The following is a 56,942-nucleotide window of genomic DNA, read 5'->3' as shown; positions in this document are numbered from 1 at the left end:
GTTCAGCTCATGTGACATTGGCGCGTACACGGCCGAAACTAATCGGCGGAGTGCGGGCGGTTTATGAGTGCGAATGAAAGGACTGCATAGCCAGTCTTTTCTTTTATTTTAAGACAGTGAAATAAATTCCGAACTTTAAATTAAATTTAAGTTATTAATATTCGTTTTTACCAATAAAAATTTAGATTTTTTAAAAATAATCTTTTACATCGGCCTTAAAAACCATGTACAATAGTGATGGTAAAAACAAAGAACAGGATACGGATAGGAGAGGATCTCGCTGATGAAACATTTACCTGCGCAAGACGAACAAGTGTTTAACGCCATTAAAAATGAGCGTGAGCGCCAACAGACTAAGATCGAATTGATTGCTTCTGAGAACTTTGTAAGTGAAGCGGTTATGGAAGCACAAGGATCTGTTTTGACAAATAAGTACGCAGAAGGATATCCGGGCAAACGCTACTACGGCGGATGCGAGCACGTCGATGTCGTTGAAGATATCGCCCGTGACCGCGCGAAGGAAATCTTTGGAGCGGAGCATGTAAACGTTCAGCCTCATTCAGGCGCACAAGCAAACATGGCAGTGTACTTCACGATTTTGGAGCAAGGCGATACTGTACTTGGGATGAACCTCTCCCACGGCGGCCATTTAACACACGGAAGCCCAGTCAACTTCAGCGGTGTTCAATATAACTTTGTTGAGTACGGCGTAGATAAAGAAACTCAATATATTGATTACGATGACGTGCGTGAAAAAGCCCTCGCTCATAAACCGAAGCTTATCGTAGCAGGAGCAAGTGCGTATCCTCGTACAATCGACTTTAAGAAATTCCGTGAAATTGCTGATGAAGTCGGCGCTTACTTCATGGTGGATATGGCACATATCGCAGGACTTGTTGCGGCAGGCCTTCATCCAAACCCGGTTCCTTACGCTGATTTCGTTACAACAACAACACATAAAACACTTCGCGGTCCTCGAGGCGGTATGATCCTTTGCCGTGAAGAGTTTGGCAAGAAAATTGATAAATCGATCTTCCCTGGAATTCAAGGCGGCCCGCTGATGCACGTTATTGCCGCAAAAGCTGTTTCATTCGGTGAAGTATTGCAGGACGATTTCAAAACATATGCACAAAACGTCATTTCAAACGCGAAACGTCTGGCTGAAGCCTTAACGAAAGAGGGCATCCAGCTCGTTTCAGGCGGAACAGACAACCACCTTATCCTTGTTGATCTTCGTTCGCTCGGACTGACTGGTAAGGTTGCGGAGCATGTACTTGATGAAATCGGTATTACGTCTAACAAAAACGCGATTCCATATGATCCTGAAAAACCTTTCGTAACAAGCGGCATCCGTCTTGGGACAGCTGCTGTAACCAGCCGCGGTTTTGACGGAGACGCATTAGAAGAAGTCGGTGCTATCATTGCGCTTGCATTGAAAAACCACGAAGACGAAGGAAAACTTGAAGAAGCAAGACAGCGTGTAGCTGCTCTGACTGATAAATTTCCTTTATATAAAGAATTAGATTATTAAGATCCTAAAACCCGCTTGGGCTTATGCCCGGCGGGTTTTTTGACGATGTTCTTGAAACTCAATGTCTTTTTTTGTAGAATCAATAGAAGTGTGTAATTGTTGATGGGACAATAAAAAAGGAGCTGAAACACAGTATGGGAAAGGTTTATGTATTTGATCATCCTTTAATTCAGCATAAGCTGACATATATACGGAATGAAAATACAGGTACGAAGGATTTTAGAGAGTTAGTAGATGAAGTGGCTACACTCATGGCATTTGAAATTACCCGCGATCTTCCTCTGGAAGAAGTGGATATCAATACACCGGTTCAGGCTGCGAAATCGAAAGTCATCTCAGGGAAAAAACTCGGAGTGGTTCCTATCCTCAGAGCAGGATTGGGAATGGTTGACGGCATTTTAAAGCTGATTCCTGCGGCAAAAGTGGGACATGTCGGCCTTTACCGTGATCCAGAAACCTTAAAACCCGTGGAATACTATGTCAAGCTTCCTTCTGATGTGGAAGAGCGTGAATTCATCGTGGTTGACCCGATGCTCGCTACAGGCGGTTCCGCAGTTGAAGCCATTCACAGCCTTAAAAAACGCGGTGCGAAAAATATCCGTTTCATGTGTCTTGTAGCAGCGCCGGAGGGTGTGGAAGAATTGCAGAAGCATCATTCGGACGTTGATATTTACATTGCGGCGCTAGATGAAAAATTAAATGAAAAAGGATATATTGTTCCAGGTCTCGGAGATGCGGGTGACCGCATGTTTGGAACAAAATAAAAAATGAAATCCCCAAAAGGGGGTTTCATTTTTTTATCCAGTTTTTTGCTATTCGGTGAATCTGTATACAATTATAGGTGAAAATGTGAACATTCTGTGGAGACGTAAAGTATAAAAAGTTTTTTAACTTTAAACAGATTGACACATGTTAGGGGCTATTGTATGCTAAACGAGGGTATTATGAGAAGGTTTTCATAGCTTTCATTATAGTCCTCATCCTCAATGTAAATCCTCTCAGCAAACCCGTATTATGAGGATTTATTTAAGCGAATGAAACAGCATCCCTGCAAGGCTTGCGGATGAATGATTTTTTCGAACAGGCCCGTTTTGCCGGTCAAAAAAGGTCTTCTACTAAGGGTTAACCGCTGATTTTTGCCGTATCCAAGCTATACATTATTTTTTCATCAGGAGACAGATAATTGATGGACGATCCCAAGCTTACATTTAGCAGACAACGCAAATATTTATTGTTCATTTTGGCAGTGTATGTACTGGGTTATGGTTTAACAGCGTATAAAACCGTTTTTTTAGGCCTTATTCTGGGAACTGTTTTCAGTTTGTTTAATTTTTTACTGCTCGTCAGAAGAATGAATGCTTTTGACAGAGCTGTTGAGAAAGGAAAGTCCATACGATCTCTCGGGAGCGCAGCGCGGTGGTGCAATGCGATTCTTGCTGTGGCTGTTGCCTATAAAAATCCCGAATACTTTCATATGGCAAGTACAGTTATTGGATTAATGACAATATACCCTGTCATTATGATAGATTCCTTTATCCAGCTTAAACGTTCATCAATGGAAGAGAGGTGAAAACCCTTTGAATCATGGTTACAGAACTATAGAATTTCTAGGTCTTACTTTTAATCTGACAAACATTCTGATGATTACTGTGGCGAGTGTGATTGTTTTATTGATTGCTATATTGACGACAAGAACGCTTTCGATCCGTCCCGGAAAAGCCCAGAACTTTATGGAATGGATTGTTGATTTCGTCCGCAATATTATTGGCAGTACAATGGATTTAAAAACAGGGGCTAACTTCTTGGCACTTGGTGTCACATTGCTGATGTACATATTTGTGTCGAATATGCTGGGGCTGCCGTTCTCTATTACAATCGGACATGAGCTCTGGTGGAAGTCTCCGACAGCCGATCCTGCCATTACATTAACGCTAGCCGTGATGGTTGTTGCTTTAACCCACTACTATGGTGTGAAGATGAAAGGGCTCAAGGAATATTCCAAAGACTATTTAAGACCTGTTCCATTCATGCTCCCGATGAAAATCATCGAAGAGTTTGCGAATACGCTGACTCTAGGTTTGCGGCTGTATGGTAACATCTTCGCCGGTGAGATTCTTCTCGGCCTGCTTGCGGGATTAGCAACAAGCCATTATTCGCAAAGCGTGGCTCTCGGTCTTGTCGGTACAATCGGTGCCATTCTGCCGATGCTGGCATGGCAAGCATTCAGTTTATTTATTGGTGCTATCCAGGCATTTATCTTTACAATGCTGACGATGGTGTACATGTCTCATAAAATCAGTCATGATCATTAAAACATTATATCCAAACGGATAACATTTTAAAGGAGGAACTTTTTCATGAATTTAATAGCAGCTGCGATTGCAATTGGTTTAGGCGCACTTGGTGCAGGTATTGGTAACGGTTTGATTGTTTCACGTACGGTAGAGGGGATTGCCCGTCAGCCGGAAGCAGGTAAAGAACTGAGAACTCTTATGTTCATGGGTATCGCATTAGTTGAAGCCCTTCCTATTATCGCTGTCGTTATCGCATTCTTAGCGTTCTTTGGCTAAGCATAAAAGCCTTATATGAACTAAAAATGGCGAAGATCATTCCAAGAGAACCTTCGCCATTGCTTTATGTCTGATAAGCATCCCGCCTTGCCGGCTGAAAAGAGACAAGTGCGGCTGCTGGATCAGCAAAGAAAAACCTGCAGAAGGGAGTTGCCGTAGTAGATGTCTCAATTACCACTTGAACTAGGATTGTCGTTTAACGGCGGAGATATCCTGTTCCAACTGTTAGCTATGTTAATCTTATTAGCGCTTCTGAAGAAATACGCTTTAGGGCCGCTATTAAACATAATGAAACAGCGTGAAGACCACATCGCTGGAGAAATTACGTCTGCTGAAGAAAAAAATAAAGAAGCGCAGCAGCTGATTGAAGAGCAGCGCGTTCTTTTAAAAGAAGCAAGACAGGAATCCCAAACTCTTATCGAAAACGCAAAGAAACTGGGAGAGAAGCAAAAAGAAGAGATTATTCAGGCTGCACGTGCAGAATCTGAACGTCTGAAAGAAGCAGCAAGAACTGAAATCGTGAAGGAAAAAGAACAGGCGGTTTCTGCTCTCCGTGAGCAAGTAGCGTCTCTTTCTGTCATGATTGCGTCGAAAGTGATCGAAAAAGAACTGGATGAACAAGCGCAAGAGAAATTGATCCAGGACTATCTTAAAGAGGTAGGAGAAAGCCGATGAGTGGATCAGCTGTCTCTAAACGATATGCATCAGCTCTTTTTGATATAGCCAATGAGTCCGCTCAGCTGAATCAAGTAGAAGAAGAGCTAATTGTTGTAAAACAAGTATTTCAAAATGAAAAAGCGCTTAATGATGTGTTGAACCATCCGAAGGTGCCGGCTGCGAAGAAAAAAGAGCTGATTCAAAATGCATTTGGCTCTTTGTCACAGTCCGTACTCAATACGATTTTTCTTTTGATTGACCGCCATCGTGCCGCGATTGTCCCTGAGCTCACAGATGAGTTTATCAAACTCGCAAATGTGGCCCGTCAAACAGAAGACGCAATCGTATATTCAGTGAAACCGCTGACGGATGCAGAAATGTTACCATTATCACAAGTGTTTGCAAAAAAAGCCGGAGTCGCTTCACTGAGAATCAGAAATGAAGTGCAGACGGATTTAATAGGCGGCATTAAAGTCCGCATTGGAAACCGGATTTATGACGGCAGCGTAAGCGGGAAGCTTCAGCGCATCGAACGTCAATTAGCCGGGGAAAATCGATAGAAGGGGTGAAACCTAAGTGAGCATCAAAGCTGAAGAGATTAGCACGCTGATAAAACAGCAAATACAAAATTATCAATCTGATATTGAAGTTCAAGACGTAGGTACAGTCATCCAAGTCGGTGACGGTATTGCACGTGTGCACGGCCTTGACAACTGTATGGCCGGTGAACTTGTCGAATTTTCAAACGGTGTTTTGGGTATGGCTCAAAACCTTGAAGAATCAAACGTAGGTATCGTCATCTTAGGACCTTTCAGTGAGATCCGTGAGGGAGACGAAGTAAAAAGAACAGGTCGCATCATGGAGGTTCCTGTTGGTGAAGAGTTAATCGGCCGTATTGTAAACCCGCTAGGCCAGCCGGTAGACGGACTTGGCCCGATCCTTACAAGCAAAACTCGTCCGATTGAAAGCCCTGCACCAGGCGTTATGGACCGTAAATCCGTTCATGAACCGCTTCAAACCGGTATCAAAGCGATCGATGCACTGATTCCAATCGGCCGCGGCCAGCGTGAGCTGATCATCGGTGACCGTCAAACAGGTAAAACATCTGTTGCGATCGATGCGATCCTGAACCAAAAAGACCAAGACATGATCTGCGTATATGTTGCGATCGGCCAAAAAGAATCAACAGTCCGCGGCGTAGTAGAAACATTGCGTAAACACGGCGCGCTTGATTATACAATTGTTGTAACGGCGTCTGCCTCACAGCCGGCACCGCTTCTGTACCTGGCACCGTATGCTGGGGTTACAATGGCAGAAGAATTTATGTACAGCGGCAAGCACGTTCTTGTTGTATACGATGATCTTTCTAAACAAGCGGCCGCTTACCGTGAGCTGTCCTTGCTTCTTCGCCGTCCGCCAGGCCGTGAAGCGTTCCCTGGGGATGTATTCTATCTTCATTCCCGTCTGCTTGAGCGTGCAGCAAAGCTTAGCGACGCGAAAGGCGCAGGATCAATTACAGCTCTGCCGTTCGTAGAAACACAAGCCGGAGATATCTCTGCTTATATTCCGACGAACGTCATTTCCATCACCGACGGACAGATCTTCCTGCAATCTGATTTGTTCTTCTCAGGCGTACGTCCAGCGATCAATGCCGGATTGTCTGTATCCCGCGTCGGCGGCTCAGCGCAAATCAAAGCGATGAAAAAAGTATCAGGTACTTTGCGTCTTGACCTTGCGTCATACCGTGAGCTGGAAGCATTCGCTCAATTCGGTTCTGACCTCGACCAAGCGACTCAGGCAAAACTGAACCGCGGTGCGCGTACAGTTGAAGTGCTGAAGCAGGATCTGAACAAGCCGCTTCCGGTTGAAAAGCAAGTAGCCATTCTTTATGCGCTGACAAAAGGATATCTCGATGATATTCCTGTGGCGGATATCAGACGTTTTGAAGAAGAGTACTACATGTACCTTGACCAAAACCATAAAGACCTGCTTGACGGAATTGCGAAAACAGGAAACCTTCCTGCTGATGAAGACTTCAATGCTGCAATCGAAGGCTTCAAACGCACATTTGCACCAAGCAACTAACTCGAATGCTGATGAGAGAAAAAGGTTCTCTTTTTCTCTCTTTTTACGCAGATGAAGAGAAAAGGTGGTGAAATCTTTGGCCTCATTACGCGATATTAAGTCAAGGATCACGTCAACGAAAAAAACAAGTCAGATTACAAAAGCCATGCAGATGGTATCTGCGGCTAAGCTGAATCGTGCTGAAAACAATGCAAAATCATTTGTGCCATATATGGATAAAATCCAAGAGGTTGTGTCAAACGTCGGAAGAGTTTCCGGCAACGTAAAGCATCCGATGCTTCTCAGCAGAGAAGTGAAAAAAACGGCATACCTTGTCATTACGTCTGACCGCGGTCTTGCCGGCGCTTTTAACAGTTCGGTTTTACGGAGTGCTTATCAGGCCATGCAAGAACGTCATCAGTCTAAGGATGAGTATGCGGTGATTGCCATCGGAAGAGTGGGCCGTGATTTCTTTAAGAAACGGGAGATTCCGATCATTTCCGAGTTAACAGGACTTGGGGATGAAGTAACGTTTACAGAAATTAAAGATCTTGCCCGTCAAACGATCCAAATGTTTATAGACGGTGCGTTTGATGAATTGCACCTTGTTTATAACCATTTTGTCAGCGCCATTACTCAAGAAGTAACGGAGAAAAAACTTCTGCCGTTATCTGATTTGGGCAGCGGCGGCGGAAAAAGAACGGCGTCTTATGAATTTGAACCATCTGAAGAGGAGGTTCTGGAGGTTTTGCTTCCTCAATATGCAGAAAGCTTAATCTTCGGTGCGCTTCTTGACAGTAAAGCAAGTGAGCACGCTGCAAGAATGACGGCGATGAAAAATGCGACAGACAACGCGAAGGAACTTATCGATTCACTTTCGCTTTCTTACAACCGCGCTCGCCAAGCAGCGATCACACAAGAAATTACGGAAATTGTCGGCGGAGCAGCCGCTTTAGAATAGAAAGATTTTGTCAGGAGGGATAGCGATGAAGAAAGGACGCGTTAGCCAGGTATTAGGACCGGTCGTCGACGTGCGTTTTGAAGACGGTCACTTGCCTGAAATTTATAATGCGATTAAAATTTCACAGCCAGCTGCAAGTGAAAACGAAGTAGGTATTGATTTAACGCTTGAGGTCGCTCTTCATTTAGGTGATGATACAGTCCGTACAATCGCAATGGCATCTACAGATGGTGTTCAGCGCGGTATGGAAGCTGTAGATACAGGAGCGCCAATCTCAGTACCGGTTGGTGATGTAACACTTGGACGTGTATTTAACGTTCTCGGAGAAAATATTGATTTGAATGAGCCGGTTCCTGCGGATGCGAAAAAGGATCCGATTCACAGACAGGCGCCTTCATTCGATCAGCTTTCAACAGAAGTTGAAATTCTTGAAACAGGTATTAAAGTTGTTGATTTGCTTGCTCCTTACATTAAGGGCGGTAAAATCGGATTGTTCGGTGGTGCCGGTGTAGGTAAAACCGTATTAATCCAGGAATTAATCAACAACATCGCGCAAGAGCACGGCGGTATCTCTGTATTCGCCGGCGTAGGAGAGCGTACTCGTGAAGGGAACGACCTTTTCTACGAAATGAGTGACTCTGGCGTAATCAACAAAACAGCCATGGTATTCGGACAAATGAACGAGCCGCCGGGCGCACGTATGCGTGTTGCTTTGACAGGCCTTACAATGGCTGAGCACTTCCGTGATGTACAAGGACAGGACGTACTGTTCTTCATCGATAACATTTTCCGTTTCACACAAGCGGGTTCAGAGGTTTCAGCCCTTCTTGGCCGTATGCCTTCAGCGGTTGGTTATCAGCCGACGCTTGCAACTGAGATGGGTCAGCTCCAAGAGCGTATCACGTCTACGAACGTTGGATCAGTTACATCTATCCAGGCGATCTACGTGCCTGCCGATGACTACACTGACCCGGCGCCGGCGACAACGTTCGCTCACTTGGATGCGACAACAAACCTTGAGCGTAAATTAACTGAAATGGGTATTTACCCTGCGGTTGATCCGTTGGCATCTACATCACGCGCCCTTGCTCCTGAAATTGTCGGAGAAGAGCATTATGCGGTTGCGCGTGAAGTACAGTCAACGCTTCAGCGTTACAAAGAGCTTCAAGATATCATTGCGATTCTCGGTATGGATGAATTAGGCGAGGAAGACAAACTTGTCGTTCACCGCGCTCGTCGTATCCAGTTCTTCCTTTCTCAGAACTTCCACGTGGCTGAACAGTTCACTGGACAAAAAGGTTCTTACGTGCCTGTAAAAGAGACGGTACAAGGCTTCAAAGAAATCTTAGCCGGTAAATATGACCATCTTCCAGAAGATGCATTCCGTCTTGTAGGCCGTATCGAAGAAGTTGTTGAGAAAGCAAAAGAAATGGGTGTAGAAGTTTAATCTGGTCCTAGGAGGGTAAAAGCATGAAGACCGTTAAAGTCAATATCGTTACTCCCGACGGCCCAGTATACGATGCGGATATCGAAATGGTGAGTGTGAGAGCCGAAAGCGGCGATCTCGGTATTTTGCCAGGCCATATTCCAACCGTGGCTCCTCTTAAAATCGGCGCTGTCCGTCTGAAAAAAGACGGGCAGACTGAAATGGTTGCCGTCAGCGGCGGATTTGTCGAAGTCCGTCCTGATCAGGTCACCATCCTTGCCCAGGCTGCCGAGACAGCGGAAGGCATCGATAAAGAGCGCGCTGAAGCTGCACGCCAGCGGGCGCAGGAGCGTTTGAATACTCAATCAGATGATACTGACATTCGTCGGGCTGAGCTTGCGTTACAGCGGGCTTTGAACAGATTGGATGTAGCAGGGAAATAAGAAAAAATCCTTCTCTTTATGAGAAGGATTTTTTTATGAACGCACAAGAGAATCAAACAGCGATAACAGCGGGCGATCCTCTTTTGGACGCAGGTATAAACCATCACAGGCATTCATTGTATGCCACGATTTGTGATGTCTTCTAAAGCCAAGTGTATAAGCGCCGTCTTTATAGGGATAAGGTTTTACAACCCATTCAGCATCTTCATGGCGGGCAATCACGCAATCTATAAGATAAACACTGATCATTTTCTCGAATTCTTCAATAGGAAGATTCCAATCAGCAAGCAAAAGCTCTTGTATACTTTGAAAATAAAGGTTTTCAAGCTCTTCAAGGCTTTCTCTCGTATAGGTAAGAGAAATGTTAAAAAACTGACACAATTCATTCAGTTCTTCAATCTGTGACTGTCTATAATCATAATAGAATGCAATTGCTTCCCATTCCTGATCAAAAATTGGCAGGTCCTCACCATATTGCTTTTCAGGCTGAAAAAAAGAATGATTCACATTTGCCAGCTCCTTTCCAATAAAGTATACCATGTAAAAGAATCGCACTTTAAGCGGGGATTAGCCCTAGATTTGGGTGATTATTCCGTTCTGTATAAAATGTATCATCTTTATCTGTGCTTCTTATATAATAAGAAAGGGTATGAACGCAGAGAAAGGAGTGTAATAGATGAGTGTATTGGGACAGCAGGCTGCAATCGGCATTGTCGTTCACCTGATTTTTATAGCAGTGACTTGGTGGGCGTTGCAAGCCGTCAATATAGATCCGTTAATAAAAAAAGGCAAAGTCGTGCAGGCAAGACTCCTGATGATTTTGCTGACAATCGCCATTGGAACGGCCGTTGCCAATTTCTTTTTAGATTACCTCAATTATTCACAGCAGCTTCCCTATCTATTTTAATAGGTTTTGAACATTATTATCATTAAATGGTTGGGAGAAGCGGGTTGAGGCGAATAGCTCGAGTTTTGACGAAGATTTTTACGTATGGCGCCTCTTGCCTCCGGTAAAACTGGGGATAAGGGGGAGAGATGAACATGAAGAAAAAACAAGTAAGCCACTCTATTATCATTTCCGTCATGTTAAGCTTCGTCATTGCTGTTTTCCATACCATTCATGCGAGTGAATTAACGCCGTTAGCACAGATGGCAGAGGGGATGGAACGCCAAGATGTGCTAATAGATAAGTGGACATTGCATGCAAAACAAAACATGTCACTGACCGAAAAAGAATTTTATCAAAAAGTGCAACGTTTAAAATCAGAGTATCGTCAATATGATTGGACGATTGCACAGGAAGATAAAGTCGTAAAGGCAATTGGCACATATACTGACAAAAAAAATCGCACTTCTTTTAGACTGCAGCTTGTCACAACCCTCAAAAAACACAATCCAACTTCGTATTTATTATATGAGCAAATGAGTCTAGAGACACCGGATAGCTGGAATGATACATATGAACAGTTTGAACGGGAGACACTTGGGATATTCCAAGAAAAAGTAGTTATTTTTACTTGTCTAAATGGTCACTTAGATGATAATATGAATATTGTTTTGCAAAAAAAAGCAAATCAGTTATTAAATGAATTTCAAGCAAGATCAGTAGAACATGTAGTTGAGCCAAATTTCGTTTCTATTTCTGCGTTTACAGATGAGTGGGAAGAGTACATTATGACCTCGAAACATAAAATGAATTTGCAAATTGCACTTAGAAGTGCAGGAATGGGCGGAAAACATACCGTTACGGTTGGCACACCAATCGTTACGACTGAATATTAATATAGAGAATTTAGGGACGCGGAGGGGAATACCTTGGAAAAAATCATCGTCCGCGGCGGTCAGAAGTTAAACGGCACAGTCAAAGTTGAAGGCGCTAAAAATGCCGTTTTACCTGTTATCGCTGCATCTTTATTAGCAAGTGAAGAAAAAAGCGTAATTTGTGATGTACCTACGCTCTCCGATGTATATACAATTAACGAAGTGTTGCGTCATTTAGGAGCAGATGTGCATTTTGAAAATAATGAAGTGACTGTAAATGCTTCATACGCTTTGCAAACTGAAGCACCTTTTGAATATGTTCGTAAAATGCGTGCGTCTGTGCTTGTCATGGGGCCGCTTCTTGCGCGTACAGGTCATGCAAGAGTTGCACTTCCGGGCGGATGCGCAATTGGTTCCAGACCGATTGATCAGCATTTAAAAGGTTTTGAAGCAATGGGCGCAGAAATCAAAGTCGGTAATGGCTTCATTGAAGCGGAAGTAAAAGGCCGACTGCAAGGCGCAAAAATTTATCTGGACTTCCCAAGTGTAGGAGCTACAGAGAACCTGATTATGGCAGCCGCTCTAGCTGAAGGAACAACAACGCTGGAAAACGTGGCAAAAGAACCCGAAATCGTTGATTTAGCAAACTATATCAACGGCATGGGCGGAAAAATCCGCGGAGCTGGCACCGGCACCATCAAAATTGAAGGAGTCGAAAAGCTTCACGGCGTAAAACACCATATTATTCCTGACCGTATTGAAGCGGGCACATTTATGGTTGCTGCTGCAATCACTGAAGGAAACGTATTAGTAAAAGGAGCGGTTCCTGAGCACCTCACCTCTTTAATTGCAAAAATGGAAGAGATGGGTGTAACAATTAAGGATGAAGGTGAAGGCCTGCGTGTCATCGGCCCGAAAGAACTTAAACCGATTGACATCAAAACAATGCCTCACCCAGGCTTCCCGACTGATATGCAGTCACAAATGATGGCGCTTCTGCTTCGTGCAAGCGGCACAAGCATGATTACAGAAACCGTTTTTGAAAACCGTTTTATGCATGCGGAAGAATTCCGCCGTATGAATGGTGATATCAAGATTGAAGGACGTTCTGTCATCATTAACGGTCCTGTACAGCTTCAGGGAGCTGAAGTTGCAGCGACTGATTTGCGTGCAGGTGCAGCGCTGATTCTTGCGGGGTTAGTGGCTGAAGGTCACACACGTGTTACTGAATTGAAGCACTTAGACCGCGGTTACGTTGATTTCCATCAGAAGCTTGCCGCTCTGGGCGCAGACATCGAACGTGTAAATGATGAGTCTGCTTCTGAGCAAGAGAATAAAGAAGTCGTTTCTGACTTAAATGCATAAACTTACTTGAAAATCAGTATGTCACTCTGGCATACTGGTTTTTTATTTTTTGTGTATTATCATCATTATGCGCAAAATAGCAAAAAAGAATACGTAAATGACAAATAAAGTTTCTGTCCAAAACGAGAGTCATATTAGCTTGTCCCTGCCCATAGACTAGACTAGAGTCGAATCCCGAGCAGGAGGCAGCTGAATATGAAACAATTCGCAATCACACTATCCGTACTATGTGCATTGATTCTCTTGGTTCCCACACTCTTGGTTATACCATTCCAGCATAATAAGGAAGCGGGGGCCAGCGTAGAATCAGAAAAGACAGCAGTCAGCACGAAACCAGCATCGAAAGGAGCAGAAACATTGAAAGCTTCACCTGTTTCTATTCCCGTCTATCGAACCGCAAATCAATCCGTAGAAGACATTCCGCTTGAAGAGTATGTGATTGGAGTCGTCGCCTCCGAAATGCCGGCAACCTTTGAATCTGAAGCACTGAAAGCCCAGGCCCTCGCCGCCAGAACATTTATTGTCAGACTGATGGTGTCAAATTCAGCGGTTGAGGCTCCTAAAGGCTCACTGGTGGATGATACACAGATGTTCCAGGTGTATAAAAACAAAGCGGAGCTGAAAAAACAGTGGGGCACAAGCTATGAGACAAAACTGAAGAAAATCACAGCTGCGGTAGCCAGTACGCAAGGCAAAATCTTAACGTACAACAACCAGCCGATTGAAGCCTCCTTTTTCTCCACAAGCAACGGCTACACAGAGAATGCAGAAGCATATTGGACAAGTGCTATCCCATATTTAAAAAGCGTCAAAAGCCCATGGGATAAAAAGTCTCCGAAATATAAGGCAACGAAAACCTTTACAGCGGCAGAATTTCAGCAAAAGCTTGGCGTCAAGCTGGATGGATCTAGCGCAGTAGGGAAGATTACCGGCGAGACACCGGGCCACCAGGTTGCAACTGCCGTCATTAACGGCAAGACGCTGAAAGGAAGAGACATACGTGAAAAGCTGGGTCTCAACTCCGCAGATTTTGAATGGAAGCGAAATGGAGACACAATTACAGTCACGACGAGAGGATTTGGCCACGGTGTGGGGATGAGCCAATACGGAGCGAATTTTATGGCGAAAGAAGGCAAAACGGTTGATGACATTGTAAAGTATTATTACCAAGGCACACAAATTTCTGAGGCAGATTCGTTTTTGAATAAATATATGGCGAAAAAGTAGAAAAAGACGCTCATTGGGCGTCTTTTTCTGTTCCTGAATATCTTTTATCTAAGAGCAGCTGAAACGGTTTAGAGGAGCTTCTGACCGTCTTTAAGGATCAGTCCTTTTTTCCTGATTTCAGGCTTTGAGATTGTGGTAAAGTCATCCACATTTGTCGACAGACTTCGACAGACTCATATAACGAAAGCCGAAAGGCGGACAATCTTCTCTTTTCATAGGGGCGTTAGGTGGAAATCACTAATAAAAACATAGGTTTCTATGCAAAAGTAAACAACAGCAATGGGGAAGCCCGCCCTATTTATTTCTCGGTTTTTGTTGATTACGATAGATTATGTTCAGCGTTGAACATCTGCACGCAGAAACAAATTGGTAAAGGGGTACGAACATGAAGAAAAGATTTTCACTGATCATGATGACAGGATTGCTATTTGGATTAACTTCACCTGCTTTTGCAGCTGAAAAGACAGAAACGGAGGCTAAAGCGCCGGCGAACGTGGCGGTCTTGCTTGATGCCAGCGGAAGTATGGCGAAAAGAATAGACGGTGTATCTAAATTTAATTCAGCCAAAAAAGAAATTTCAAAGTTTGCGAGCTCACTGCCAGAAGGAACTCAGGTGAAAATGAGCGTGTTTGGCTCTGAAGGAAATAATAAAAATTCCGGAAAAGTTCAGTCATGCGAAGCCATTCGCAACGTATACGGCTTCCAAAGCTTTAACGAGCAAAGCTTCCTCAATTCTCTCAATACAATTGGGCCTACTGGCTGGACGCCAATTGCCAAAGCGCTGAACGAGGCGAAATCTTCTTTTGACCAGCTTGATGCAAAAGGGGAAAAAGTGGTGTATCTGTTGACAGACGGTGAGGAAACGTGCGGAGGAAACCCGATTAAAACCGCAAAGGAACTGCAAAAAGACAATATCACTGTTAATGTGATCGGCTTTGATTATAAAGAGGGATACAAAGGCCAGCTGAACGCAATTGCGAAAGTAGGCGGCGGTGAATACTTCCCGGCTTATACCCAAAAAGATGTTGAGAAAATTTTCACTCAGCAATCACTAATGTTATCTAAATAAGAAAAAAGAGGCTGGTGATGGTCAGCCTCTTTTTGTATGTAACAAAAACTTCAAAACTAATTAGCTGTCTGCCTGTAGCATAGTAGCAGATTTCCGTTTTTCTGTCATAATCAAGGCGAAAAAAGAATGAATGATCACACAAGCTGTTTATGCTTTCTGGGCGGAAATGGCTAAAAATGAACGGCATTTCAAGCGATTTTGGACAGATCGTGAAAGCAGCACAAAAGGCAGCATGTCCTATATCTTTTTGCATTTTCGTATTCTAGCATAAAGAAGAATCCAACATATAGTTGGAAAATATGAAAAAGAAAGGAAGTAATCATATGAAAAAATTGCTGGCTGCCGGTATCATTGGATTGTTGACTGTTTCCATTGCCTCCCCGTCTTTTGCCGCTGAGAAACAGGCTGATACAAATGTAGCTGTTTTGTTTGACGGAAGCGGAAGCATGGTTCAAAAAACAGGAGGAGAGCGCAAAATAGACATTGCCAAAAAATCAGTAAAATCTTTTGCCGAACTTCTTCCGAAGGATACAAATCTTATGCTTCGCGTTTTCGGGCATGCAGGGAACAATAAACTGTCCGGTAAAGCCCTTTCGTGCAGTACGACGGAAACCATTTACGGCCTTCATCCATATGAAGGGTCTCTGTTTGACAATTCATTGAGTGAGCTCAAGCCGACTGGATGGACACCGATTGCCAAAGCACTTGCAGACACAAGAAAAGAATTTGAAGCATTTGACGCAGACGGGAAAAACGTGGTGTATTTAATCACTGACGGTGAAGAAACGTGCGGCGGAGACCCTGCGGCAGAAATCGAAAAGCTCCGTGCATCAAATGTGGATACGATTGTAAACATCATTGGCTTCAACTTTGATGTCAAGGGTAATGAAGAGATGAAACAAGCAGCTGTCGCTGGCGGTGGAGAATATATTTCAGCGAACAGTGCGGATGAGTTCGAACAGGCTTGGGAAAAAGAAGCACAAAAATTTACTGAGTAAGGAACCTAAAGATCAGGCGCTCCCCCAGGCGCCTTTTTTTATTGGTTTAAAAACAATTTGGGCGGGAATCATACCCTAAAAAGGGGTTGAACATATGAAATTATTCGGAATGATTTTTCTTATAGCCACCGTTGCATTCATATTGCTTGGTGTTCTTCTAAAACTGGCAGCCTTCTTTTTTGTCAGCATTCTCACCTTGATCGCAGCTATTGTGCTGTTTACGGTTCTGAAAAAGAATCAGCATAATCAAACATAGAGTCCTTTATATAGAGGGCTCTTTTTGTGTCTCAGAATTCGACAAAATCCGAGGAGTGTGAAAAAATATAAAGGCAGGAACATTGCGGAGGGGAAGAGACATTGAACGATAAAGTAACTGCGGTCAGGGATGTATGGCGCTATGAACAAGGGGAAATAAGCAAAGTAGAAGACCGGATGGTGACGGAATTCCCTTTGACAGTAATACTGAATGGCAGTGAATTTGTGACGCTCGTTTGTACGCCTGAGCATATCGAAGAGCTTGTCATCGGATTTCTCGCATCAGAGGGTGTTATACGATTTCAAAAAGAAATTAAAAGGTTTACAATAGATGAAAGTCTCGGTTTTGTATATGTCGACCTCGTTCACCCTGAGACATTGGATCAAAAGGATTATACGAAACGGGTGATCGGCTCATGCTGCGGAAAGGGCCGTCATTTTTATTTTCAGCAGGATGTCAAAACAGCCAAGACGGCTGTCAGCCAAATCAAGATATCGCCTGAGGCATGTCTGGCGCTTATGAAAGACATGCAGCAAGGGAGCGGGACGTTTCAGGATACGGGAGGCGTCCATAATGCGGCGCTTTGCGACACAGAGAAGCTTCTGTTGATGCGCACCGATATCGGTCGGCACAACGCACTTGATAAACTATACGGACACTGCCTTCTAAACGGGATGTCCGTACGCGACAAACTGATTGTGTTCAGCGGCAGAATCTCATCAGAGGTCCTGTTAAAAGCGGCCAAAATCGGCGTGTCGATTGTCATTTCCAAATCGGCCCCGACGGAGCTTGCGATTCAAATGGCTGAAGAATTGAATATCACAGCGATTGGATTTGTCAGAAACGGATCATTTAATGTATATACACACCCTGAGAGAATCAGGGAGTAGGAAGGGGCTGTAGCTATGATTACAGAGTCGCGTCAGATGTTGGATAAAAGAAACAGACCGCTGAGAGACCTTCGCATTTCTGTTACAGACCGCTGCAACTTCCGATGCACGTACTGTATGCCCGCCGAATTATTCGGCCCGGATTATCCTTTTTTAAAGAAAGAGGAGCTGCTTTCATTTGAGGAGCTGGAACGGCTTGCGACATTGTTTGTCACAAGATTTGGCGTTGAAAAAATCCGCTTGACCGGCGGAGAGCCCCTCATGAGAAAGGATATGCCGGAATTAATCAAAAAACTGACCCGCATACCGGGTATTCGTGACATCGCGATGACGACAAACGGATCACTGCTGCCTGTTTATGCTAAGAGGCTCAAGGAGGCTGGGCTGAAAAGGGTTACGATCAGCCTTGATTCTTTAGAAGACGAGCGTTTTAAGAAGATAAACGGGCGCGGTGTTTCTGTCAGCAAGGTGCTGGAAGGCATTGAAGCGGCGAAGCAAGCGGGGCTCGGTGTTAAAATCAATATGGTCGTTCAAAAAGGCGTCAATGAAAAAGATATACTGCCTATGGCCCGTTATTTTAAAGAAAAAGGGCATATCCTGAGATTCATTGAATTTATGGACGTAGGCAACACCAACCAATGGGAAAAGAAAGACGTCATGACAAAGGCGGAAATCATAGATTTGATCAATAAACACATGCCGGTTGAGCCGATAGCGCCTAATTATATAGGCGAAGTGGCTTCCAGATTCCGCTACTTGGACGGCTCCGGAGAAATTGGCGTCATATCATCTGTATCTGATGCATTCTGCGGATCTTGCAACAGAGCCCGTCTTTCTGCGAGAGGAGAGCTGTTTACCTGCTTATTCGCTTCAAGCGGATTTGACCTCAGAGCTCCGGTTCGCCAGGAATTAAGTGATGACGAACTATCAGAAATGATCGGGACAGTATGGAAAAATCGGATCGATCAGTATTCAGTCGATCGTACGCTATCAAAAGCATCTGGCAAAAAGAAAGTGGAAATGTCTTATATTGGCGGTTAATTTGAAGTCAAAAGCTTATCGGCACTGTCCGGTAAGCTTTTTTATTAGAATCCGAGTGCAAAAAATACGTAGAAAAACCGAAATATATAAGGATAGGCATAAAGAAGGAATCATTGTAAGAAAATTTAATTCCAAAGCCATACATTATGATAAAATATAACCAATTAGAAAATAGAAAGGGTTGGAGGGGCATGGCCGCGTACGAGATCCCGTCATCTCAAGTAGGAGTGAAAATCAATAAGTGGTATAAGCACATTTTAGCATTTCAAGTGGCTGATGCCGTAAAGCTGAAAGAAGAAATTGATCTAGATATCGAACAGATGGAAGAGGATCAGCTGCTTCTCCTGTATTATCAGCTGATCAGCTACCGGCACCAAATTATGCTGGATTATGTAAAGCCTGACCTGCACGAGGAATCTCAGCTTCAATATCGTGAATTGATCAAAACGCTGGAAAGCAATCAGGACAGCATCTCCGGATTATCTGAGTATTATTTTCACTTGTTTAGAGGAATGTACGAATTTGAACAGAACAATTACATCTCGGCTATATCCTTTTATCGGAAAGCTGAGAAGATGCTTGCGTTTGTAGAAGATGAAATTGAAAGAGCGGAATTTCATTTTAAAGTGGCGGAAGTCTTTTATATTATGAAGCAGACGCACTTTTCCATGAACCATGCTGTACAGGCGCTGGAGACGTATAAGGCTCACGATTTTTACAGAGTCAGAAGAATTCAATGCCATTTCGTCATATCAGGAAACTACATTGACTACAGAAATTATGAAAAAGCGCTTGAACATTTAGATGACGCGTATCGCCTTGCTTTATTGGAAGGACAGCCCCGTTTGATCGGATCAGCCCTTTATAATATTGGTAATTGCTATGATGACAAGGGGGAGCTGGATCAGGCCGCCGAATACTTTGAAAAAGCGCTTCCTGTCTTCGAGGATTATCAGCTGGAACAGCTTCCAAAAGCGCTCTTCAGCCTGACTCGCGTTCTTTTCAAAAAACAAGATAGCGAAGCCGCGATACGGTACTATGAAAAAGGGATTGCCATTGCCCAAAAACGAAACGACTTCTTCAGTCTGGCAAAATATAAATTTCTGCAGGCATTATATGTGGAATCTGTCAATTTGAATATGATTCAAGAAGTATTTGATTATATGGAAGAAAAGGGCCTGTATGTATATATTGAAGAATTTGCTTTAGATGCTGCCTCTTATTTCAGTCATCGCGAACAATATAAAGAAGCGGTGTATTTTTATGAAAAAGCGGTCAGCATGAGAGAGATGATTCAAAGGAACGATTGTTTATATGAAGTATGAGACAAAACCATCTGCTGGCAGATGGTTTTTTTTATGCAAAAAAAGGGGAGCATCGGAACGTTTATTTCCGGGGAGAACAGGAAAAATCGCTACAGCACTGTTTTTTGAACAAAAGCCGTTTTGGGATGCAGATATGCATGTGAGGGGGAATTCAATGTTTGGTTTTAATGATATGGTGAAGTTTCTGTGGTCTTTCCTCATTGTTCTGCCGCTTGTACAGATTATACATGTTTCAGGGCACAGCTTTATGGCTTTTATTTTTGGCGGAAAGGGATCGTTGGATATAGGCATGGGAAAAACGCTGCTTAAAATTGGACCCATACGGTTCAGAACGATTTATTTTATCGATTCTTTTTGCCGGTACGGGGAGTTGAAAATTGACAATCGATTCTCAAATGCACTCGTGTATGCAGGGGGCTGCTTGTTTAACCTCATCACGATTTTTGCAATCAATCTGCTGATTATACACAGTGTATTAAAGCCGAATGTGTTTTTCTATCAGTTTGTCTATTTTTCTACGTATTATGTGTTTTTTGCCCTGCTGCCGGTCCGATATTCGGAGAAAAAGTCATCAGACGGGCTGGCGATATACAAGGTGCTCCGTTACGGAGAGCGCTACGAAATCGATAAATAACATTAGAATGTTTATTGCCTCTCAGATCGGGAAGGTAACAAGTACACACATAATTGAGAGGGGAGAATTAACATGGGTAACGATAGTGTAAAAGACAAAATGAAGGGCGGCTTCAATAAAGCCAAAGGAGAAGTGAAGGATAAAGTCGGAGATATGGCTGACAAAACGGACATGCAGGCTGAAGGCAAAAAAGATAAGGCAAAAGGCGAAATCCAAAAGGATATCGGGAAAGCCAAGGATAAATTTTCAGATAAAGATTAATCGTACGGAAGAGGCAGGAAACGAAATGTTTCTTGTCTTTTTTTGTTCGCTTTTTCTGATGTGAATAAATATAACAAAAAAAGAAGCTGATTTGGTCAATGTAACTAAATTTTTTAAATATTCTTTGAATTAATAGGCCTCTTCTATATAATAATGACATAAGTTGTAAACTTTTATAACATCATTTGAAGAAATCAAACAAAGGGGTTTTGATGACGGAATGTACTGCACCGAAGAAAGTGTCGGAAGCAACGGGAGTGCGAAAAAACAGTTGATATCGACACAAGCGGGGATTCGTTCAATGAGGGCCGGATTTCTTCACTCGTTAAGAGGAACGGTGGCGATCAGCGAATTGACCGTCCATGATGCGGAGTTAATGGCAATAGTCGGGTTCTCGGTATCGTGGAGGACGGCGCCTCAGACTGGACTCCATGCCATGCTTCCGGTTGCGGAGCAAAACAACGGGCTGCCATCAGGAATATAACGTCTGGTTATGATCAATCGATGGTTTTGCACAGCCTTAGCTTCGCCCGGGGCAGATTGTCGCTGTATTAGGCCGAAATGGAGTCGGCCATCCACTCCATAGGCCTGCTTCCGGCTAAACAGGGGGGCTATTTATTTTAATCAAACGTTTGTTCAAAGCGAAAAGGCGGCCAACAGCAGCAGCTTGCAATCGCCAGAGCGCTGATGGTAAATCTGAAAAATATTTTACTTAATAAACAATTGGAAGGAATTCAGATTTTAATTGTCGAACTAGTCAGACAAGTTATTATAGAAATTTCCAGAAAAAAAGACATTTGTTATCTTAGTCGAGCGCAGTCTGGAAAACGCGTTAATCTGTGCTGACTATCTTTCTGTAATCGACAGGGGAACGGTTGTTGACCATGGCAAGGCTGATGAAGAAACGGCATGCCGCTTTGAAAGGCATCTTTCCGTATGACCCCCATTCTCGAAGAAAGGGAGGTGATGTCCCGCCTGACTGTTCCGCAAATTCGTAGTAGCCGCATCTGCTTTATATGACAAAAGAAGGAGGACTACAGATGAAACTGACACCGGTTGAACAAGAAAAATTGCTCATTTTTGCAGCGGGGGAATTAGCCAAACAGCGAAAGGCGCGGGGCGTTCTGCTGAACTATCCTGAGGCTGCTGCTTATATCACCTGCTTTATTATGGAAGGCGCACGTGATGGGAAGGGAGTAGCAGAGCTGATGGAAGCCGGCCGCCATGTATTAACGGAAAAAGATGTGATGGAGGGGGTGCCTGAGATGCTTGACAGCATTCAGGTGGAGGCCACATTTCCGGATGGAGTAAAGCTTGTTACGGTACATCAGCCAATTTCTGCGGAGGTGAAGTCATGAAGCCGGGAGCATTTCAAATTGCTGAGGGAACCATTACGATTAATGAAGGGCGTGAGATACGGGAGGTAACGGTAAAAAACACCGGATCACGCTCCATTCAAGTCGGTTCGCATTTTCATTTTGCGGAGGCCAACGGGGCTTTATTATTTGACCGTGAGCTGGCGATCGGCATGCGTCTTGATGTTCCATCAGGCACGTCGGTCCGTTTTGAGCCTGGAGAGCAGAAAACGGTCTCACTAGTGGAAATCAGAGGACGCAAGACAATTAGAGGGCTGAACGGAATGGCCGACACGTTTATCGATGAACGCGGCAAAGAAAAAACGTTGGCCAACTTAAAACAAGCCGGCTGGATGGAGGGTGTAATCCGATGAAAATGTCACGGGAGGAATATGCGGAGCTGTTTGGCCCGACAACGGGCGATAAAATCAGATTGGGCGACACGGATTTATGGATCGAAGTCGAAAGGGATTTCACAGTATATGGTGAAGAAATGATCTTTGGCGGCGGAAAAACTATCCGCGACGGCATGGGCCAAAACGGCAGAATCACAGGGAAGGACGGCGCTTTGGATTTGGTTATCACCAACGTCGTGCTATTGGATTACACAGGCATTGTCAAAGCGGATGTCGGTGTGAAAGACGGCCGGATTGTCGGTGTCGGAAAAAGCGGAAATCCTGATATCATGGATGGAGTCGATCCGCACATGGTCATAGGAGCGGGGACAGAGGTGATTTCCGGTGAAGGCAAAATTTTAACAGCCGGGGGAGTGGACACGCACATTCATTTTATTTGTCCTCAGCAGATGGAAGTTGCGCTTTCTTCAGGTGTGACAACCCTTTTGGGAGGCGGAACAGGACCCGCTACAGGAAGCAAAGCGACAACATGTACATCCGGCGCGTGGTATATGGCAAGGATGCTGGAAGCGGCCGAGGAGTTTCCGATCAATGTCGGCTTCTTAGGGAAAGGGAATGCATCCGATAAAGCGCCGCTGATCGAGCAGGTGGAAGCAGGCGCCATCGGCCTTAAGCTTCATGAAGACTGGGGCACGACGCCAAGCGCCATTAAAACGTGTATGGAAGTCGTGGACGAGACTGATATTCAAGTTGCCATCCATACTGATACGATTAACGAAGCGGGCTTTTTGGAAAACACGCTCGACGCAATCGGGGACCGGGTCATTCATACTTATCACATTGAAGGTGCAGGCGGCGGCCATGCCCCGGATATTATGAAGCTCGCCTCTTACGCGAACATTCTGCCGTCATCTACAACGCCAACCATTCCTTATACCGTTAATACGATGGATGAGCATCTTGACATGATGATGGTCTGCCACCATTTAGATGCGAAAGTGCCTGAAGATGTGGCGTTCAGCCATTCCAGAATCAGGGCTGCGACGATTGCCGCGGAGGATATTCTCCATGATATCGGTGCGATCAGCATGACATCATCGGATTCCCAAGCGATGGGGCGGGTCGGTGAAGTGATCATCCGAACATGGCAGGTAGCCGATAAAATGAAAAAACAGCGCGGCGCTCTTGCCGGCGAAAACGGAAATGACAATGTACGCGCAAAACGGTACATTGCCAAATACACGATTAATCCGGCAATTACGCACGGGCTCAGCCATGAGGTCGGCTCGGTGGAAAAAGGGAAGCTTGCTGATCTCGTTCTGTGGGACCCGGTATTTTTCGGCGTAAAACCGGAACTGGTCTTAAAGGGCGGCATGATTGCACGTGCGCAAATGGGAGATCCGAACGCGTCCATCCCGACTCCTGAACCGGTTTTCATGCGCCAAATGTATGCGTCTTACGGAAAAGCCAACCGTTCAACCTCGATTACATTTATGTCTCAGGCAAGCATAGAGCGTGGTGTGGCGGAAAGCTTAGGGCTGGAAAAAAGGATTTCTCCAGTCAAAAATATCAGAAAGCTGAGCAAACTGGATATGAAGCTGAATTCGGCTTTGCCGAAGATTGAGATTGATCCAAAAACCTATCAGGTCTTTGCTGACGGGGAGGAATTGTCTTGCCAGCCTGTCGATTATGTCCCACTTGGACAAAGATATTTCTTATTCTGATAAGACGCGGCCGGAGTGCATCCGGCCGTTCTATTGACTAAAAACGGTGCACAAAACCCGTGTATTTAGTGTATATTAGATGTTGACAAACGAATCAAATGTAACTATTATAGTTACAACGGTGGTGAAAAAACATGATTAACAGCCGTCTTGCTGTTGCCATTCATATTTTATCCCTCATCTCGATGGATGAAAAAACATCTTCAGAAATCATTGCAGACAGTGTCAACACGAATCCGGTAGTTGTGCGAAGAATGATCAGCCTGCTGAAAAAAGCTGATATTCTCACATCACGCGCCGGGGTGCCGGGTGCAAGCCTCAAAAAAGATCCTGCTGATATTTCTCTTTTAGAAGTGTACCGGGCTGTCCAAAAGCAAGAAGAACTCTTTGCGGTTCATGAAAACCCGAATCCGAAATGTCCGGTAGGGAAAAAAATTCAGAACGCTCTGGATGAAACGTTTGAAAGTGTGCAAAGAGCGATGGAAAATGAACTGGCAAGCAAGTCATTAAAAGATGTTATGAATCATCTCTTTTAATCAAAAGGGATGACTTCTCACCGCTAACATGTAACTAAAATTGTTACAAATAAGGAGGAAATGAAAAATGAAAATTGGTATTATCGGCGCAACCGGGAAAGCGGGAAACGAGATTTTGAAAGAAGCGAAAACAAGAGGCCATGAAGTGACAGCCATCGTCAGAAACGCTTCAAAAGTGCAGGGGCAGGACGTAGCGGTTTTGGAAAAAGATGTGTTTGAACTGACTGCGGAAGACATCAAGCCTTTCGACGCAGTCGTAAACGCTTTTGGAGCAGCACCCGGCCAGGAACATCTTCATGTTGAAGCAGGAAGAGCACTCATCAACATCTTAAAGGACGCGAAGCGCACAAGATTGCTTGTTGTTGGAGGAGCGGGAAGCCTGTTTGTTGATGAAGCCAAAACAACCCGTTTAATGGATACGCCGGAATTTCCGAAAGAATATTTGCCAACTGCATCAAATCAAGGCGAGAACCTGAAAGATTTGCAGCAGACAGACTCCATTTCCTGGACGTTCCTCAGTCCTGCGGCATTTTTTGATCCGGCAGGAAAACGGACTGGCTCTTACCAAAAAGGAAAAGACAATGTCATCGTAAATGCAAAAGGCGACAGCTATATCAGCTATGCAGATTATGCCATTGCCGTGTTGGACGAGCTTGAACATCCCGAACACAAAAATGAACGCTTCACAGTGGTAAGCGAAGCGGAATAATAAAAAACCCGGAGCCAGCTCCGGGTTTTTCTCATTAATAAGTGCTGTACGTATCGCTGAAAAGGCCGTCAGCAATCCCAAGCATTAAAAAGATGAAGAAGGCGATAATCGCAAGAATGGATACAGCAATGCTTACGATCAAATAAATCCCTTGCATCTTTACGAATTTCGCGTAATTCTCCAGCATTAAGTCTTCAGACTGTCCGCTATTGTGTTCAGCCATTTGGCCTGCTTCCCTAGCTGACCTCATCAAAAAGATACCGGAAATAATTTGCAGTACGCCTGGCACGGCACCGATTAGAAAAAAGAACGCGCCTGAAAGCGCGGTAATTGCGCCCATAATAATAAATAAAATGCCTGTAGCTTTTCCCCATTTCGAAATGCTGATGAGGGTTTTGTTCATTGTTTCAGGATTCATGTATACTGGCTCCCCTTTACAAAAAAATACTCACTTTTCTTTTATACACTATTTGTGAGAAGTTTTGTATATAGAAAATAACATTTTGGGGATTGACCCTAACGTTGCGTGATTGTTTACGATAAAAAAGAGGAGGTGTTATGTATGAAATATCAAGTTAAACAAGTGGCGGAGATATCAGGTGTTAGCATTCGGACGCTCCATCACTATGACAATATTGAGCTTCTGAATCCTTCAGCGCTTACTGATGCTGGGTATCGTTTGTACAGTGACGCAGACCTGGAAAGACTGCAGCAGATTTTATTTTTCAAGGAAATCGGGTTTCGTCTGGATGAGATTAAGGAGATGCTGGATCATCCGAATTTTGACCGGAAAGCGGCACTTCAGTCGCAAAAGGAGATATTGATGAAGAAAAAACAAAGAATGGATGAGATGATTCAAACAATTGACAGGACGCTTTTGTCCGTTGATGGAGGGGAAACGATGAATAAGAGGGATTTATTTGCCGGATTAAGCATGAAAGACATTGAAGAGCATCAGCAGACATACGCTGACGAAGTCAGAAAGCTGTATGGTAAGGAAATCGCAGAAGAAACAGAGAAAAGGACATCTGCATACTCGGCAGATGATTGGCGCACGATCATGGCTGAATTTGATTCGATTTACAGACGAATTGCGGCGCGAATGAAGCATGGGCCCGATGATGCAGAGGTTCAGGCCGCAGTGGGGGCATTTCGCGATCATATTTGCCAATATCATTACGATTGCACACTCGACATTTTCAGAGGACTCGGGGAAGTGTATATCACTGACGAGCGATTTACCGATTCAATCAATCAATATGGAGAAGGTCTTGCCGCTTTTTTGCGGGAGGCGATCATCATTTACTGTGACCATCAGGAAAACCCCCGGCCGTAAAGGCCGGGGGTTTGCACATCTTATAAGATCGGCGACAACAGCCGCGAGACGGATTCTTTTATTCGAATCCACAACGGGCGCTGCAGATACTCCTCATAGGTGAATTTTCTGGATACTAGCAAATCTTCTTTAAAAGTTGAAACCAGTTTTTTAGCAATGGTGATATCGTATATAAATGCATTAACCTCAAAATTCAGCCTGAAGCTTCGGACATCAATGTTCGCTGTGCCGACTGAAGCGATTTCGTCATCCACCACGATGGTTTTCGCGTGAATAAAGCCGTTATCGTAAATATAGACAGTGGCTCCGGCTTTCAGCAGATCGCCGATATACGAAAGTGTTGCCCAGTATACAAAGGCATGATCGGGCTTGTTCGGAATCATAATGTTAACGTCAATGCCCGAAAGGCAAGCGATCCTTAAAGCATCCAGCAGGCTTGCATCTGGGATAAAATAAGGTGTTTGTATCAAAATGGAACGCTTGGCGTTCGAAATCATTTTGATGTAGCCATTTTTAATTTGTTCCCATTCCGAATCAGGGCCGCTTGTGACAATCTGCATCCCGACGTTGCCTTTTGGGCCGTAATCAGGAAAGTGATTTGGAATATATGTCAGCGTATGGTGATGAGAAGCTTGGTTCCAGTCAAGGATGAACCGTGTTTGGATGGCGTGCACGGCCGTTCCTTGCAGCCGGATATGCGTATCCCGCCAATAACCGAATTTCGGATTAAGCCCTAGATACTCATCTCCGACGTTAAAGCCTCCGACATAACCGGTCATACCGTCTATGATCACAAGCTTTCGATGGTTCCGGTAATTCAGCCGCAGGTTAATCGGCCTGAGCTTTGACGGGAAAAAGACCTCCACATGCCCGCCAGCCTCGCGAAGCTCTTTAAAAAACTTTTTTCTCAGCGTTCTGGACCCGAGTTCATCATAAAGCACTCTGACCTGAACACCTTCTTTCGCCTTTTGGATGAGAGCGTCCCGCAATTTTTTGCCTAATTCATCGCCTTTATAAATATAATACTGTAAATGGATATGATCCTTAGCCTTTGAAATGTCACTCAGCAGCCGCTGAAATTTATCCCGTCCATCTGTAATGACGTCAACTGAATTATCCTCTGTAAACACAGCATGGTTATTCATAATCAGCATATAAATTAAATCTTTGTTATCAAAGGTTGCCCGGTTGTTAAACTGAAATTGCTTGGTTTCTAAATCTTCAAGCTGATGCTTCAGCAGCCTTTCAATTCCAATCTTTTTCCGGTCTTCCCATTGAAACAAATGCTTGCGTCTGAGATTATGGCCGAATAATAAGTATAAAATAAAGCCTAAAACGGGAATAAAGAAAAGAACAAGCAGCCACGCCCAAGATGCACTGGCATCGCGCCGTTCTTTGAAGATGACAATGATGGCCAAAAGAATATTTAAAATGAAAAAAAGTGATAAAAGGATGGAAGAAATACTCACTTTGTAACCCCGCTCATTCATATTTATCAAGAAGATTGCCATTAGTATTCCATGAATAACAGTGATCTGATTCCCATTACAAATTATAACACTCACATTTTAAAAGAATAAAGAGCGGCGATCCAGATTCTTCGTGAAAAATACGGGCAGATTTCTTTAAAACCAGCTTGCACCTGCGTTAAAATAAACACATATGATAACGTTCGTGAAGCTTGAAACATCAAATAAAGGGGGAGGATTATATGAACTTTTACAGAGTCGAACAAATGCCGGGGTTCATCAAAACAGAAATGCAAAAAATTCAAAAGGCCGTACAGCCTTTCATGAAAAAAACCGTCATTTACCGTTTTCTTGCTATTCCGCTTGCTGCATTCTCTCTCTTTAATTTAGCTGCTTTTCTATTTCATGCTTCAGCTGACAGGGAGTCCCTGATCAGCGCAGGCATATTCGCTATTTTGGCGGCGCTCGGGCTCGCATTTTTTAAAGAGGCAGGCTATCAGCATAAACAAATCCAAAAAACGGTTCACATCTATATGCTGAACAGGATCAAAAAGAGCGAAATCCTTTCAGAAGAGCGGAAAAGCTCCTACGCACGACAAATAAAGGAAGAGCCTTTTGCGATGCGGAGTTTTGTTGAATTTTTGACTGAGGAAGACAGACGCAAAAAAATGTATTAAAGAAGAGATGCACCCGGATTTCTGGGATTTTCCAGACGATCCGGGTGTGTTTTTTTGCATGCAGACACCCGAAATAAAAAGTGCGGTTTCGGATTGATTCCGACTTCATCCGTTTTTTTGATATTCATTTCTGGGTAACAGCGTTGCTTTGTTGATTTCCACTACTAGAGATGTCTATTGTATGCTTGCTTCAGGATTTGGTGTTTACGCCGGCCTGCTTTGAATAGTCAAATAAAATAGGCATGGTTCCGTTTATATGGAACGCATGCCCTGTCCTGTCTCATCATTATTCAAACACCGGATCATCCTCATAATAATAGGAATCCGGATCTTCATACGAAGGCGTGTTCTCAAAAGCAGCAATGCCGATTACCACCAGCACGAAAATGGCTACAATGATCCCGATCAGGACAGTAACGATACTGGATGCTGCATAAAACAGCTGCATTTTTATAAATGTCCCGTAATTTTCAAGCATGCTTTCGCCAGCGCTGCCGGCTAGATTTCCTTCGGCTTCCGCGGCTGCTTTTGCTGAGCGCATCAAAAATACGCCTGATATAATGAGCAGCACGCCCGGGATGGCGCCAATCACTGTCATCAAAACAGACAGAGTGACAAGCGATCCCATAATGATTAACAAGATGCCAGAAATTTTGCCCCACTTGGCAATGTCGGATAGCGACTTGACAGCAGAGGCGCTCAGCTGGCGGGTCTCCTGTTCAACAGGTGCAGTCTCCTGTTCAGCGAGGCTATTTTCTTCATTATGATGTTCAATTTCGTTTTCATCTTTATCCAGACTAATCATGAAAGCTCTCTCCCTAAAATTTTTAAATCGTATCTTTTCCCGTCCATTTCGGCGATGCCGGGGAATAGTCCCCATTCTGCAAACCCGTGCTTTTCAAACAGCTTCAGGCTTGGTTTATTATGCCCGAAAATGAAGGCCATAAGTGAGCGGATGCCAAGATTCGGGGCAATGCGGAGCGCTTCTTGAAGCAAATATGATCCAACACCTTTGCCGCGGCATGCTTCGTCAATGTATATGCTGACCTCCGCTGTTTTATTATAGGCTGGCCTTCCATAAAATGTTTCAAAGCTGATCCAGGCAGCGACGTTTCCGTTTTCATCCTCGGCCACATAGAGCGGACGTGACTCTGTATGTCCCGAAAACCATTCCATCCGGTCTTCAGGAGTTACCGGTTCGGTATCGGCTGTTACCATTCGAGAAGCAATCGTTGAATTATAAATCGCCACAACAGCCTCCAAGTCTCTATGTTCAGCAAGACGCAATGTCATGTTCATACGTTTTTGGCACTCCTCTCAAAAAAATACATATTTTCGTTCAGTCTGTGCAAACTACATCTAAAAAAGTTTTTTTGGATAGGTTGTATATATTTTCAGAAAAGTGTTCAGAATGTTGCTGAGGTGATGAAACAATGAGAGAGGAAGAAAAGAAAACTTCTCAAGTCAAAAAACTTCAGCAGTTTTTTCGTAAACGCTGGGTGTTCCCTGCAATTTACTTAGTCAGTGCGGCCGTCATTTTAACAGCTGTCCTTTGGTATCAATCAGTATCAAATGATGAGGTAAAGGATCAGTTGGCTGATAACGGCGGAAACTCCGCATATGACAACAACGACGATGCAGTTGAAGTAGGAAAGTCAATGGAAAATGTCGCAATGCCGGTTGTTGATTCTGAAAACGTTTCTGTTGTGAAAAAGTTCTATGAAACCGATGCCGCAAAAGAAGAGAAAGAAGCAGCACTCGTTACCTATAATAACACGTACAGCCTAAGCAAAGGAATTGACTTAGCTGAGAAAGACGGAAAAGATTTCGATGTCTCTGCTTCTCTGAGCGGTACGGTTGTTAAAGCTGAAAAAGATCCAGTGCTGGGATATGTTGTGGAAGTAGAACATGCCGACGGTTTATCGACTGTGTATCAATCTCTTTCCGAAGTAAGCGTTGAGCAAGGTGACAAAGTAAAACAAAATCAAGTGATCGGAAAATCTGGCAAGAACCTTTACAGTGAAGACAGCGGAAACCACGTGCACTTTGAAATCCGTAAAGATGGGGTTGCAATGAATCCGTTAAACTTTATGGACAAACCAGTTTCTTCTATTGAAAAAGCAGCAGCTGCTGAAGAAAAAGCTGCCACCCAAGAAACAGAAGAATCCATTCAGCAATCTTCCGAGAAAAAGGACGGATCAACTGAAAAAGGAACAGAGGAAAAATCCGGTGAGAAAAAGGATGATTCGACTGACAAATCTGGTTCTAAAGAAAGCAGCACAACAGAAGACACTGAGCAGTCTTAATGAAGAAAACGTCTATCCTTGTGATGGGCGTTTTTTTCTGTTACTTTTTGCATAATGTCATCGTCTATGTAGTTACACATAGGCACGTTTGCTATAAAGGAGGTTATGCTGTGAATCGTCTATTGCTCGCAGGCTGGATCTTTTTTATCCTGCTTTCTGTCTGTACGGAAAGCTTCAGCGGCATGGTCGTATCGCAAACGGTGGCTTTTCATTTTCAGCCGCACCCTGATCTGTCTCAATTTTTAGTTATGGATTTTACTGAGCTTACTGTCCCTGAAGCGTTTATTCAAAAAATCGGACACGCGTTTTCCTTCTTTGTGCTGACATATTTGCTGTGGAAACAGTGGGGCAGCATAAGATCAGCTGCAGCCGGCTCATTCGCGTTTGCTTTTTTCACAGAAGTTCTTCAGCTCTTCTTCAGCAGGAATGGTTGTATCCGGGATGTGCTCATCGATGCTGTTGGAATTGGATTGTTTTATGGTTTATATGTGTTGGCGAAGCGAAGAAAACAAGAGATGTATGAGAAATATTAAAGCCGGCTGTCTTGGTTAAAGACGCCGGCTTTTGTCTTTCTTAGAAATTTTGATCGGTTGGTTTTTTCGTCAGTTTATTGATAATGGTTTCATAAATCCTTACGACCAAATCGACGAACGGGCGGAGCAGATCTGAAAATCTAAAGAAAAGGAACCCGATAATGATGGCGACAACGAGGCTGCCCAATACATCTACCGGATAGTGATGTCCCACCCAAATTCTCGAAAAGCCTGTCAAAAGCCCAAAAATGACAAGCGGCCAGCCGATTTTGCGGTTTCTGAAAAGCATCGCAATAGAAATCGCTAATGCACCTGTCGTATGGTCACTTGGAAATGAAGCATCCGCAGCATGCGGAATCAGTGTATGCACTGTATGCGCAACGAACGGGCGCGGTTCGAAATAAACAAGCGTAATCAAATAGTTGATCACAAGGCCTGCAATTCCTGTGATGCCTGCGTATAGCACATGTTTTCTGCTTTGTGTGTTCCCAAACAGCCAGATTGCCAATAGGATAAGGGCATAGGCGACAATGGCATATTCCGTGATGAAGACCATAATGGAATCGAGAACTGAATTGTGATGAGATAGTCCATGGATTGCTTTAAAAATTTCGTAGTTCAAATAATCACCTTTTACATTTTTATATTTAGTAGACTAATCTTACTCATGAAAAGTTTCAAATAAAAATAGAGATTGTCTGAAATAACGGCGCTTGAAGAGAATTCGAAGAGGAATCGCGGTTTCTGGGGGGGATTCTGTGCACAAAAAAAAGAGATCCGGAGTGTCCGAATCTCGTACCGATATTAAAGTGCTTCAGGTCCTTCTTCGCCTGTGCGGATGTTGATCGTATTGCTGATTTCATAGACAAATATTTTACCGTCACCCGGTGATCCCGTTTTCAGCACCCTTTTAGCGGTCTCAGTCACTTGATCAACAGGAACCTTGCTGACCACAATTTCTATTTTTAAACGCTCGTATACATTGCTTTCTATTTTTACCCCTCGATAGAGCTCCGTATGTGCTTTTTGAAGGCCGCAGCCGTGTACATTGGAGAAAGTCAGAGAGGTCACTCCGATTTTTCCGAGTTCCTGCTTCAGCTTTTCAAAATTTGCCGGACGCGTTACAATTTCTACCTTGAACATTTGACCGCTCATAGCGTCACTCCTCACATAGAATCTTGATATGCTTTTTCCCCGTGCATCGTTAAGTCAAGCCCAAGTGACTCTTCTTCTTCAGTTGCGCGAAGGGGAAGGAAGAGGCTTACAAATTTAATAATAACGAAAGTGACAATAAATACAAAAACATAAGTGGCGGCGATGGCGACGATTTGTTTCCAGATTAAGCTTGCATCACCGTAAAATAACCCATCTGCGCCCGCTGAGTTAACAGAGGTTGTTGCGAATAATCCTGTTGCGATTCCGCCCCATGTGCCGCCGATCCCGTGCAGGCCAAAGGCGTCAAGCGCGTCGTCGTATCCGAATTTCTTTTTAAGCGAGAATACTCCCCAGAAACAAACAGCTCCGCCGATGATGCCGATAATAATGGAAGCGAACGGTGTGACAAATCCGGCAGCCGGCGTAATGGCGACAAGCCCGGCGATTGCGCCAGATACCGCTCCGAGCATTGTCGGTTTTTTGTTAATGATCCATTCTACTAAGATCCAGCCGGCGATCCCGGCTGCAGCTGCGGTGTTTGTGTTGATGAACGCGTACATGGCTACACCATCTAAAGTCAAAGCGCTGCCGACGTTAAAGCCGAACCAGCCGAACCAAATCAAAGCTCCTCCTAAGAAGGTGTAAATGAGGTTATGCGGAGAAGACGCTGTACCGTCTTTCCGTTTGCCGAGCACAATGGCAAGAACAAGTCCTGCCACACCGGAGGAAATATGAACAACATTGCCGCCAGCAAAATCGAGCGCTCCAAGCTGGCCGATCCAGCCGCCGCCCCATACCCAGTGCGCTACGGGTGTGTAAACCAAAGAGGCCCATAAAACCGAGAATAATAGAAAAGCGCCGAATCGCATCCGCTCTGCGAAGGCCCCGGAAATAATCGCTGTAGTCAGAACGGCAAACGTCATTTGGAACATCATAAATAACGAGTGGGGGATGGTATCGCTGTAATCTCCCGGATCAAATCCGACCCCTTTGAGGCCGGCCCACTCCAGCCCGCCGATGATTGAATTGCCTGGTGCGAAGGCAAGTGTATATCCGAACAGCACCCAAACGATGGAAACGATGGCAATGGAAGAGAAACTGTGCATGGCAGTGCTCAGCACATTTTTGCTCTTTACCATTCCTCCATAAAATAACGCTAATCCCGGGGTCATCAGCCACACGAGTAAAGCGCAAAAGAACATAAAAACTGTATCGCCCATTTGCATGTCTCATTCCTCCGTATCTTTCAGAATAAAAAGCAATTATTATATTTCTTCATTATAGAGAAAAAAGAATGATAAAACATTTTCATGTAAGATTTCCTAACATGGTTTTTAAGAAATGTTATCGAGGGACGGAAAGAAAGGAGAACGACATTTTTTACGATATAAGACTTTGTATCTATAAAAGAAGCTATTCATATGAGCTGAAAAGGGAATTGACATTAATTAGAATACTATATACTGTATTAAGTGTACTATATCAAATAATACACCGAGGGGGATGTATGATGAAGAAAGACGGCAGACTGAGGAAAGCGGTACGCAAGTCGATTCCCGCGACGTTCCGATTGTTTTTAGCCTTTAATTTTTTCGTGTACGGTCTGGCGAAAGTGGTAATTGGCCAGTTTGGCGAGGTGACGCCTGAAATCGAGGCGGCTGCCGGGAAGGGGTTTACGATCGCGTGGACATTTTTCGGTTATTCTCATGTCTATGAACTGTTTATAGGTTTTGGTGAAATTCTGGCAGCTGTTTTATTACTGATTCCGCGAACGGCTGCATTAGGGGCGGTTATTTTTATGCCCATTATTGTGAACATCGTCTTGATTAACTATTGTTTTGATATTGGCGTGCAGGATCTTAGCACGATATTAATGGTTATGTGTCTTATCCTGCTTTGGATGGACCGCTGCAAATTCATGGGCATTTTCAGGCAGGAACCGATAGACAGCAGGCAGGTGATGAAGCGATGACGCCCCTTATGATTACAGTGCTTGCCGGTTTGTTCGTATGCACAACCTGTTACTACTACATAAAAGAAAAATCATGAGACAACGCTCCTTCTGAGAATTTCACAAGCATCATAAAAGAACTTAGGCAGTGTGAAGAGTAAAATATGCAATGTGAGAAACACTAACAGTATCAGGAGGAGACGTATGATGAATACACTCAACATTGATTTTCAAAAAACAGCATTGGTTATCATTGATTTACAAAAGGGGATTGTGCCGATTGATCAAAGCGGCCAGGTTGTCCCGAACGCGAGAAAGCTCGTAGATGAATTTCGGAAACATAACGGGTTCATCAGCTTTGTAAATGTAGCCTTTCATGATGGAGCGGACGCCCTGAAGCCGCAAACGGATGAGCCTGCGCAGAGAGGTTCAGGGGAAATGCCGGCGGACTGGGCCGAATTTGTTCCGGAAATCGGTGTGCAGGATGGCGATTATACTGTGACAAAACGGCAATGGGGTGCTTTTTTTGGCACAGATTTAGACTTGCAGCTGAGACGTCGCGGCATTGATACGATTGTATTGTGCGGCATCGCAACGAATATCGGGGTGGAAAGCACAGCACGGGAGGCATTTCAGCTTGGCTATCAGCAGATTTTTATTACAGATGCCATGTCCACATTTAGCGATGAAGAGCATGAAGCCACACTGCGCTTTATTTTCCCGAGAATCGGTAAATCGCGGACAACGGAAGAGTTTCTGGAACAAGTGAAATGATGTTATCGAAAAAAAGCCGGGCTGTTTTTTTAACAGCGGTGGCTTCGGGAACAATGCTGAATCCGCTGAACTCGTCTATGATCTCTCTTGCGCTCCATAGCATCCAGCATGAGTTTCACCTCTCGTTTACAACGGTTTCCTGGCTGATTTCCTCGTTTTACTTGGCGAGTGCCGTAGCGCAGCCCGTAACGGGAAAGCTCGGTGATTTGATTGGGCGGAAACGCTTGTTTTTATTCGGGCTTATTCTTGTTGCGGTTTCTGCCATCGGGGCGCCGTTTGCGCCGACGTTTATGACATTATTGGTCATGCGGCTGTTTCAATCGGTGGGGAGCAGCGCGATTTATCCGTCAGGTGTCGGCTTGATTCGGAATCATATTCATGAGCGCCAAGCTTCAGCCTTGGCTGTACTCTCTATTTTTGCGTCCGCCATGACGGCGCTGGGGCCGACAGTCGGCGGTTTTTTGATTGTATGGGGAGGCTGGCCGGCGATCTTTATCGTTAATTTGCCGTTTATTATCCTCAGCTTCTTATTGGGCCTGTATATGTTCCCGAAAGATCAGAAAAAAGGGGCAGGAATCAAAACCATTATTCAGCAGCTCGACATTCTTGGAATTGTTTTATTTGCCGGGGGAATCATTTTCCTTCTATCCTTTTTGCTGTCGTTCAGCACGTCGCCGCATGCGGTTGAAGGTGTGCTTGGCTTGCTTCTGCTCTGTGCGTTTGTCTGGCGCGAGCTGAAAACGGATAAGCCGTTTATTGATGTCCGTCTGTTTAAAACACAGCGAAACCTGTCAGCCGTGTATGTTCAGTTTATTTTATTGAATGTTTTCTTCTATTGTTTATTTTTTGGTCTGCCAAGTTACTTTCAGGATGAAATGCATCTTTCTGTTCAAACGAGCGGCCTGTTTATGCTGTTTATGTCTGGAATGAGCATCGTTGTGTCACCTTTAACCGGCAAATGGATCGACCGATCTGGTGTCGTCAAGCCGATCTTTGCGGGAGCGCTTTTGATGACGGCTGGAGCCGTGCTCTTAACCATCTTTTTTATCAATGTCGAGACCATTGGGAAAGGCCTCATTCTATCGCTCTTGGGTATAGGCTACGGACTGGGAAATGTCGCGCTTCAGGCAGCGATGCTGAAAACGAGTCCTTCCAACATGGTAGGAACGACTTCAGGCCTGTTTCAAACCTGCCGTTACCTAGGATCGATTTTGTCTTCGGTGATCCTTGGCATTCTTTTTGGTAAAGAAATCACGGCAGCCCATTTTGATATGATGGGAATCATTATGATCATAGCGGGCGGAGCAAGCCTGTTAATGGCTGTGAGATTTGCTGCATTAATGAAAACTGCATCTTGAGAAAGAGACGGGCTCTGAGGTCTGTCTCTTTTTCTTGTTTAAGCTGTTCAAATACAAACGGGAAAATTGTATATCATAGCCAGTGTTATTGTCTGACTCTTCAGTTATATTAAGTGACATCTAATGTCAAAAAACATAACATGTGACGACATATAGACAATATGGAAAGGGGAGCCGGCTATGAAATTAAAAGAGAGTCAGCAGCAATCCAACAGGCTGAGCAATGAAGATCTGGTGCCTTTGGGACAGGAAAAACGGACGTGGAAAGCAATGAACTTTGCCTCCATTTGGATGGGATGTATACATAATATACCGACATACGCGACGGTGGGAGGATTAATCGCGATCGGCCTTTCGCCTTGGCAGGTGCTGGCGATCATTATTATGGCATCGCTTATCTTATTTGGCGCTCTTGCCTTAAACGGCCATGCGGGGACAAAATACGGGCTGCCGTTTCCAGTGATCATCCGGGCTTCTTATGGGATATACGGCGCAAATATCCCGGCGCTTCTGAGGGCGTTTACAGCGATCATGTGGCTTGGCATCCAGACCTTTGCGGGCAGCACGGCACTGAACATTTTGCTTTTGAATATGTGGCCGGGCTGGGGGGAAATTGGCGGCGAGTGGAACATTCTCGGCATTCACTTGTCCGGTTTGCTTTCCTTTGTATTCTTTTGGGCCATTCATTTACTCGTATTGCATCACGGCATGGAGTCGATTAAACGTTTTGAGGTGTGGGCAGGGCCTTTAGTGTATCTGGTATTTGGCGGCATGGTATGGTGGGCCGTTGATATTGCCGGAGGATTGGGCCCGATATACTCTCAACCAGGAAAGTTTCATACGTTTTCAGAAACATTCTGGCCGTTTGCTGCCGGAGTTACTGGCATCATCGGCATCTGGGCGACATTGATCTTAAATATACCTGATTTTACACGGTTTGCTGAAACACAAAAAGAGCAAATCAAAGGACAATTTTACGGTTTGCCGGGAACATTTGCGCTGTTCGCATTCGCTAGTATTACGGTGACCTCCGGCTCGCAGGTCGCGTTCGGAGAGCCGATTTGGGATGTTGTCGATATTTTGGCGCGGTTTGATAACCCTTATGTCATCGTCTTGTCCGTGATCACGCTCTGCATCGCCACGATCTCTGTAAATGTTGCGGCGAACATCGTATCGCCCGCTTATGATATAGCGAATGCCCTGCCGAAATATATCAATTTCAAACGTGGCAGCTTTATCACAGCGTTGCTCGCTTTATTTACGGTTCCATGGAAGCTGATGGAGAGCGCGACAAGCGTGTATGCGTTTCTTGGCTTAATAGGCGGCATGCTTGGACCGGTGGCAGGCGTGATGATGGCCGACTATTTTATCATTCGCAAACGTGAGCTCTCGGTAGATGACCTGTATTCCGAAACAGGACGGTATGTGTATTGGAAGGGCTACAATTACCGTGCGTTTGCAGCCACAATGTTAGGAGCGCTGATTTCGCTGATTGGCATGTATGTTCCTGTATTGAAGAGCTTATACGATATTTCTTGGTTTGTAGGTGTGCTGATTTCCTTTCTTTTCTACATTGTTCTGATGCGTGTTCACCCGCCTGCATCATTGGCAATTGAAACAGTTGAACATGCGCAGGTCCGCCAGGCTGAATAAGATCTATTTAGACGGTATATTTTCATATTTTTGAAATGGTTTTCCATAAATAGAACATTTATAATGGTTTTAGAAATCTATTCTAAAACGAAATGGGAATCGAAAATGAGAAAATGGTATTTTATTCTTTTGGCGGGTGTTTTAACGTCTGTCATCCTCGCTTTCGTTTATGATAAGACAAAAGCGAATGAGGAAGGATCTGGGGATTATCTGTATGTTTCGCCAAATGGCAGTGATCAAAATGAAGGAACAAAAGAAAAGCCGTTTCGTACATTGGCACACGCATCTGAGAAGGCTGCTGCCGGCACAACGGTCATGATTCGGGAGGGCACGTATCATGAGACCCTTGATGTAAAGCACAGCGGTACGGACGGAAAGCCTGTCACATTCCGAAACTATGAAAATGAAAACGTCGTGATTAGCGGTGAATCCGTTGCGAACGCTGAATATGAAACACCGCTTATTCGTATTCACGATAAACATGACATTGCCATCAGCGGTTTAACAATTCAAGATCTTTCTGTTTCATCTGAGGAAGCAACTGCTATAGGGATTTATGTATCAGGGTCCAGCAGTCATATCGCCATTAAGGATAATCACATCCGGGGGATTAAGACAACAGCGGATGAAGGAAATGCTCACGGAATCGCAGTTTATGGGACTGGCAGCATGAAAGACATCCGAATCGAGGACAATACAGTTGAGAAACTGACGCTTGGAGCGAGTGAAGCAGTTGTGCTGAACGGTAATATCGACGGCTTCACAGTTGCAGGCAATGTGGTCCGCAACAATAATAACATCGGGATTGATCTAATTGGTTATGAGGGAACCGCGGATAAAAACGATTACGTGCGAAACGGAGTCGTAGAAAACAATACAGTTTATCAAAACTCGACTTACGGCAATCCTGCTTATGGAGATGAATACTCAGCGGGCGGGATTTATGTCGATGGAGGACACGATATCGAAATTAAGAACAACACAGTTTACGATAACGATATTGGGATTGAAGCAACGTCTGAACACAAAGGAAAGTATGCAAATGCCATTCAGATCACAGACAACAAAGTGTACAACAATGCGTACACCGGTATTTCAATCGGAGGATATGACAAAAAGCGGGGCGGCACCAGCAATTCTCTGATTGCCCGCAATATTATGTACCGGAATGACACAAAGGGACTGTACGGCGGACAGCTGCTGCTGCAGTACGATACGAAAAACAACACAATTGAAAAGAATATATTGACGGCCGGTGATTCCAGATTATTTATCGGAAACGATTTTACAGAAAATGAAGGAAATACGGTCAATCATAACGTGTACCACAAGGAAGCGGATCAAGACGGCATATGGATGTGGAAAAAGAAAGAATATGATTCATTTTCTTCGTATCGAAAAGCAACAAAAAACGATCAGCAATCCATTTATGCCGACCCGATGTTTCGTGATGAAGCGTCCTATGATTTTTCGTTAGATCCTGATTCACCTGCGCGGCCTGTCATTGAATAATTGCTATAAGCGGCGTTCTCTCGTTCAACCGAGAGGGCGCCGTGTTTTAATGGAAAAAAGACTGCCGGGATTTCCCGGCAGTCTGACAAGTTATTCTGCAATAGACACTTTTCCTTCAGCCTCAGCAGGTTTTTTCTGGCTCCACGTGTAGAGAAGCAGAGCAATTAAAACGAACAGCCCCGCTGTTAAATAAATGGCAGAGAAGCCGGCAGATGCTACAAACAATCCGAATACATACGATCCTACAGCAATTCCGCTGTCAAAGAAGGTAAAGAACGTTGCCGTCGCAAAACCGGAGCGGTGAGCCGGAGATTTCTGAATCGCCAATGTTTGCATGCAAGGAACGATTGATCCGTAGCCAAGACCGATAACCGCCCCTGAAAGCAGAAGCATTAAGCCGCTATGTGTGAAGGACAGCATGCAGAGTCCGACAGAGAAAATCAGGATTGATGGATAAATGACAATGCCCGGTCCGACTTTGTCGAACAATTTCCCTGTGAACGGGCGTGCAATCATCATTGTCACCGCAAAACAAACAAAGAAATATCCGCTGATATCCGAAAGGTCAACTGATTTGGCGAATACAGACAGATATGATGTGACTGTTGAATAACAGAAAGAAATAAACAAACCGACCGTCGCAATTTTGAGTGCGCCCTTTTCAAACATATCCGAGAACGCAAAACGGAATACAGTCGTACCGCTGTCCTTACTTTGCGGCACTTTTATCAAGAACGAAACAAGTAAGCCCGCAACCATAAACAGCGCAAAGGCTGTAAAGAATACAGGGAAGCTTACCACTCTCATCAAATTCAGACCAAGGAAAGGCCCGATCGCCATAGCGAGGTTCATAGACATGGCAAAGTATCCAAGCCCTTCACCGCGCCGTTTGGCTGGAATAATATCAGCGGCAATTGCACCTGTAACAGTCGTTAAAATGCTGAACCAAATTCCTTGGAAGAACCGCAATCCGAGCAGCAGGGAAAAGCTATGAATCGGCATATACAGAAAAGATGATAGGGCGAAGAGCGCCATTGATACAATCGCCATTCTTTTCTTCCCGAAACGCTCAACGATGGCTCCGGAGAAAGGCCGTGTAATGATCGCAGACAGAAGGAACAGGCTGATTAAAAGCCCGCCTTGTGATTCTGTGCCGCCAAGCTCTTGCAGCGTATAGATCGGCAATACAGTTAAAAATGTATAAAAGAACACAAACACAAATAAATTGACAAGCAGGACCATAATAAAATCCTTGGTCCATATCGCATCCGCTTTTTTCAAATGTATGTCACTTCCTTATTTTCATTGTTGTAAAAACATGCGGAATAAATGAGAAAAAGCTTCTTTATCTTCATCCCGGAAATCAGCAAGCAGCTCTTCCTCGAATTTCAGCATTTTCACATTGATTTCTTCGTATTTTTTCTCGGCTTCTTTTGTGAGGACAACAAGTTTTTCCCGTTTGTCTTCACCTTGCCGTCTCTGAACCCAGCCGTTCTCCTCCAGGCGTTTGATCGTCCGAGTCACAGTCGGCGCTTCCACATTTAAATAGGACCAAATCTCTTTTTGAGTCATTGGTCCGATCGTACGCAAACAATATAAAACTGACCATTGAGATGAATAAAGGCCGAATGGCTCTAGCTGTTCATTGGCTTTCTTGGCAATCAGGCGGGCGCTTTGGTTGATTTGATGAATGAGGTGTCTGTTGACGTAGGACATGTCGGTCTCCTTCTAAAAAACTTACCTAAGTAACTAATTGCTTATTTCATTTTACAGGAGCGATCAATAGTTGTAAAGATGAAAATTTAGTGACGCGAAATAGTTTGATGAATCTGAAAAAGTTCGTTTCACCCCTTGTCCTTATTGAGTTTTTAGCATATTCCCAAAAGAATGCTAATACACTGTTACAAACCTAACAAAGAGAGTGTTTGAGGTGAGGGATCGTGGGCATATTTCACAAACTTACTTTTAAAACCATACAACGAAGAAGCGGCATAATGAACGACTCTTTACAGAATACGGATCTCATTTCACACTTCTCACATCCATTTTAGGGAGGTCGAGTGGTGTGCACGATTACATCAAAGAGCGAACAATCAAGATAGGGAAGTACATCGTGGAGACAAAGAAAACCGTTCGTGTCATTGCGAAGGAATTTGGTGTTTCCAAAAGTACAGTACACAAGGATTTAACAGAGCGTCTGCCTGAAATTAACCCCGACTTGGCAAACGAAGTGAAAGAAATACTCGATTATCATAAATCCATCAGGCATTTAAGAGGAGGAGAAGCGACAAAGCTCAAATATAAAAAAGATGAAATTCTCGAAGGAGAGCCTGTTCAGCAATCGTAATCACCTGGCATTGCCTTCTTGAAATCGTTCATAAAACATCCGCAAAAATTTGTAAAGAACTTATTGTGCTTCCAACTTTTTTTCTATATTTTATGATAATATATATAATTAGGGCACAATGTGGATATTTACTGTGAAACAGATTTTCAAGGAGGATATAAATAGATGTTTGCAAGGGATATTGGTATTGACCTCGGTACTGCAAATGTACTGATCCATGTTAAAGGTAAAGGAATTGTTCTGAATGAACCTTCCGTTGTTGCACTTGATAAAAACAGCGGCAAAGTGCTGGCGGTTGGCGAAGAGGCAAGACGAATGGTTGGACGTACACCTGGGAATATTGTTGCGATTCGCCCGCTGAAAGACGGAGTTATTGCTGACTTTGAAGTAACAGAAGCAATGCTGAAACATTTTATTAACAAGCTGAATGTAAAAGGCCTGTTCTCAAAGCCGCGCATGCTCATTTGCTGCCCGACGAATATTACATCCGTTGAGCAAAAAGCAATCAAAGAAGCTGCAGAAAAAAGCGGCGGGAAACATGTGTACCTTGAAGAAGAACCTAAAGTTGCCGCTATCGGCGCGGGTATGGAAATATTCCAGCCAAGCGGTAACATGGTTGTAGACATCGGAGGCGGGACGACGGATATCGCGGTTATTTCAATGGGCGATATTGTCACCTCCTCTTCTATTAAAATGGCTGGGGACAAGTTTGACATGGAAATCTTAAATTATATCAAACGCGAGTACAAGCTGCTGATCGGCGAACGTACTGCGGAGGATATTAAGATTAAAGTCGCAACTGTTTTCCCAGACGCACGTCACGAGGAAATTTCCATTCGCGGACGGGACATGGTTTCCGGTCTTCCAAGAACAATTACAGTAAACAGTAAAGAAGTTGAAGAAGCCCTTCGTGAATCTGTCGCTGTTATTGTTCAGGCTGCGAAACAAGTGCTCGAAAGAACACCGCCTGAACTTTCTGCTGATATTATTGATCGCGGCGTTATTATTACCGGCGGAGGCGCGCTCTTAAACGGCCTTGACCAGCTGCTTGCTGAAGAGCTGAAGGTACCGGTCCTCGTTGCTGAAAATCCTATGGATTGCGTAGCCATCGGCACAGGTGTCATGCTTGATAATATGGACAAGCTTCCTAAACGCAAACTAAGCTGATTTCACAAACCTCATTCTGAAAAAGAATGAGGTTTTTTTATGAAAAAGCCTTCACGAAAAGATGTTAAATGACGATAATAGGATAAAATACTGAGTTTTTATTATAGAACGAACGTTCCTATATAACAACTGGAAAAAATGCCATTTTTAGAGGTGGGAAATTTGTTAAAAGGATTATATACAGCAACATCCGCAATGATTGCCCAGCAGCGAAGAACGGAAATGCTTTCAAATAATATTGCTAACGCAAATACATCAGGATATAAAGCTGATCAAGGCTCGATGCGCGCGTTCCCTGAAATGCTGCTCAGCAGAATAGAATCAAAATCTCCGGCCGGGACATCGAGGACGGAAATCGGTTCCGTGAATACCGGAGTGTATATGCAGGAGCTCAAGCCTCTCTTCACACAGGGAAGCCTGAAGTCCACAGATCAGCCTACAGACATTGCATTGATCGAAAATCAAGTTCCGATGAATGCGGAAACCAATGAAAAAGCTGCTCTTTTTTATCCGGTTCAAACAGCGGATGGAATCCGTTATTCAAAAAGCAGCACATTTTCACTAAATGAGAACAACCAGCTGACGATCAACGGACGCCCTATTTTATCGACGGGTCGCCAGCCAATCACTGTTGATAATGAGAATTTTACTGTGTCTGAAAACGGTACTGTGACAACGAACGGACGCACAGCCGGCCAGATTGATGTCAGAATGGCGGAAGATGTCCGCAATCTCAAACGGGACGGAAATGATTTGTACAGCACGGCGGACGGTAATGATCTGCCAAGCGCAGCCGGAAACAATCAGGTATCCTATTCATTAAAACAAGGCGTCTCAGAGCTTTCAAACGTGGATGTGACGAGCGCCTATACAGAAATGACTGAAGCGTACAGATCGTTTGAGGCGAATCAGAAGGTTATTCAGGCTTACGATAAAAGTATGGATAAAGCAGCGAATGAAATCGGAAAAATTTAAGATAACGGAAGAAAAAACGGGGGACATCAACTATGCTCAGGTCAATGCTAACGGCATCAACAACCTTAAACCAGCTGCAGCAGCAGATTGACACAATCAGCAGCAACCTTTCAAACAGCAACACAACCGGCTATAAGGCAAAAGATACGAATTTTTCTGAGCTTGTCAGACAGCAATTCGATCAGGTTGATGAAAAAAACGAGGAAGTGGCAAAAGCCCGAAAAACGCCGCCCGGCTTGCGCCTTGGCGTCGGAGCGATGATGAATTCACGCCTTGTCTCTGATCAAGGTAGCATTCAGAAGACGGATCGCGATCTGGATATCGCATTTACGTCTCCATACCAGTATCTTCAGGTCAATGTAAATGGAAACCGCCAGTATACGAGAGACGGAGCATTATATTTAACGCCTTCAGCCAATAATGCCAACCAGCTGCAGCTCGTCACTGGAAATGGGTATCCCGTACTTGATGAGAACGGCAATACAGTGAACATCGACAGCTCAATGAAGAATATCACCATCAATAAGAACGGCACCTTAACCGCATCTGACGGAAACGCGGTTCAGCGGTTTAATCTTGGCGTTGTCCAAGTGAATAACCCTCAAGAGCTGAAATCCGAAGGGAATAACCTTTTCTCTATTGATAATGCGGCAGCTTTTGAAGAGCTGAACGGCGCTAATAGACAAAACATCGGCATGCAGCAGGGCTCACTTGAGATGTCCAATGTCGATATTTCAGAACAAATGACAGATTTGATCACGTCCCAGCGTTCATATCAGCTGAACAGCAGAACGATCACAATGGGAGATCAAATGCTCGGTTTAATCAATTCAGTCAGATAATAAGAAAATGGGCGTTTTTCAATCAGCCGCGCATGATAAAAAAAGCGGCTTTTTCGAAATCGTCCTTTTTTTTGTAGTATTCCGTAATATCTTCTAACAGCACTTCTAAATCCACCCACGCCTCGATTTTTTCTAATTCAAGCACATATTCGAGCAGCTGCTCATAAGGGTCTTCGGCTGATGTGTAGAGGGCTTCAAGCGTTTTTAATTTTAAATAAATGGTTTGAATGTCTACCTTTTCAGATAATTCTTTTCCTTTTTGAAGGACGGCTTTAGCTTCTGTGATGTTCCCTGTTTTAAAAAGCGCTCTGACAGACTCGTACACACAATGAAGATATGAGACTGGTGAATTCATCTCAAATTCTTGATTCTTTAATACTTTCCTAAAGTAAAGAAGCGCTTCCTGGTCTTTTTTCTCGGTCGCTTTTAAAAAGCCAAGGTTATAATAAGCATGGCATAGCAGGTTTTCGTCATGTAGTTGCTGGGTTTTCTTAATGATTTCTTTGAAAAGCTGTTCAGCTTTTTCATAGCGTTCTTGATCAATATAATTCACGGCGAGCAAAAGTTTACAGGTGATTACCTTTTTGATATAGCCGAATTGGTGCAAATAGATGTGTAATGCTTTTTTGACGTATTGGACGGAAAGCGGCGGTGATTTCATCAAGTAATAGGCGCCGGCGGTTTGATAATATAAATCAGCGGCTTCAAACGTATTGTGAATGGCGGCCAGGTACTGTTCAGCTTTTTTAAAATGATGTACTGCATGTTTCGGAGCTGTTTTTACCATCTCATATAACCCAGAGAAAAAATACAGATAATATTTCAATTCATCATCCATTTTGTCTTCCAGGCCATATAGGTCATCGAACAATGAATCGAGTCCGTTCTGGTTTTCAAAAAGCAGCTGATGGCGGGCCTGAAACAATTGATAACGCATCCAAAGTTTTGTGTTCTTTTTGATCTTTGGAAGGTGCTGATCAATTTTCTCTTTCAGTGTGCAAACGTGATTCATTTTGCGTTTGCTCATTGCGGAATACCACTCGTCTAACATGTTTAGCATTCTTTTTTCAATAAACTTCGAAATCATTTTCCTACCTCTTTGCTATTGGTAAAATCTATAATTATCATATCATAACTTTTGACGGCTCTCATTGACAGTTGGTTACATTTTAGCGCGGTTGAAAAAGAGATTAATTCATAATATACTTTTCAAATGTACAGATTGGATCTTTGATGATTGCTATACATACTAATGCAGATGAAGGAGATGTCAAGACAATGCTTGATACTCAGCAAATTAAAGAAATTATTCCTCACCGTTATCCGTTTTTGCTTGTGGATCGGATTACGGAAGTTGAAGAGGGCAAACGGGCAAAAGGCTATAAAAATGTAACCGCTAATGAAGAGTTCTTTAACGGACATTTTCCTCAGTACCCGGTTATGCCCGGCGTATTAATCGTAGAAGCACTCGCTCAAGTCGGAGCTGTTGCGATGTTGATTAAAGAAGAAAACCGCGGCAGACTGGCTTTTTTTGCAGGCATTGATAACTGCCGCTTTAAAAAACAAGTCAAGCCTGGTGACCAGCTTCACCTTGAGGTTGAAATCATTCGTGCCCGCGGCACAATCGGGCGCGGAAAAGGCGTTGCCACAGTTGATGGCGAAGTCGTTTGCGAAGTAGAACTGACTTTTGCCCTCGGAGAATAATTGAAAAAAGGCAGATGGCCAGCGGCACATTTGTCTTTTTTTCTTTACAAATATAGAAAAGCAGGTGATTGTATGTGGAATGAATTTAAAGCCTTTGCCATGCGGGGGAATATCCTAGACCTTGCGATTGGTGTTGTGATAGGCGGCGCTTTCGGAAAGATCGTCACATCTCTAGTAAATGATATCATTATGCCTTTGGTCGGTTTGCTGCTGGGAGGGCTTGACTTTTCAGGCCTGTCGTTTACGTTTGGCGATGCTGTAGTGAAGTATGGCAGCTTTATACAGACGATTGTGAACTTCTTAATTATATCGTTCTCCATTTTTATCGTCATTCGGACTTTGAATGGGTTAAGGCGCAAAAAAGAAGCAGCAGAAGAAGAGGCTGCGGAGGAAGCGGTGGATGCGCAGGAGGAGCTGCTGAAAGAAATCAGAGACCTGCTGAAGCAGCAAGCAAAGACGCCGGAATAAAAAAGATGCCGTTAGAAACGGCGTCTTTTTTTATCTCAATTTTCGTTTAGGTTTGTTCTGTGTCCTTCAGTTCTTTAGGGCTTCCTGTTGTTTCAGCGAGATGAATGAGCATTGAGACAGAGGTGCCTGCATCCGGAGTGCTGCTGATCATCAACTCGCTTCCGCAAAAATGTTTCAGCCGCTGATTGATATTTTTCAATCCGACGCTGCGATCAAAATCCGTTGATAAGAGATCTATTTGTTTTTCCGGAGTTATCCCGGGACCGTTATCCTCTACTTTGATGTGATACTCATTTTTGCTTTGTTTTTTAGCTGTCAGTTTGATCCATCCTCCGCCTCTTTTCTTGCTGACACCATGAAGAACGGCATTTTCCACCAAGGGCTGAATCATTAAAGGCGGAAGGATAAAGTCAATGTCTTCATCTATATCGAAAAGAACCTCAAGCCGATTACCGAATCGCGTCTTTTCTATAGAAAGATAGGAATTGATAATCGAAAGCTCATGTCTGAAGGAACTGATGGCTGATGTATTTTGAAAGTCAAAACTCATTCTTAAATAGTTGGTAAATTCCTCTGTTACCTCCCGGGCCTTTTCAATATCCAAATGAGTGAGAGAAATAATCGTGTTTAATACATTATAAAGAAAATGAGGCTTGATTTGCGACTGGAGAAACGCCATTTCCATTCTTGTGGCTTGATTTGCTGTATGTTTCATCATGATCAGGTTTTGAATACGCGCCATAAATTCAGAGTAATGATAAGGTTTTTGCAAAATGTCATTCGCTCCGGCATGAAAAGCCTTGTATTTGTCATGGCCGATAATGGCAGCTGTAATGATCAGAACCGGAAGATCAACCATGCTGAATCGTTCACGAATTTTCATACAGACTTCGAAACCAGTCATATCCGGCATCATCAAGTCCAAAATAACCAAATCAAGGTTTGTGCAAGAGATGATTTCTAATGCTTCCTTTCCGTTCTTCGCAGCAATCACATTGTAGGGCACACCTTCAAGCATATCGCTCAAAATTTTTAAACTGTCAATGTTATCATCGACAATCAGGATGGTTGGAGCGTCAATATGCTCAGAGTAATAAGGCGTGCTAAATGAGATATCTGATAGATCTCTCTCGGATTGTAATTCAGGAAGGCGTTTTTTTGTTTCAGATACAGGTTCATTTTGGGCGATCGGCAAGGTGAAATGGAATGCCGAACCTTTTCCTTCTTCCGATTCGACCCAAATGTCTCCGTTATGGAGCTGAACCAGCTGTTTGACAATGCTGAGGCCAAGACCAGCACCATCGTCTTTATTCTTTTCGGCTTGCTGAAAAGACTCAAAGATGGTTTGCCGATCGGCTTCTGAAATGCCGCTTCCTGTATCTGCTACTGTCACTTTGATCATGTTATCGTTCAGTCTTGAAGCAGAAAGTGTGATTTGGCCCTCTGTTGTATATTTGATTGCATTGTCTACTAAATTGGTTAATATTTGGCGGAAGCGGTTTTCATCTGCGAGCACTAAAGGAAGATCGTCAGGGATATGGTTCATCATATTCAAGTTTTTATGTCTCGATAAAAGATTGTAGAAATTCATTTCCGAACAAACTAAAGTATAAATATCAACAGGAACCGGGTGGATTTGAAGCATGCCTTGCTTTATTTTTTCTAAATCCAGGATGTCATTTACCAGATTGGACAGCCTGTAGCCCATGCGGATGACGAGCTGCATGTTTTCTTTCTCTTCTTCTATCGTTCTTTTTCCTTTGCCGGCCAGCAGGGTCTGGCATATATTAATGATGCTGTTCAGCGGTGTTTTGAATTCATGTGATGTTTTGGCAATGAATTCATCCTTTAGCCGGTCACTTCTGAGCAATTTCCACGACAGCACTTCATTTTCACGGAATGCTCCGGCAAATTGCTGCGCCATCAGCAGAACGATCGCCAGTAAAGCGATAACTGTTGGCAATGAATAAATCGAATTAAAAGAAAAGGCCGTTTTGCCGCTGTAAGCTGAAATGGTGGTTAAAATGACAAAAGCACTCATTGATATAGATGCAATAGTAAGATACAGACTTCCTTCCATTTTGCGGATCGCAGCAATCGTAAAAATATATGTAATATAAACCAGAGTCGAGACGGCTAGCACAGAATGTAAGATGTACGAGGTATGGCCGATAAAACCCACGGTTAAAAAATCTGTGACTAAGACCAGCCCGGAAGAAACAGTGGCAATGCGAATAAAACGCTTTGAAACAATCCCTCTGTAAGCAAAAAAGAGATAGAGAAAAACCGCAATGCTGACGAGCACTGTAGAGATGGACCTCAGTGAATTTAGCAGTGAAAATGAAATTGACGGATAGAGGAGAAATATAATCCGCTCTTTTCCGATCATCAGAATAATGAACGAAAACAGAAGACACATAACAGAAAAAAACAACAAATGTTTATCTTTTTTTCTTTGCAGGAAAAAGCCCAGAAAATATAATCCGGTAATGAAAAAAGCTGTAATCATGATTGTATCATTAAGAAAGGAAATTTTGTTTTCCCGCACTATTTGCTCCTGGGTGCCAAAAGTAATTGGCTTTGCGATTCCCCATCCCGGCGTTTTTCCGAAGTTCGAAAATTGTACGACAAGTTCATTGTCACCCTTGTGAAGCGTAAAAAAGCTCGTATATGGGCGGTTTTGTGCCGCAAAATCAGGTTTATTTGAAGGGTTGCCGCTTTGGCCAATGAATTGTCCATTAAAATAGATGCGATTGGCACTGTAAATAAACGACGTGCTGATCCCAAAAACCTGATTGTCTTGCTTTGATCTGATGGTCAGCTTATACGTTCCGTAATCCACATTGATACCCTGCTTGGCCAGCTTCACATTGCTGGGGACATCAACGAAGAGAGGATCTTTTCCTTTTGCTGAAGCGATCTCTTTTGGTGACAGAATCTGATTTGGATACAATGTCCATTCTCCGTTCAGCTGTACATTCCCATCCTTCTGAAAATTCCACTTCTCCAGGTTCATGACCCCATGCCTTGCCGCAGGAAGCGTTGTTCCAGAAAAATGGTCAATGGCAATGAAAACCATAAAAAATGCAGCGTAACCGAAAATAATCGAAGTAAAGATGAATTTTTCTTTCATATTATAGCTCCTTTATTCAAGCAGGCTCATTCTAAATTCCTACCTTTTTATAAATATTGTAAGTGCAAAATTTCAAAAACTACAATAGAAAGAAAAAGAATCCAGATAAAGGGGTTATTTGTCATGATATAATAGAAGTTATTTACTGATATCTCGATTTTACATATAGGGTGGGATGTTTTGTGAAAGCGTTAATTGTTGATGATGAGCACTTGGCATTGCTTCATTTTAAGAAAATGCTTGAACGAACAAACGCCTTTCAATCTATTATGGCGTATCAAGATCCGGTTGAGGCCTTAGAGCATCCTGAGACTCCTGCTGTAGATGCGGTGTTTCTTGATATTGAAATGCCGGGGGTAAACGGCATTGAGCTTGCTGAGGCGATTCAATCGATGAATGAAAACATCCAAGTCGTTTTCATCACGGCTTATAATGAGTTTGCTATCAAGGCGTTTGAGCTGAATGCCATTGATTATTTGCTGAAGCCTGTCATATACAAGCGGCTTGAGACAACTGTTGAACGAATCAAAACGAATAATATGCTGAGACAAAATGCAGAAAATACCGAGGCGCATTTTTCCATCCAATGCTCTGGGAGCTTGCAGTTTCATCAAACCTTAAAGGATGTCAAAACAAGCATTCCAGTCAAGTGGAGAACGTCGAAAGCACGTGAAATATACTTATTTTTACTTCACAATCAAGGCCATGTGGTCAGTAAAGACATGCTAATCGATCTTTTTTGGCCTCATTACGATGTTTCAAAAGCAAGCACCCAACTTTACTCAACCATTTATCAAATACGAAAATTATTCAGCCAGATCCCTTTCAGCCAAACTATCGAGAAGACTGATACTGGATATATTCTTCGGCTTTCAGGCGCAAAAATCGATGTTGTGGAATGGGAAAAATCGCTAAAAGGGGCGCCGCCGCTCAATACGGCTACATTACATCTGCACATGGATATTTTCATGTCCTATCAAAATCATTACCTAATGGAGCACGGTTATCTTTGGGCAGAACCGGAAAAGACGCGTCTTTCCCAGCTTTGGCTTGGAAAGGCCTATGAACTGATCGATTATCATATTCATGATATGAACGATCATCAAGCGATGGACATTTGCCTGCAAGCGGAGAAAATTGAGCCATGCGATCATAAAATTATGCAATACAAGCTGCAGCTATTCAACAAAAACGGGAAGGTAGAAGAGGCGATAAAAGAATATCAGCGTTACAAACAAATGAAGGATCAAATTAATTAAAGAACTCCAAACCAGTATGTGTCGATTGCTTTTCGATGCACACTGGTTTTTTTGTGCACTTAAAGGGAAGGCCTTCGCCATATGTCTCCTGGGTGAAACTTCAACTCTCTCCAATTCACTTCAATCATACATGATTTCTGAGTTGTACAGAAATTGTATAGTTCCATTTCATACAATGTAGTTTGGTTCGGATGGCAAATCTTAGTTTTGAAACTCATTCGGTATTAGCAGTTCTTTTTGGGGGATGAGACATGATGTTATGGTCTCGCGGATCAATCGGCAAGTGAAAGATAGATAAGAAAGGGAGGAATGAAAAGTTGAGAACGAGGAGTTTTCCCTTAGGGCTGAAAAAAAGCGGGCGGATCGTTATGATCATAAGCCTTGCCATCTTTTTCTTCTTCAGCCAGATCGCCAGCTATACTCTTACAGCACAGGCTGTGGACGTAACGTCAAGTGACAGCCAATTCTTCGATTCGGTAACAGTTAAGGACGCAAAGAGTCAGATTGTTGACGGATCAAAAGGAAACGAACCGGCATTAACGCCGGGGGATGAAGTGACACTGACATATGAATGGTCATTGAAAAAAGATAAAGAAGCAGATAGCAAACAGGAAATCAATGTGGAGATACCTAAAAGCTTTACATTTGATAAAGGTGCAGAAGGTGAGATCAAATCTGCTGATCAGGTCATCGGCAGCTATCAAGTGCCGGCGGGCAGCAGCACCATGACAGTAAAATTAACAACTGCATCCGCGGATTCTCCTGATGCCAAGGGGACCATTACACTGCCAGCTAAGTTTTCTGCAGATGTAAAAGAAGATGAACATACAGCAGCAGCCCTTTTTCAGCTAGGCGGAGGCAAAACCCAGCAGGTGATCATTCCTGTTAAGAAAGAGGAGACACCAGATGCCGAGGCGGAAGAGCCAAAAAACGACTCTTCTGATACTGCGGGTGATCAGGAAGGGAAAGATGATAAACCTGCACCTTCAGTCAGCAAGGATCAAAAAGAGGAAGAACAGCAGCCGTCAGATGACTCTAAGAGCGGCGAAGCCTCTAAGAGTGATGATTCAAAAAAAGTGTCATCCTCAAGTCAATCAGCTTTCAAAAGCTTGCAAACTGAAGAAAAACAAATCACGCAACATATTTTAACTGGCGTGACGTTGACGGACGAAAACGGTAAGCCATATGACAAGGGCAATCGCGCCAATACGAATTCTCCGGTGAAAATTTCAATTGATTGGGCTATTCCTGACGATTTAGGAAAAACGATCAATGCCGGCGATAAATATGAATTTGATTTGCCTAAAGAATTTATTATGCATAATGACATTGTGAACCTGCCGTTAGGCGCCGGAGACACCACCTACGGGACATTTTCTATTGATACGAACGGACATGTGGTGATGACATTTAACGGCGAGGTAAAAGAAAGTTCTAATGTCAAAGGCACATTGGTTATCAATACGCAGTTCAACGAGAAAAAAATAACGGGTTCGACAACACAAAAGATTCCATTTCCTGTGAATGCCGATACTCCTGAAACAACAGTTTATTTTAAACCCAATGTGAGTAAAACCATTGATAAATCAGGTGTGCTGGATAAAGGCATCAACCCTGGTAAAGTAACATGGACGGTCGATGTCAATAAAAAGTTGGATCAAGTCAAAAATGCTAAACTCACGGAAAGCCTTCCAGATGGCGTAATCTACCGTTCAGTTAAAGTGTATGAACTCAATGTGAACATTGATGGTTCTGTCAGCAGAGGAAATGAAGTTTCTTCCGGCTACAGTGTTGATTCAAAAGGAAATGTCACATTTGACGGGACAATTGATTCAGCCTACCGCCTTGTATACGAAACCGACATTGACAATGGTGCGAAGCCGAGTGAAGGCGGAAATATAACGCTGACGAATAAGGCGGCATTCAGCGGAGACAACCTGGAACCCATTTCTGCAGAAGCCACTGTTGCAGCCAAGTATGGAAAAATGATCGCGAAATCATCGACCGGCTATGATGGAGAATCTCAAACATTCAGCTGGGCTCTTGCATACAACTACGGTGAGAAACAGATCGACCAATCCAAGGCCAGCATTAAAGATTCTTTTGGAACTGGTGATTTGCATCTTGTGAAAGATTCTTTGAAGGTTATTCCTATTACCTTTGGTCAGAATGGCAGCGAGCAAGCGGGCAGGCCTTTAAAGGAAGGCGAGGACTACACGCTCATCGATAATGGAAGCGGATTTGAAGTCAAATTTAATAAAAACGTAACGAGCGCTTACAAAATCACATATCAAACAAAGGTCAACAGCGGAGTGATCATTGATAAATCTACAACATACACCAATAGCGTTGTGACCGGAACAGGGGATTCAAAAGAAGCTTCTGGAATAGCCATTCAGCAAAATCTCATCAAAGGATATTCAAACGTTGATTATGAGAAGAAGACGGCTGATTGGACGATTACAGTTAATAAAAATAAATACTTGATGAACAATTGGACTTTGGATGATCAATTTGAAAGCGGCGGAATGGTTCTGCTTGATGAATCGTTCAAGCTTCAAGACACAACGAACAACAAAACATTACAGAAAGACAAAGACTACACGTTAACAAAAAAACCTGATCATAAAGGCTTTACTTTGGCATTGATCGGGGATTATGCAAAAACAGACAGTCAATTTAAGATCACTTATACGACAACGTTCAATGCCGATTATTCTAACGAAAGCGTTAAGAATACAGCTCAGTCGACATGGACTGATCAAAACGGCAATGAGCGCACGAATAAGGTATCAAGCGGTTTTACGCCGAATAATCAGACGACAAACAATGGTTTCAAGAACGGTTCATACAACGCGGTTTCAAAGGAAATCACGTGGAAAATCGGCGTCAATTATAATGGCGAGCCGACGAAAAACCCTTATATCAAAGATGCCATAACAGATCCTCAGCAATTTGTGCCGGGTTCCGTTGTGGTTAAGAGCTATACGATCAATAAAAACGGCTCCATCACAGAAGGAGACGCGCTTGATCCTTCCAAGTATGATGTCGAAGAGCCTTCTGCAAAAAATGAACGCACGCTGACGGTACACCTTAAAACAGGCGATTCTGTACCATATCTGATTGAGTTTAAGACATCACTCAAAGGACAGGTCATTGATCAGAATCAGTACACAAACAAGGCAACCTACTATAATGACGGTTATGCAGACCGCACACTGACGGGCTCTGTTTCAGTTACGAACGGAGGAAGTCTGGTTTTCAAAGGCGGTAAACAAAATGGAAGCTATATCGATTGGAACATCAATGTCAACTCCAGCCAATCAACGCTGGATGACGTAAAAGTTACTGATACGCCGGATGAAAATCAAATATTAGATGCGGATTCTTTTAAAGTGTATCAAGCAAAATATGATGAAAACGGAGTGGTCAAAGACAGCAGTGGAAATCTGACTGCGGGAGATGTCGAGCTTCAAAAAGACAAAGACTACACGTTAGACATCAAAACGGACAATACAACAGGTGAACAATTGTTTGTCCTGAAATTCATAGGCAGCTATAAACAAATTGACCGCGCCTATGTGATCAAATACCGGTCACTGATTAACATAGCCGGCACGAACGGCCACGTTAAAAATAAGGTGTCCATTTCAGGAACAAATGTGAAGGAGCAGACTCAAGAAAACAGCAGCTCGATCTTTGTTGCCATTTCAAGCGGCGACGGTTCCGGATCCGGAGAAAAAGGAAGCCTGACGATTTTTAAGACTGGAGAGGACGATAAAGCTCTTGAAGGAGCAGAATTCCAGTTATGGTCTGAGGACTCCAAACAGCTCCTCCGCACTGGTACGACGGATGCCGGCGGGAAGCTTACATTCGGAAATATTCGCTACGGTTCCTATGTATTAAAAGAAGTCAAAGCGCCTGACGGATATACCATCAGTGATGCTTATGCAAAAGGAGTCTCTGTTAAGATAGACAGCAACTCCTCCAAGACAGGAGCGCTGCACAAAGTCATAAATCAACAGAACAAGGTGACGCTTATCAAACAAGACGAACAAAACAATCCTTTGGCGGGTGCTGTTTTCAAGCTGGAGAAAAAATCAAATGACGGCACCTATACTCTCATACGAACAGATATAAAATCTGATAAAAACGGAAAAGTAGAAATGAACGGTTTGCCGGCGGGCTACTATCGCTTGACAGAAACACAAGCTCCTGAAGGCTTTATCGTAAATACAAAAGCGATTCACTTCTCAGTCGCAAAGAATGAAAAGAATCAAGTGTCCGACGTTAATTTAGGGAAAATGACCAACTATCAAGGAAAAGTCTCACTGACGAAGGAAAATGCTGAAGGCCAGAAACTTGAAGGCGCAGTATTCAACATTGTCGATCAAGATGGAAAGGTCGTTCAAGAGAAGCTGACTTCAGATAAAGACGGTAAAATCGAGGCTTCGGGTCTTGCGCCGGGACGCTACGCCTTTGTGGAAATAAAAGCGCCAGCCGGCTATGTGCTGAATACAAAGAAAAAAGAATTTACCATCTCAGAATCTGCAGCAGGAAAGCCTGAAGCCGCAGATGCCGGAATCGCCGTTAACGATAAAGGCTCTGTTGAGCTGACGAAGGAAGATGCCGATGGCCAGAAGCTTGAAGGAGCCGTCTTTAAGATTATCGACAAGGAAGGTAATGCGGTTCAAGAAGGACTGACCTCAGATAAAAATGGGAAAGTCGCAGCTTCAGGCCTTGCACCGGGACACTACGCTTTTGTTGAAACGAAAGCGCCAGCGGGCTATTTGCTGAATACAGAGAAAATTGAGTTTGAGATCTCTGATTCCTCTGAAGGAAAGCCTGAAGCTACAGATGCCGGGATCGCTACTAACCATAAAGGCTCCGTTGAGTTGACGAAGGAAAATGCTGAAGGCAAGAAGCTTGAAGGTGCAGTATTCAATATTGTCGACGAGGAAGGAAATACGGTTCAAGAAGAGCTGACTTCCGATAAAGATGGAAAAGTAAAGGCTTCGGGCCTTGCGCCGGGACGTTACGCCTTTGTTGAAACGAAAGCGCCAGCCGGTTATGTGCTGAACACGGAGAAAATAGAGTTTACCATCTCAGAATTTGCAGCAGGAAAGCCTGAAGCCGCAGATGCCGGGATCGCCGTGAACTATCA

At 43.7% G+C, this 56,942-nt stretch carries 63 protein-coding genes and 1 pseudogene (2 of these 64 only partly in view); 50 read left to right on the top strand and 14 right to left on the bottom strand.

Annotation, left to right across the window (positions count from 1 at the left end; translation table 11 throughout):
* The 12 genes from MHI44_RS09335 to MHI44_RS09280 all read left to right on the top strand — a co-directional run.
* Nucleotides 1-77, top strand: the final stretch of a protein-coding gene (locus MHI44_RS09335) for a TIGR01440 family protein (RefSeq protein WP_029318713.1). The gene continues 466 nt to the left of window position 1, outside the view; the window shows 77 of its 543 coding nt (coding positions 467-543); the start codon falls outside the window, past its left edge; it ends in the stop codon at nt 75-77.
* Nucleotides 78-283: 206 nt separating this feature from the next.
* Nucleotides 284-1,531 (top strand): serine hydroxymethyltransferase, encoded by a 1,248-nt coding sequence (gene glyA / locus MHI44_RS09330; RefSeq protein ID WP_003227669.1) that lies wholly within the window; start codon nt 284-286, stop codon nt 1,529-1,531.
* Nucleotides 1,532-1,665: 134 nt separating this feature from the next.
* Nucleotides 1,666-2,295: a uracil phosphoribosyltransferase gene (gene upp, locus MHI44_RS09325; RefSeq protein WP_003227670.1), complete on the top strand. Its 630-nt coding sequence runs from the start codon at nt 1,666-1,668 to the stop codon at nt 2,293-2,295.
* 422 nt (nt 2,296-2,717) lie between these two features.
* The gene (gene atpI / locus MHI44_RS09320) at nt 2,718-3,101 is read left to right on the top strand and encodes an ATP synthase subunit I (protein WP_003243159.1); all 384 of its coding nucleotides are present in this window, start codon (nt 2,718-2,720) and stop codon (nt 3,099-3,101) included.
* A 7-nt stretch (nt 3,102-3,108) separates the two neighbouring features.
* Entirely contained in the window at nt 3,109-3,843 is a 735-nt protein-coding gene (gene atpB / locus MHI44_RS09315) for a F0F1 ATP synthase subunit A (RefSeq protein WP_003242621.1), read from the top strand.
* 45 nt (nt 3,844-3,888) lie between these two features.
* A complete protein-coding gene (gene atpE / locus MHI44_RS09310; RefSeq protein WP_003151167.1) occupies nt 3,889-4,101 on the top strand; it encodes a F0F1 ATP synthase subunit C in 213 nt (70 codons plus the stop codon).
* A gap of 162 nt (nt 4,102-4,263) precedes the next feature.
* Nucleotides 4,264-4,776, top strand: a complete 513-nt coding sequence (atpF, locus tag MHI44_RS09305) for a F0F1 ATP synthase subunit B (RefSeq protein ID WP_003244051.1) — start codon at nt 4,264-4,266, stop codon at nt 4,774-4,776.
* Nucleotides 4,773-5,318 carry a F0F1 ATP synthase subunit delta gene (locus tag MHI44_RS09300; RefSeq protein ID WP_003243176.1) on the top strand — a complete coding sequence of 182 codons (546 nt, stop codon included), beginning with the start codon at nt 4,773-4,775 and terminating at the stop codon, nt 5,316-5,318. Before atpF ends, MHI44_RS09300 begins: the two co-directional genes overlap by 4 nt.
* 16 nt (nt 5,319-5,334) lie before the next feature.
* On the top strand, nt 5,335-6,843 hold the full coding sequence (atpA, locus tag MHI44_RS09295; protein ID WP_014481186.1) for a F0F1 ATP synthase subunit alpha: 1,509 nt from the start codon (nt 5,335-5,337) through the stop codon (nt 6,841-6,843).
* Between the two features lie 76 nt (nt 6,844-6,919).
* Nucleotides 6,920-7,783 carry an ATP synthase F1 subunit gamma gene (atpG, locus tag MHI44_RS09290; RefSeq protein ID WP_003244388.1) on the top strand — a complete coding sequence of 288 codons (864 nt, stop codon included), beginning with the start codon at nt 6,920-6,922 and terminating at the stop codon, nt 7,781-7,783.
* 25 nt (nt 7,784-7,808) lie between these two features.
* Entirely contained in the window at nt 7,809-9,230 is a 1,422-nt protein-coding gene (gene atpD / locus MHI44_RS09285) for a F0F1 ATP synthase subunit beta (protein ID WP_003227686.1), read from the top strand.
* A 23-nt stretch (nt 9,231-9,253) separates the two neighbouring features.
* Nucleotides 9,254-9,652, top strand: coding sequence for a F0F1 ATP synthase subunit epsilon (locus tag MHI44_RS09280; protein ID WP_021480810.1), 399 nt, complete (start codon nt 9,254-9,256; stop codon nt 9,650-9,652).
* 33 nt (nt 9,653-9,685) lie between these two features.
* Here the strand turns inward: MHI44_RS09280 and MHI44_RS09275 are convergent, their stop codons facing one another.
* On the bottom strand, nt 9,686-10,159 hold the full coding sequence (locus tag MHI44_RS09275) for a hypothetical protein (RefSeq protein ID WP_339203365.1): 474 nt from the start codon (nt 10,157-10,159) through the stop codon (nt 9,686-9,688).
* A gap of 169 nt (nt 10,160-10,328) precedes the next feature.
* Between MHI44_RS09275 and MHI44_RS09270 the strand changes: the two genes are divergently transcribed.
* The 20 genes from MHI44_RS09270 (at nt 10,329) to MHI44_RS09175 (ending at nt 25,159) form a co-directional block, all read left to right on the top strand.
* The gene (locus tag MHI44_RS09270) at nt 10,329-10,559 is read left to right on the top strand and encodes a DUF1146 family protein (RefSeq protein WP_003227691.1); all 231 of its coding nucleotides are present in this window, start codon (nt 10,329-10,331) and stop codon (nt 10,557-10,559) included.
* 134 nt (nt 10,560-10,693) lie between these two features.
* Complete coding sequence (locus tag MHI44_RS09265; protein WP_015251017.1) at nt 10,694-11,434, top strand: YwmB family TATA-box binding protein; 741 nt, start codon at nt 10,694-10,696, stop codon at nt 11,432-11,434.
* Between the two features lie 33 nt (nt 11,435-11,467).
* Entirely contained in the window at nt 11,468-12,778 is a 1,311-nt protein-coding gene (gene murA / locus MHI44_RS09260) for a UDP-N-acetylglucosamine 1-carboxyvinyltransferase (RefSeq protein WP_003227695.1), read from the top strand.
* Between the two features lie 195 nt (nt 12,779-12,973).
* Nucleotides 12,974-14,005, top strand: a complete 1,032-nt coding sequence (gene spoIID / locus MHI44_RS09255) for a stage II sporulation protein D (protein WP_029318715.1) — start codon at nt 12,974-12,976, stop codon at nt 14,003-14,005.
* A 385-nt stretch (nt 14,006-14,390) separates the two neighbouring features.
* A complete protein-coding gene (locus tag MHI44_RS09250) occupies nt 14,391-15,074 on the top strand; it encodes a VWA domain-containing protein (protein ID WP_003227700.1) in 684 nt (227 codons plus the stop codon).
* A 130-nt stretch (nt 15,075-15,204) separates the two neighbouring features.
* Complete coding sequence (locus tag MHI44_RS09245; protein WP_003227702.1) at nt 15,205-15,345, top strand: hypothetical protein; 141 nt, start codon at nt 15,205-15,207, stop codon at nt 15,343-15,345.
* A gap of 52 nt (nt 15,346-15,397) precedes the next feature.
* Nucleotides 15,398-16,072, top strand: coding sequence for a VWA domain-containing protein (locus tag MHI44_RS09240; protein WP_003243553.1), 675 nt, complete (start codon nt 15,398-15,400; stop codon nt 16,070-16,072).
* A gap of 94 nt (nt 16,073-16,166) precedes the next feature.
* Complete coding sequence (locus tag MHI44_RS09235) at nt 16,167-16,328, top strand: hypothetical protein (RefSeq protein WP_003227706.1); 162 nt, start codon at nt 16,167-16,169, stop codon at nt 16,326-16,328.
* A 101-nt stretch (nt 16,329-16,429) separates the two neighbouring features.
* Nucleotides 16,430-17,218 (top strand): formate dehydrogenase accessory sulfurtransferase FdhD, encoded by a 789-nt coding sequence (gene fdhD / locus MHI44_RS09230; protein WP_003227709.1) that lies wholly within the window; start codon nt 16,430-16,432, stop codon nt 17,216-17,218.
* Nucleotides 17,219-17,233: 15 nt separating this feature from the next.
* A complete protein-coding gene (gene moaA, locus MHI44_RS09225) occupies nt 17,234-18,259 on the top strand; it encodes a GTP 3',8-cyclase MoaA (RefSeq protein WP_043940213.1) in 1,026 nt (341 codons plus the stop codon).
* A 191-nt stretch (nt 18,260-18,450) separates the two neighbouring features.
* A complete protein-coding gene (gene rapB / locus MHI44_RS09220; RefSeq protein WP_003227715.1) occupies nt 18,451-19,584 on the top strand; it encodes a response regulator aspartate phosphatase RapB in 1,134 nt (377 codons plus the stop codon).
* A 154-nt stretch (nt 19,585-19,738) separates the two neighbouring features.
* Entirely contained in the window at nt 19,739-20,218 is a 480-nt protein-coding gene (locus MHI44_RS09215; RefSeq protein WP_003244390.1) for a hypothetical protein, read from the top strand.
* A 72-nt stretch (nt 20,219-20,290) separates the two neighbouring features.
* The gene (gene csbD, locus MHI44_RS09210) at nt 20,291-20,479 is read left to right on the top strand and encodes a stress response protein CsbD (protein ID WP_015251021.1); all 189 of its coding nucleotides are present in this window, start codon (nt 20,291-20,293) and stop codon (nt 20,477-20,479) included.
* Between the two features lie 220 nt (nt 20,480-20,699).
* A complete protein-coding gene (locus MHI44_RS09205) occupies nt 20,700-20,963 on the top strand; it encodes an ABC transporter (protein ID WP_231573524.1) in 264 nt (87 codons plus the stop codon).
* A 203-nt stretch (nt 20,964-21,166) separates the two neighbouring features.
* The gene (locus tag MHI44_RS09200; RefSeq protein ID WP_120363539.1) at nt 21,167-21,325 is read left to right on the top strand and encodes a hypothetical protein; all 159 of its coding nucleotides are present in this window, start codon (nt 21,167-21,169) and stop codon (nt 21,323-21,325) included.
* Nucleotides 21,326-21,519: 194 nt separating this feature from the next.
* Nucleotides 21,520-21,837 (top strand): urease subunit gamma, encoded by a 318-nt coding sequence (gene ureA, locus MHI44_RS09195; RefSeq protein WP_003227724.1) that lies wholly within the window; start codon nt 21,520-21,522, stop codon nt 21,835-21,837.
* Nucleotides 21,834-22,208, top strand: coding sequence for an urease subunit beta (gene ureB, locus MHI44_RS09190; protein ID WP_003227726.1), 375 nt, complete (start codon nt 21,834-21,836; stop codon nt 22,206-22,208). Before ureA ends, ureB begins: the two co-directional genes overlap by 4 nt.
* Nucleotides 22,205-23,914: an urease subunit alpha gene (gene ureC, locus MHI44_RS09185; protein WP_015714862.1), complete on the top strand. Its 1,710-nt coding sequence runs from the start codon at nt 22,205-22,207 to the stop codon at nt 23,912-23,914. Before ureB ends, ureC begins: the two co-directional genes overlap by 4 nt.
* A 134-nt stretch (nt 23,915-24,048) precedes the next feature.
* Nucleotides 24,049-24,450, top strand: coding sequence for an Rrf2 family transcriptional regulator (locus MHI44_RS09180; RefSeq protein WP_003227734.1), 402 nt, complete (start codon nt 24,049-24,051; stop codon nt 24,448-24,450).
* Nucleotides 24,451-24,517: 67 nt separating this feature from the next.
* A complete protein-coding gene (locus MHI44_RS09175) occupies nt 24,518-25,159 on the top strand; it encodes an NAD(P)-dependent oxidoreductase (protein ID WP_339203362.1) in 642 nt (213 codons plus the stop codon).
* Nucleotides 25,160-25,193: 34 nt separating this feature from the next.
* Here the strand turns inward: MHI44_RS09175 and MHI44_RS09170 are convergent, their stop codons facing one another.
* Nucleotides 25,194-25,577 (bottom strand): DUF5362 family protein, encoded by a 384-nt coding sequence (locus MHI44_RS09170; protein ID WP_003227738.1) that lies wholly within the window; start codon nt 25,575-25,577, stop codon nt 25,194-25,196.
* A gap of 144 nt (nt 25,578-25,721) precedes the next feature.
* Here MHI44_RS09170 and mta point away from each other — a divergent pair, with 144 nt between their 5' ends.
* Nucleotides 25,722-26,495, top strand: a complete 774-nt coding sequence (gene mta / locus MHI44_RS09165; RefSeq protein WP_015483809.1) for a transcriptional activator Mta — start codon at nt 25,722-25,724, stop codon at nt 26,493-26,495.
* Nucleotides 26,496-26,515: 20 nt separating this feature from the next.
* On the opposite strand, the gene cls is transcribed toward mta, so the two are convergent.
* On the bottom strand, nt 26,516-27,964 hold the full coding sequence (gene cls, locus MHI44_RS09160) for a cardiolipin synthase (RefSeq protein WP_003243311.1): 1,449 nt from the start codon (nt 27,962-27,964) through the stop codon (nt 26,516-26,518).
* Between the two features lie 242 nt (nt 27,965-28,206).
* Between cls and MHI44_RS09155 the strand changes: the two genes are divergently transcribed.
* Nucleotides 28,207-28,641, top strand: a complete 435-nt coding sequence (locus MHI44_RS09155; RefSeq protein ID WP_015251026.1) for a YwnF family protein — start codon at nt 28,207-28,209, stop codon at nt 28,639-28,641.
* On the opposite strand, the gene MHI44_RS09150 is transcribed toward MHI44_RS09155, so the two are convergent.
* The 3 genes from MHI44_RS09150 to MHI44_RS09140 all read right to left on the bottom strand — a co-directional run bounded on the left by MHI44_RS09150 (nt 28,638) and on the right by MHI44_RS09140 (nt 29,934).
* The gene (locus MHI44_RS09150) at nt 28,638-28,769 is read right to left on the bottom strand and encodes a hypothetical protein (protein WP_032678712.1); all 132 of its coding nucleotides are present in this window, start codon (nt 28,767-28,769) and stop codon (nt 28,638-28,640) included. The genes MHI44_RS09155 and MHI44_RS09150 overlap by 4 nt on opposite strands.
* A gap of 158 nt (nt 28,770-28,927) precedes the next feature.
* Nucleotides 28,928-29,446, bottom strand: a complete 519-nt coding sequence (locus MHI44_RS09145) for a DUF5362 family protein (protein WP_015251027.1) — start codon at nt 29,444-29,446, stop codon at nt 28,928-28,930.
* Nucleotides 29,443-29,934, bottom strand: a complete 492-nt coding sequence (locus tag MHI44_RS09140; protein ID WP_010886629.1) for a GNAT family N-acetyltransferase — start codon at nt 29,932-29,934, stop codon at nt 29,443-29,445. Before MHI44_RS09140 ends, MHI44_RS09145 begins: the two co-directional genes overlap by 4 nt.
* A 140-nt stretch (nt 29,935-30,074) precedes the next feature.
* Here MHI44_RS09140 and spoIIQ point away from each other — a divergent pair, with 140 nt between their 5' ends.
* Both spoIIQ and MHI44_RS09130 read left to right on the top strand, forming a co-directional pair.
* Nucleotides 30,075-30,947, top strand: a complete 873-nt coding sequence (gene spoIIQ / locus MHI44_RS09135) for a stage II sporulation protein spoIIQ (RefSeq protein WP_014481160.1) — start codon at nt 30,075-30,077, stop codon at nt 30,945-30,947.
* Nucleotides 30,948-31,057: 110 nt separating this feature from the next.
* On the top strand, nt 31,058-31,480 hold the full coding sequence (locus MHI44_RS09130) for a VanZ family protein (protein ID WP_326224420.1): 423 nt from the start codon (nt 31,058-31,060) through the stop codon (nt 31,478-31,480).
* 40 nt (nt 31,481-31,520) lie between these two features.
* Here the strand turns inward: MHI44_RS09130 and bcrC are convergent, their stop codons facing one another.
* The 3 genes from bcrC to amtB form a co-directional block, all read right to left on the bottom strand.
* Entirely contained in the window at nt 31,521-32,102 is a 582-nt protein-coding gene (gene bcrC / locus MHI44_RS09125; RefSeq protein WP_024573494.1) for an undecaprenyl-diphosphate phosphatase BcrC, read from the bottom strand.
* 182 nt (nt 32,103-32,284) lie between these two features.
* Complete coding sequence (locus MHI44_RS09120; RefSeq protein WP_003221829.1) at nt 32,285-32,635, bottom strand: P-II family nitrogen regulator; 351 nt, start codon at nt 32,633-32,635, stop codon at nt 32,285-32,287.
* Nucleotides 32,636-32,646: 11 nt separating this feature from the next.
* Nucleotides 32,647-33,861, bottom strand: coding sequence for an ammonium transporter AmtB (gene amtB / locus MHI44_RS09115; RefSeq protein ID WP_015251031.1), 1,215 nt, complete (start codon nt 33,859-33,861; stop codon nt 32,647-32,649).
* A 281-nt stretch (nt 33,862-34,142) separates the two neighbouring features.
* Between amtB and MHI44_RS09110 the strand changes: the two genes are divergently transcribed.
* The 5 genes from MHI44_RS09110 to MHI44_RS09090 all read left to right on the top strand — a co-directional run bounded on the left by MHI44_RS09110 (nt 34,143) and on the right by MHI44_RS09090 (nt 39,883).
* Nucleotides 34,143-34,607, top strand: coding sequence for a hypothetical protein (locus MHI44_RS09110; protein WP_326236981.1), 465 nt, complete (start codon nt 34,143-34,145; stop codon nt 34,605-34,607).
* Nucleotides 34,608-34,790: 183 nt separating this feature from the next.
* The gene (locus MHI44_RS09105) at nt 34,791-35,360 is read left to right on the top strand and encodes a hydrolase (RefSeq protein WP_326236982.1); all 570 of its coding nucleotides are present in this window, start codon (nt 34,791-34,793) and stop codon (nt 35,358-35,360) included.
* Complete coding sequence (locus tag MHI44_RS09100) at nt 35,360-36,718, top strand: MFS transporter (RefSeq protein ID WP_014481154.1); 1,359 nt, start codon at nt 35,360-35,362, stop codon at nt 36,716-36,718. Before MHI44_RS09105 ends, MHI44_RS09100 begins: the two co-directional genes overlap by 1 nt.
* 180 nt (nt 36,719-36,898) lie before the next feature.
* The gene (pucI, locus tag MHI44_RS09095) at nt 36,899-38,371 is read left to right on the top strand and encodes an allantoin permease (RefSeq protein ID WP_339203357.1); all 1,473 of its coding nucleotides are present in this window, start codon (nt 36,899-36,901) and stop codon (nt 38,369-38,371) included.
* Between the two features lie 105 nt (nt 38,372-38,476).
* Entirely contained in the window at nt 38,477-39,883 is a 1,407-nt protein-coding gene (locus tag MHI44_RS09090; RefSeq protein ID WP_015251035.1) for a right-handed parallel beta-helix repeat-containing protein, read from the top strand.
* Between the two features lie 90 nt (nt 39,884-39,973).
* Here the strand turns inward: MHI44_RS09090 and MHI44_RS09085 are convergent, their stop codons facing one another.
* Entirely contained in the window at nt 39,974-41,164 is a 1,191-nt protein-coding gene (locus tag MHI44_RS09085) for an MFS transporter (RefSeq protein ID WP_086344409.1), read from the bottom strand.
* 21 nt (nt 41,165-41,185) lie between these two features.
* On the bottom strand, nt 41,186-41,599 hold the full coding sequence (locus tag MHI44_RS09080) for a MarR family transcriptional regulator (RefSeq protein WP_003227771.1): 414 nt from the start codon (nt 41,597-41,599) through the stop codon (nt 41,186-41,188).
* Nucleotides 41,600-41,823: 224 nt separating this feature from the next.
* Here MHI44_RS09080 and MHI44_RS09075 point away from each other — a divergent pair, with 224 nt between their 5' ends.
* The 5 genes from MHI44_RS09075 (at nt 41,824) to flhP (ending at nt 45,214) form a co-directional block, all read left to right on the top strand.
* On the top strand, nt 41,824-41,934 hold the full coding sequence (locus MHI44_RS09075) for a protein usd (protein WP_010886628.1): 111 nt from the start codon (nt 41,824-41,826) through the stop codon (nt 41,932-41,934).
* Nucleotides 41,935-41,948: 14 nt separating this feature from the next.
* Entirely contained in the window at nt 41,949-42,230 is a 282-nt protein-coding gene (gene spoIIID / locus MHI44_RS09070) for a sporulation transcriptional regulator SpoIIID (RefSeq protein WP_003221804.1), read from the top strand.
* A 165-nt stretch (nt 42,231-42,395) separates the two neighbouring features.
* The gene (gene mbl / locus MHI44_RS09065; protein ID WP_003227776.1) at nt 42,396-43,397 is read left to right on the top strand and encodes a cell shape-determining protein Mbl; all 1,002 of its coding nucleotides are present in this window, start codon (nt 42,396-42,398) and stop codon (nt 43,395-43,397) included.
* A gap of 162 nt (nt 43,398-43,559) precedes the next feature.
* Nucleotides 43,560-44,372: a flagellar hook-basal body complex protein FlhO gene (gene flhO, locus MHI44_RS09060; RefSeq protein ID WP_167408516.1), complete on the top strand. Its 813-nt coding sequence runs from the start codon at nt 43,560-43,562 to the stop codon at nt 44,370-44,372.
* A gap of 32 nt (nt 44,373-44,404) precedes the next feature.
* The gene (gene flhP, locus MHI44_RS09055) at nt 44,405-45,214 is read left to right on the top strand and encodes a flagellar hook-basal body complex protein FlhP (protein WP_046381383.1); all 810 of its coding nucleotides are present in this window, start codon (nt 44,405-44,407) and stop codon (nt 45,212-45,214) included.
* A gap of 22 nt (nt 45,215-45,236) precedes the next feature.
* Here the strand turns inward: flhP and rapD are convergent, their stop codons facing one another.
* Nucleotides 45,237-46,301, bottom strand: coding sequence for an aspartate phosphatase RapD (gene rapD, locus MHI44_RS09050; RefSeq protein WP_029318731.1), 1,065 nt, complete (start codon nt 46,299-46,301; stop codon nt 45,237-45,239).
* A gap of 191 nt (nt 46,302-46,492) precedes the next feature.
* Between rapD and fabZ the strand changes: the two genes are divergently transcribed.
* Nucleotides 46,493-46,918 (top strand): 3-hydroxyacyl-ACP dehydratase FabZ, encoded by a 426-nt coding sequence (fabZ, locus tag MHI44_RS09045; RefSeq protein ID WP_003221796.1) that lies wholly within the window; start codon nt 46,493-46,495, stop codon nt 46,916-46,918.
* Nucleotides 46,919-46,990: 72 nt separating this feature from the next.
* Nucleotides 46,991-47,386 carry a large conductance mechanosensitive channel protein MscL gene (mscL, locus tag MHI44_RS09040; protein ID WP_015251040.1) on the top strand — a complete coding sequence of 132 codons (396 nt, stop codon included), beginning with the start codon at nt 46,991-46,993 and terminating at the stop codon, nt 47,384-47,386.
* A gap of 46 nt (nt 47,387-47,432) precedes the next feature.
* On the opposite strand, the gene MHI44_RS09035 is transcribed toward mscL, so the two are convergent.
* Both MHI44_RS09035 and MHI44_RS09030 read right to left on the bottom strand, forming a co-directional pair.
* Entirely contained in the window at nt 47,433-48,404 is a 972-nt protein-coding gene (locus MHI44_RS09035; protein ID WP_250497629.1) for a histidine kinase, read from the bottom strand.
* Between the two features lie 225 nt (nt 48,405-48,629).
* A pseudogene (locus tag MHI44_RS09030) lies at nt 48,630-49,895 on the bottom strand (sensor histidine kinase); the annotation flags it as partial.
* A gap of 806 nt (nt 49,896-50,701) precedes the next feature.
* Between MHI44_RS09030 and MHI44_RS09025 the strand changes: the two are divergent.
* Both MHI44_RS09025 and MHI44_RS09020 read left to right on the top strand, forming a co-directional pair.
* Complete coding sequence (locus MHI44_RS09025; RefSeq protein ID WP_339203354.1) at nt 50,702-51,778, top strand: response regulator; 1,077 nt, start codon at nt 50,702-50,704, stop codon at nt 51,776-51,778.
* A gap of 317 nt (nt 51,779-52,095) precedes the next feature.
* On the top strand, nt 52,096-56,942 hold the 5' portion of the coding sequence (locus tag MHI44_RS09020; RefSeq protein WP_339203353.1) for a SpaA isopeptide-forming pilin-related protein. Its footprint extends 1,117 nt past the window's final position; the window shows 4,847 of its 5,964 coding nt (coding positions 1-4,847); it begins with the start codon at nt 52,096-52,098; the stop codon falls past the right edge of the window.

The organism is Bacillus sp. FSL K6-1366 (assembly GCF_037976695.1).
GTDB lineage: Bacteria > Bacillota > Bacilli > Bacillales > Bacillaceae > Bacillus > Bacillus subtilis.
Note: the sequence above shows the minus strand (reverse complement) of the source record. Positions and strands in the feature narration are given on the sequence as shown.

Bases quoted from the DNA above. Each gene is read 5' to 3' on its own strand.
- glyA (WP_003227669.1), top strand. From the start codon at position 284: ATGAAACATTTACCTGCGCAAGACGAACAAGTGTTTAACGCCATTAAA.
- upp (WP_003227670.1), top strand. From the start codon at position 1,666: ATGGGAAAGGTTTATGTATTTGATCATCCTTTAATTCAGCATAAGCTG.
- atpI (WP_003243159.1), top strand. From the start codon at position 2,718: ATGGACGATCCCAAGCTTACATTTAGCAGACAACGCAAATATTTATTG.
- atpE (WP_003151167.1), top strand. From the start codon at position 3,889: ATGAATTTAATAGCAGCTGCGATTGCAATTGGTTTAGGCGCACTTGGT.
- atpF (WP_003244051.1), top strand. From the start codon at position 4,264: ATGTCTCAATTACCACTTGAACTAGGATTGTCGTTTAACGGCGGAGAT.
- MHI44_RS09300 (WP_003243176.1), top strand. From the start codon at position 4,773: ATGAGTGGATCAGCTGTCTCTAAACGATATGCATCAGCTCTTTTTGAT.
- atpD (WP_003227686.1), top strand. From the start codon at position 7,809: ATGAAGAAAGGACGCGTTAGCCAGGTATTAGGACCGGTCGTCGACGTG.
- MHI44_RS09280 (WP_021480810.1), top strand. From the start codon at position 9,254: ATGAAGACCGTTAAAGTCAATATCGTTACTCCCGACGGCCCAGTATAC.
- MHI44_RS09270 (WP_003227691.1), top strand. From the start codon at position 10,329: ATGAGTGTATTGGGACAGCAGGCTGCAATCGGCATTGTCGTTCACCTG.
- MHI44_RS09265 (WP_015251017.1), top strand. From the start codon at position 10,694: ATGAAGAAAAAACAAGTAAGCCACTCTATTATCATTTCCGTCATGTTA.
- spoIID (WP_029318715.1), top strand. From the start codon at position 12,974: ATGAAACAATTCGCAATCACACTATCCGTACTATGTGCATTGATTCTC.
- MHI44_RS09250 (WP_003227700.1), top strand. From the start codon at position 14,391: ATGAAGAAAAGATTTTCACTGATCATGATGACAGGATTGCTATTTGGA.
- MHI44_RS09245 (WP_003227702.1), top strand. From the start codon at position 15,205: ATGATCACACAAGCTGTTTATGCTTTCTGGGCGGAAATGGCTAAAAAT.
- MHI44_RS09240 (WP_003243553.1), top strand. From the start codon at position 15,398: ATGAAAAAATTGCTGGCTGCCGGTATCATTGGATTGTTGACTGTTTCC.
- MHI44_RS09235 (WP_003227706.1), top strand. From the start codon at position 16,167: ATGAAATTATTCGGAATGATTTTTCTTATAGCCACCGTTGCATTCATA.
- moaA (WP_043940213.1), top strand. From the start codon at position 17,234: ATGATTACAGAGTCGCGTCAGATGTTGGATAAAAGAAACAGACCGCTG.
- rapB (WP_003227715.1), top strand. From the start codon at position 18,451: ATGGCCGCGTACGAGATCCCGTCATCTCAAGTAGGAGTGAAAATCAAT.
- MHI44_RS09215 (WP_003244390.1), top strand. From the start codon at position 19,739: ATGTTTGGTTTTAATGATATGGTGAAGTTTCTGTGGTCTTTCCTCATT.
- csbD (WP_015251021.1), top strand. From the start codon at position 20,291: ATGGGTAACGATAGTGTAAAAGACAAAATGAAGGGCGGCTTCAATAAA.
- MHI44_RS09205 (WP_231573524.1), top strand. From the start codon at position 20,700: ATGTACTGCACCGAAGAAAGTGTCGGAAGCAACGGGAGTGCGAAAAAA.
- MHI44_RS09200 (WP_120363539.1), top strand. From the start codon at position 21,167: ATGGTAAATCTGAAAAATATTTTACTTAATAAACAATTGGAAGGAATT.
- ureA (WP_003227724.1), top strand. From the start codon at position 21,520: ATGAAACTGACACCGGTTGAACAAGAAAAATTGCTCATTTTTGCAGCG.
- ureB (WP_003227726.1), top strand. From the start codon at position 21,834: ATGAAGCCGGGAGCATTTCAAATTGCTGAGGGAACCATTACGATTAAT.
- ureC (WP_015714862.1), top strand. From the start codon at position 22,205: ATGAAAATGTCACGGGAGGAATATGCGGAGCTGTTTGGCCCGACAACG.
- MHI44_RS09180 (WP_003227734.1), top strand. From the start codon at position 24,049: ATGATTAACAGCCGTCTTGCTGTTGCCATTCATATTTTATCCCTCATC.
- MHI44_RS09175 (WP_339203362.1), top strand. From the start codon at position 24,518: ATGAAAATTGGTATTATCGGCGCAACCGGGAAAGCGGGAAACGAGATT.
- MHI44_RS09170 (WP_003227738.1), bottom strand. From the start codon at position 25,577: ATGAATCCTGAAACAATGAACAAAACCCTCATCAGCATTTCGAAATGG.
- mta (WP_015483809.1), top strand. From the start codon at position 25,722: ATGAAATATCAAGTTAAACAAGTGGCGGAGATATCAGGTGTTAGCATT.
- MHI44_RS09155 (WP_015251026.1), top strand. From the start codon at position 28,207: ATGAACTTTTACAGAGTCGAACAAATGCCGGGGTTCATCAAAACAGAA.
- MHI44_RS09150 (WP_032678712.1), bottom strand. From the start codon at position 28,769: ATGAATATCAAAAAAACGGATGAAGTCGGAATCAATCCGAAACCGCAC.
- MHI44_RS09145 (WP_015251027.1), bottom strand. From the start codon at position 29,446: ATGATTAGTCTGGATAAAGATGAAAACGAAATTGAACATCATAATGAA.
- MHI44_RS09140 (WP_010886629.1), bottom strand. From the start codon at position 29,934: ATGACATTGCGTCTTGCTGAACATAGAGACTTGGAGGCTGTTGTGGCG.
- spoIIQ (WP_014481160.1), top strand. From the start codon at position 30,075: ATGAGAGAGGAAGAAAAGAAAACTTCTCAAGTCAAAAAACTTCAGCAG.
- MHI44_RS09120 (WP_003221829.1), bottom strand. From the start codon at position 32,635: ATGAGCGGTCAAATGTTCAAGGTAGAAATTGTAACGCGTCCGGCAAAT.
- amtB (WP_015251031.1), bottom strand. From the start codon at position 33,861: ATGCAAATGGGCGATACAGTTTTTATGTTCTTTTGCGCTTTACTCGTG.
- MHI44_RS09110 (WP_326236981.1), top strand. From the start codon at position 34,143: ATGATGAAGAAAGACGGCAGACTGAGGAAAGCGGTACGCAAGTCGATT.
- MHI44_RS09105 (WP_326236982.1), top strand. From the start codon at position 34,791: ATGATGAATACACTCAACATTGATTTTCAAAAAACAGCATTGGTTATC.
- MHI44_RS09100 (WP_014481154.1), top strand. From the start codon at position 35,360: ATGTTATCGAAAAAAAGCCGGGCTGTTTTTTTAACAGCGGTGGCTTCG.
- pucI (WP_339203357.1), top strand. From the start codon at position 36,899: ATGAAATTAAAAGAGAGTCAGCAGCAATCCAACAGGCTGAGCAATGAA.
- MHI44_RS09090 (WP_015251035.1), top strand. From the start codon at position 38,477: ATGAGAAAATGGTATTTTATTCTTTTGGCGGGTGTTTTAACGTCTGTC.
- MHI44_RS09080 (WP_003227771.1), bottom strand. From the start codon at position 41,599: ATGTCCTACGTCAACAGACACCTCATTCATCAAATCAACCAAAGCGCC.
- mbl (WP_003227776.1), top strand. From the start codon at position 42,396: ATGTTTGCAAGGGATATTGGTATTGACCTCGGTACTGCAAATGTACTG.
- flhP (WP_046381383.1), top strand. From the start codon at position 44,405: ATGCTCAGGTCAATGCTAACGGCATCAACAACCTTAAACCAGCTGCAG.
- rapD (WP_029318731.1), bottom strand. From the start codon at position 46,301: ATGATTTCGAAGTTTATTGAAAAAAGAATGCTAAACATGTTAGACGAG.
- fabZ (WP_003221796.1), top strand. From the start codon at position 46,493: ATGCTTGATACTCAGCAAATTAAAGAAATTATTCCTCACCGTTATCCG.
- mscL (WP_015251040.1), top strand. From the start codon at position 46,991: ATGTGGAATGAATTTAAAGCCTTTGCCATGCGGGGGAATATCCTAGAC.
- MHI44_RS09035 (WP_250497629.1), bottom strand. From the start codon at position 48,404: ATGCTTGAAGGTGTGCCCTACAATGTGATTGCTGCGAAGAACGGAAAG.